The following is a 42,811-nucleotide window of genomic DNA, read 5'->3' on the forward strand; positions in this document are numbered from 1 at the left end:
TACGCCGACATGCAGGTCATCGGCGAGGCCTACCAGCTGCTGCGCTACGCCGCCGGCATGAGCCCCGCGGAGATCGCCGAGGTCTTCCGCGAGTGGAACTCCGGCGACCTCGACTCCTACCTCATCGAGATCACCGCCGAGGTCCTCGCCCAGGTGGATGCGGAGACCGGACAGCCGCTTATCGACGTCATCGTCGACGCCGCCGGCCAGAAGGGCACCGGCCGCTGGACCGTCAAGGCCGCCCTCGACCTGGGCATCCCTGTCACCGGTATCGGCGAGGCCGTCTTCGCCCGCGCCCTGTCCTCCTCCCTCGAGCAGCGCGCCGCCGCGCAGGGTGTGCTCCCCGCCGGCGAGCTGGCCACCTTCGACGGCGACCGTGAGGCCTTCATCGAGGATGTGCGCCGCGCGCTCTACGCCTCCAAGCTCGTCGCCTACGCCCAGGGCTTCGACGAGATCAAGGCCGGCTCCGCCGAGCACGGCTGGAACGTCGACCCCCGTGACCTGGCCACCATCTGGCGCGGCGGCTGCATCATCCGCGCGAAGTTCCTCAACCGCATCGTCGAGGCCTACGACGCGAACCCCGAGCTCCCCTCGCTGCTTCTCGACGGCTACTTCCTCGGCGAGCTGGGCGACCTCATCGACTCCTGGCGCCGCGTGGTGGTCACCGCCACCCAGCTGGGTCTGCCGGTCCCGGTCTTCGCGTCCTCGCTGTCCTACTACGATTCCCTGCGCGCCGAGCGCCTGCCGGCCGCCGTCATTCAGGGCCAGCGCGACTTCTTCGGCGCCCACACCTACGGCCGGGTGGACAAGCCCGGTGCCTTCCACACCCTGTGGTCCGGCGACCGTACGGAGATTGTCGCGGGTTAGCAGCGTAGACTCTGCGCAATGACCACTTTCAAGGATCTCGGCCTTCCCCTGCCCATCGTTCGCGAACTTCAGCGACAGGGGATCACCGAGCCCTTCCCCATCCAGGCCGCCGCCATCCCCGATGCGCTGTCCGGCCGGGATGTCCTCGGCCGCGGTCCGACCGGCTCCGGCAAGACCTTCACCTTCGGTCTGCCGATGCTCACCCGCCTCGCCGAAAAGGGCGTCACCCGCCCCGGCCACCCGCGGGCCCTGGTGCTCACCCCCACCCGCGAGCTCGCCGCCCAGGTCAAGGAGCGTCTCGACGCCCCCGCCAACGCCCTCGGCCTGCGCCTGCTCGACGTCGTCGGCGGTGTGAACATCAACCGGCACATCCGTTCCCTGGCCGCCCCGGTGGATCTCCTCGTGGCCACCCCGGGCCGCGCCCAGGACCTGCTGGATCAGGGCAAGCTGCACTTCGACGAGGTCGCCATGGTCGCCCTCGACGAAGCGGACCAGATGGCCGACATGGGATTCCTGCCGCAGGTGCGTCGCCTCATGGACCGCACGCCCCGCAACGGCCAGCGCCTGCTGTTCTCCGCCACCCTCGACGGGGACGTGCAGAAGCTCATCGACCGCTACCTCACCGATCCGGTCACCCACTCCACCGCTCCGGTACAGGCCTCGGTCGACACGATGGAGCACCACCGTCTGCTCGTCGGGGGCCGCGACCAGCGCAACGACATCGTCCTGCACATCGGTGCCCGCGAGGGCAAGACCATCATGTTCATGCGCACCAAGCACGGGGTGGACCGCCAGGTGAAGAAGCTGCGCCGCGTCGGCATCAACGCCGCAGGTCTGCACGGTGACAAAGGACAGACCACCCGCACCAACGCACTCGCCGGTTTCGCCGACGGATCCGTGCCCGTCCTCGTGGCCACCGACATCGCCGCGCGCGGCATCGACATCGACGACGTCTCGCTCGTCGTCCACGTCGACCCCCCGGCCGAGCACAAGGCCTACCTGCACCGGGCGGGCCGGACCGCACGCGCCGGGACGGCCGGCACCGTCGTCACGCTCGTCATGGACGAACAGCGCAAGGAGGTCGAGGGGCTCATGCGTAAGGCGGGTGTCGACGCCCCCGAGGTTCACGTCACCCCGGATTCCGATGTCCTGACTAAGATCACTGGTGCCCGGGTACCCTCCGGCACCCCGCTCCCTGCCCCGGGGCAGCAGCAGCCGCGCAAGAAGCCCGCCCAGCCGGGCGAGCGTCGTCGGCAGCAGCGTCCGGGGCGTCGCCGCAGTCGTCGATAAGCGTTTTCCATGGACATCGTCATCAGCATCATCTCCCTTGTGGGCTTCATCGCCCTGACCGCGTCCACGGGCCTGTTCGTGGCCATCGAGTTCGCGCTCACGGGCCTGGAGCGTTCCACCGTGGACAACCACGTCCGGGACAAGGGTGACCGCAGCGCCCACGCCGTCCAGCGCGACTACCAGAACCTCTCCTTCGTGCTCTCCGGCGCCCAGCTGGGTATCACCGTGACCACCCTGGCCACGGGTTTCCTGGCGGAGCCGGTGCTGTCGAGCTACTTCACCCCCCTGCTCGAACTGGTCGGTCTCAGTGCCTCCGCGTCGTCGGCGGTGGCACTGGTCCTGGCGCTCGTCGTCGCCACCTTCCTGTCCATGGTCTTCGGCGAGCTGGTGCCCAAGAACGTCGCCATCACCATGCCGCTGAACACCGCCCGCGTGGTCGTCCATCCGGTGCATGTGTTCAACCTCGTCTTCAAGTGGTTCATCGTGGCCATGAACCGCTCGGCGAACTACATCGTCCGCCGACTCGGTATCGAACCCGCGGATGAGCTGGCGACCGCCCGCTCCAACCAGGAACTCGGTAGCCTCGTGCGGTCCTCCGCGGAACAGGGCGGACTGGACATCAACACCGCCCAGGTCATCGACCGTTCCCTCCAGTTCGGTGAGGCCACGGCCAATGAGTTCATGACCCCGCGGTCCACCATCGCCTACCTCAACGCGGACGACACGGTGGATGCCCTCATTGCCACCTCCCTGGAGACCGGGCACTCGCGCTTCCCCGTCGCCCGCGGTGACCTCGATGAGACCGTCGGTGTCGTGCACGTCAAGGATGCCTTCTCCGTCCCCCGCGACGAGCGTTCCACGACCCTGCTGGGCACGTTGGCGAAGAAGGTCCCCGTCGTCCCGGACACCCTCGACGGCGATGCCGTGCTGTCGACGGTGCGTTCCGCCGGTTCCCAGGTGGTGCTGGTGGCCGACGAATACGGCGGTACCGCGGGACTGATCACCATCGAGGACGTCGTCGAGGAGATCCTCGGCGAGGTCTACGACGAGCACGACGACGCCGCGGCCGAGCGTGACTTCCAGAAGTTCGGCTCCTCCTGGGAGGTGTCCGGCCTCGTGCGGGTCGATGACCTCCACGAACGCGTCGGCTACACCGCCCCGGCGGGCCCCTATGAAACCCTCGGCGGTCTCCTCATGGCCACGCTCGGACGTATCCCGACCGTCCAGGATGTGGTCCTCCTGCCGGAATCGGACAACCCCGGGATGGCGGAGTTCGAGACCGGTATCACCGGCCGGTGGATCGCGCGGATCACCGTCATGGAGGAGCGCCGGGTCGACAGGGTGATCCTCACCCCCGTCACCGATGAGGAAGCGGAGGGCTACCAGCAGTGAACATCGTCACCACCATCATCATGGTCGTGGGCCTGTTGGCCGCCAACGCCTTCTTCGTCGCCGCCGAATTCGCCCTCATCTCCTCGCGCAAGGACCGCATCGAGTCGCTCATCGCCCAGGGCAAGCCCGCCGCCCGCAAGGTCCTCTACGCCACCGAGCACCTGTCGATCATGCTGGCCGGCGCCCAGTTCGGCATCACCATCGCCTCCCTCATCCTGGGTAAGGTCGCCGAACCGGCCGTCGCGCACTTCATCGAGGGCCCCTTCCACTCCCTGGGCATCCCGGACAACCTGCTCCACCCGATCTCCTTCGTCATCGCCCTGTCCTTCATCACCTTCCTCCACATTCTCTTCGGTGAGATGGTGCCCAAGAACATCGCCATCGCCGGCCCGGAGACCCTGGCCATGTGGCTGACGCCCGCGATGATCTGGTGGGTGAAGATCACCCGTCCGCTCATCGAGTTCATGAACTGGATCGCCCGGATGACGCTGCGGGCCTTCGGCATCGAGCAGAAGGACGAACTCGACTCCGCCGTCGACGAGGCCCAGCTGGCGTCCATGATCAGGGAGTCCCGCGAGGAGGGGCTTCTCGACGCCGAGGAGACCCAGCGACTCTCCCGCGCCCTGCGCTCCGAGACGCGCTCGCTCAAAGAGGTCATGATCCCGCTGACCAAGGTCCGCACCCTGGACTTCGGTCGCCGTGGCCCCACTCTCGGCGACCTCGAGCAGGCCGTCCGGGAGACGGGGTTCTCCCGCTTCCCGGTCACCGGCACCGACGGGTCCTTCCTCGGTTACATCCACGTCAAGGACGTTCTCGATCGCCTGGCCACCGCCAGCCCGGAGGAGTTCATCCCCCGTTCCGATCTCCGCCCGCTGACCATCGTCGACGGTTCGGGGCTCATGGACGAGGCCCTGCGTAAACTGCACCGCCGTTCCGCGCACATGGCGCAGGTGCGCGACCGCGGCGAGCTGGTGGGCGTCATCACCCTCGAGGACCTCATCGAGGAGTACGTCGGCACAGTCAACGACTGGACCCACGAGGATGCCTGAGCTTATCGACGACTGGGCCGAGCGCATGGCCGCCCACGAGGCCCGCGCCGACGCCCTCACCCGTGAGCACCTCGCGCGTCGCCAGCGCCAGGAGAAACACCCGGTCCTCGACTTCCTCTTCGAGTACTACCCCGTCCGCCCCGCCCAGCTTAGGCGCTGGCACCCGGGCATCGGCTCCGCGCTGCCGGGGCACACCCCCCACGCTCAGTGGCGCGACTACGTCTGCGACGGCACCTCCACCGTCGTCGATGTCGCGTCCTTCTGGGAACGCCGGGGGCAGTCGATGCTCTACATCCGCGACCTCCTGCACCGCACCAACCTCAACCCGGCGCACTTCGACTGCTTCGGACTCCACGAGTGGGCGATGGTCTACCGGGGCACCCCGCGCCATGACCTGCCGCTGCGGCTGGGGGCGTCGGGCAGTGACGGGGTCGTCGAGAAGCATCGCATCCGGTGCACCCACTTCGATGCCTTCCGCTTCTTCACCCCGGCCGCCCGCCCGCTCAATCTGCGGGTCCTGGAGCGGGAGGACCAGCCCGACCACGACCAGTCCGGCTGCGTGCACGCCACCATGGACCTGTACAAGTGGGCGGCGAAGATGGGCCCGTTGGTGCCGGGTGAGCTCTTCCTCGACTGCTTCGACCTGGCCCACGACGCCCGCATCCTCGACATGGAGGCTTCCCCCTACGACTGCCGGGCGTACGGCTTCGGGGTCGTCGCGATCGAGACCCCGGAGGGCAAGGCGGAGTACGTCGAGAGGCAACGGGGACTGGCGCAGCGCGCCAGACCGCTGCGTGACCGGCTTGTCTCCCTCATCGATGCAGCCCACGGCACTACACTTGATGGGCATGGGCCGACATCGCACTGAATCAAACAGCTTCTCCGTGTCCGGGTGGGTCATCGCCGTCCTCATCGCGGTGGTGGCACTCATCGCCGGGCTGATCTGGTGGTTCGGCTTCCGCACCACCGATGAGCCCCAGGCACAGGAGTGTATCCAGGGCGAGCTCACCCTGCCGGTCGCCGGGGAGGCCACGGAGCTCATCAGCGCCTACAACGCGTCCGAGCCTGTCGTCCGCGACTACTGTGTCACCGCCGAAACAGTCGACGACCTCTCCCTGGCCGCCGTCGTGGTGACGGACGGAGAGCCCGAACTGGGCGAGCGCAGCATCTCCTCTTCTGTCCCTGTCACCGGTGGCACCGCCCACGTGCTCAACCCGTCCGGGGACGTCACGGAGGAACAGACCCGCGCGGCAGCGGACTTCGCCCGGTTCTCTGAGGTGGAGGAGACCAGCACTGAAGGGACCAGCTCTGATGAATCCACGCCTGCGGAGACCACCACCGAGCCGGCTCCCGCGGCCGTGGGCAGCACCCTCATCCTCTTCGACACCTCGGCGCAGTCAGATCCGGTGCATCAGCAGGCGACCGACGCCATCGCCCAGCTCTCCCGGGAGCTCGGGGCGGAGGGCCAGCAGGTCGCGCTCTGGAACTACTCCTCGCCCCTCAACCCGGGGGTCACGCAGGGGTGGCGCAGCAACGTCACGTTCTCGGACGGCTCCGAGGCGGCCGAGGTCGTCCAGCGTTTCGGCACCGGTGGCGTCCCGCAGACCCGTTCCGCCGTGGTCGCCGCCGTGGCCACGGCCGCTGACCAGGCGCGGAGCACAGGTGAGACGGTGCGGGTGCTGGTGGTGACCACCGGTACCGCCGAGGACATGGACGACGCGACCTTCGTCTCCGCCCTCGAGCAGGCCCGGGGCGAGGCGGATGTGGTCATCGAGGTCGCGCACCTGGGTGATGCCCCCACCGACGATGCGCTGGCCGAGGTGTCCACGGCGACCGACCTGTAGAAACACGTCTCCCCCCGCACGTGAGCGAAGCGGGGGGAGAAAAAGAACTAGCTGGTCTTGCGACGGCGCCGGGCGGCGAGTTCGTCCATGCCGATGACCTCGGCCTCGGGATCGTCGATACGCTCGGAGGGGAACGAGGAGATCGTGCCGGTGAGCTCCTTCATGATGCCCGGGACAGCGATACCGAACACGCCCTGGCCACCGCCGAGCAGGTCGATGACCTCATCGGCGGAGCGGCACTCGTAGACGGTGGTGCCGTCGGAGACGAGGGTGATCTCGGCGATGTCGTTGGCACCGCGATCCCGCAGCTTCTCCACGGCCAGGCGGATGTTCTGCAGCGAGATGCCCGTGTCCAGCAGCCGCTTGACGATCTTGAGCACGAGAATGTCACGGAAGGAGTACAGACGCTGCGAACCGGAACCCCGGGCTCCGCGGATGGAGGGCACGACGAGCTTGGTGCGCGCCCAGTAGTCGAGCTGGCGGTAGGTGATGCCGGCGACCTGGCACGCGATCGGCACACGGTAGCCGACCTCTTCGCCTGGTCCGAGGTCGAAGAGTGATTCCTGGACGGGGTGGTCGTTGCTGCTCACGTAATTACTCCAATGGGGTTTGGAAATGCGCCCTATGCGTCATTAAAAACCAAGGGTAGAGCAACGTCAAGGGATGCCCCGGAGACACGCCGTAACTCTAACCCTCAACTTGAAGGTTAGACTTCTTTATCCCCATTGTCATCTTCCCCACCGAAATCTTCTTCTGACATGCCCAGCGAGCGCATCATCTGCTCGAAATCAGCGTCAGCCTGCGCATCCCCCGATGCCGAGTCCGCCGGCAGATCATCCCCGAACCGCAGCCCGAAATACTCCTCGAGGATATCGTCGGCGACGAAGAACGAGGCCTGGTTGAGCACGTCCTCCTCAACATGCACATCCATCTCCAGCGAACGCGCCAGCAGCAGGGCGTCCGAGGGGCGGGCGTCAATCTCCTCACCGTCGGACAACACGATCGAGGCGATGAACACCCCCTCGAAGTGACTGATGATGTTGACCGCACTCACGCCCCCGGAACTGCGGTTGATCACGTCGAGCAGCAGCTCCGCCGATCCCGGGCGGCGCGGCGCGAAACCATTGTCACGCGCGTCGAGTTCGGCAGCCGCGACCGGAGAAATCCACACCGGCAGAATGCGATTCTGCTCAGCCCACCTCAGCAGCACACAGGTGAACTGCTCGGGACCGGCGGTGTGGATTCCGTGATACTCCACGGGGATCAACGTCATGCAAGCTCATCCCGCAGGGCACTTTTCACCAGGCTGGCATGGAGGGACACGACGAGGGCCGTCATCTGCTGGCCCATGTCCTCCCCCTTCTGGCGCCCCTTCCGCCGGGCCACCGGACCAGCCACCTGGCCGATGAGGTCAGCCTGGCGCTGGGCGGTGTTGCGCAGGGACTTGAGGTGCCGGACGTCGAAGCCGAAGTCCTGCAGGGACTGGGCGGTGGTGACCACCCGGACGTCATCGGCGGTGAAATAGCCGGCGGCGTCGGGGCGGATCAGCCCGGCGTCGAGAAGCTCGGCGATGAAGGAGACCTCGACCCCCGCCTGCGCGGCGATGTCATCATCGCTCAGGCGCGTGGGAGCCGGCGCGCGGAACTTCTCCGGGGAGACGATCGGCTCCGTCTCGATGAGGGAAACGGCGCCGGAATCCATGGATTCCAGTTGCTCCCGAATGACCTTGAGCGGGAGGTAGTTGTCCCGCTGGGTCACCAGGATGTAGCGGAGGCGATCAACATCGTCGCCGGTGAAGCGGCGGTAACCGGACGCGGTTCGCTGCGGGGTGATGAGCCCCTCGGACTCCAGGAACCGGATTTTGGAGACGGTGACATCCGGAAACTCCTCGCGGAGAGCCTCCAGGACCTTGCCGATGGACAGGGTCCTGGTGGTGCGCGGAGCTGCCGTGGCCGTCGGCTTTCGAACAGCACTCACGGGACAGGAATCACCTAGTCGTTCTTGGGACCGGCGAGGAAGACCAGACGGAACTTGCCGATCTGGATCTCATCGCCCGTGGTCAGGGCCTGGTTGTTGCGCGGCTCGCGGTTGACGTAGGTGCCGTTGAGGGATCCGACGTCGTAGACCTCGAACTCGCCGTCGGTGATGCGGAACTCCGCGTGGCGACGAGACACGGTGACGTCATCGAGGAAGATGTCCGACTCAGGGTGGCGGCCGGCCGTGGTGATCGGCTGATCCAGCAGGAAACGCGCGCCCGCGTTGGGCCCCCGCTTGACCACCAGCAGACCCGCACCCTCCGGAAGGTTATCGGCGCCGGTGGCGGCCGGAGCGGACCCGGCGCCCGACTCCATCTCCTTCAGCAGGTCTGCACGGAAGACAGACGTGGTCTCGACCTGTGCCTCAGGGGTACCGGTGTTCTCGCTCATTGTGTTAATCCTCCGCTTTCGTCGGAACTGTGACTGTTTGCCATCATAGCGACTGGGGCCGCTGCGTGACGGTATGACGACACCATCAGCGGAAAAGGTTACCAATTCCGGACACCACGGAGTTCCCCGACCCCGCGAGCGGGTTGTCGGAGACCATGTAGGTCCACGTCGCGGAGGGTCGGGCCAGGCCCAGGTCGTCAAGGGTGCCCCCGGCCCGGAAGGTCTCCACCGCCTTATCGACGGCCCGCTGCGCCAGGTCCTTGAATTCCCGCACGGCGATGCGGTGGTACTCGTCGATCGGGGTCTCCCGGGCGATGGCCCTCAGGTGGATCGACTCGCGCACGTCATCCATGATCGCGAGGTGCTCGGCCCACTCATCGTCGAGGTGAAAGAGCATAATGTCGCGGGCGTGCTGGATGTGATCTCCCTGCGGCTCGACCTCCGGGGCGCGTTCGTGCAGTTCCACCCACGCCTGGTCGGTGTCGAGCAGTTTCGCGCGGCGCTCGTCGATGATGTCGCGTTGGTCGGCCAACAGCTGGTTGTACTTCCATGTCTGCGCGTGGATCTCCAGCAGCTGTCCCTCGGTGACGCGCTGGCAGTGCCCGATCCAGTCGCGGATGCGCTCGGAGATGATCGACCCGTCGGGTTCCGGACGGGCGGTGACGTTCTCCCCCGCCCCACCGGAGGTGACCACATCATCCTGGAGGGAGACGAAGAAGATGGACAGGCCGGGATCTCCCTGGCGCCCGGCACGTCCCCGCAGCTGGTTGTCCAGGCGGGCGGTGCGGTGACGCGAGGTGCCGATCACGGCCAGGCCCCCGAGGTCGGCGACGGCATCGTGGTCGGACTGGTCCGCGCCACCCAGCCGGATGTCCGTACCGCGGCCGGCCATCTGGGTGGAGACGGTCACGCGCCCCAGGTCACCGGCTTCGGCGATGATGCGGGCTTCCTCGGCATCGTTCTTGGCGTTGAGGACATTGACCGTGATCGCCAGGTCGGCGAGCGCCTCCGCCAGGGCCTCCGATTCCGCCACGTCATGCGTACCGACGAGCACCGGCTGCCCCTTTGCATGCAGCGCCGCGATCTCCTGGACGATGGCCCGGTTCTTCTCGGCGGCGGTGGCGTAGATACGGTCGGCCTCGTCGAAACGTCGCAACTCCTTGTTGCGGTCGATGACGGAGACATGGAGGTCATAGAACTGCCGGAGCTGGTCGGTCGCCTCCACGGCGGTGCCGGTCATGCCGCAGACCATCGGGTAGCGACGCATGAGGGCCTGCAGCGTGATGGTGTCCAGGATGCGACCCCCCTCCGTGACGTCGAGCCCTTCCTTGGCCTCCACGGCCGCCTGCAGTCCGTCCGGCCAGCGCTGCAGATCGGCGACGCGCCCGCGGGAGGCGTCGATGAGCGCCACCTTGCCGTCGGTGACCAGGTAGTGGATGTCACGGATGAGCAGCGCCTTGGCATGCAGCGCCAGATTGACCTTCACGAGCGTGGTGCCGATGTGTTCGTCGTCGTAGAGGGAGTCGATGCCCAGGGCACCCTCCACCCGAGCGGCGCCGTCGTCGGTGAGGAAGACGTTCCGGCGGTCATCGTCAATGGTGTAGTGCTCGCGCTCCCGCAGGCTGCGCACCACGTCGGTGATCTGGCCGGTGGGCTCCTGGCCGGGCTGATTGCCGGCAAGGACGAGGGGGACGAGGGCTTCGTCGACAAGCACGCTGTCGGCCTCGTCGACCAGTGCCACGTCAGCCGGCGCCTGCACGGCGTCCTCGCGGCGGGTGATCTGCTGGTCCCGCAGGACGTCGAACCCGATCTCATTGACCGGGCCGTAGATGATGTCCCCGGAATATGCTTCCCGACGCTCCGCCGGGCCCATCTTCTCCGTCACCGCCGCAACGCGCAGACCGAAGAACTCGACCAGGGGGCGCATCCACTCGGCATCTCGCTCGGCGAGGTAGTCGTTGACGGTGATGACGTGCACCCGCTTGCCCGTGAGCGCGAATCCCGTCGCGGCCATCGCGCCCACCAGCGTCTTGCCCTCGCCGGTGGCCATCTGGATGACATCGCCCTCCACCAGCCGCAGCACCGCCTGCGACTGGACCGGGAACGGCTCCAGCCCCAGGGTGCGGTGCGCGGCGACACCCAGGACCGCGAGGAATGCGGCCGGGTCCTGCAGCTTTCCCCCCGCGGTGAGCTCTCGGGCGCGGGCGGCGAGTGCGGCGTCGTCAAGCTGCGAAAGCTCAGCGTGCTGCGCCTCCGCTTCCTGCACGAGCGCGCGGCTGCGCTTCTGGTTGCGCGTCTGTGACGCGCCCATCGCCTTCCAGAACCAGTCAAAAGCCATGCCACCACCCTAGTACCCTGGTGGGCATGCAATCAGTGAGCGTGACTTTTCCTTCGGCGCAGGGCATCGAGCTGCCCGGCACCCTCGACCTGCCGGACACTCCCCCGGTCGCCTACGCGGTCTTCGCCCACTGCTTCACCTGCTCCCGTTTCGTGCCCGCCGCCTCGCGGGTGTGCAAGACTCTGGCAGCCGCCGGCATCGCCTGCCTGCGATTCGACTTCTCCGAACTGGGGTTCACGTCGAATGTGGAGGAACTGGTGGCGGCAGCCGAGTGGCTGGCGGCTAAGCACGAGGCTCCCCAGTTGCTGCTCGGACATTCGCTGGGGGGTGCGGTCGCGCTCCGCGCGGTGAGCGAAATCGACTCCGTCCGGGCGGTGGCCACCCTCGCCGCGCCCTACGATCCCTCCCACTCCGTCCTGCGGTTCGGCGACCGGGTCCGCGACGCCGAGACCGAGGGATCCGTGACCGTCACCCTCGCCGGTCGCGACGTCGACATCACCCGCGAGTTTCTCGCCGACCTGTCCGCCCACGGCCCCGACACCTATCTTCCGCAGGTATCGACCCCGGTGCTCCTGCTGCACTCCCCGGACGACCAGACCGTTCCGTTCGACAACGCCGAGCGGATCTACCGGGAGTTGGGTCAGCCGACGTCGCTGATCTCACTCGACGGAGCGGACCACCTGCTCACCCGCACCGGTTCCGCGCAGCGCGCCGGGCGACTGATCGCCGAGTGGGTGCGGCCCTATCTGGTGCCGTCCTACGAGGCGCCCTCCGTCAGCGATGACCGGGTCATCTCCCGCATGACCGTGGGTTCGCGCCACGGAACCGTGATCGACACCGCCGGTGGCACGTTGCTCTCCGACCGCGACAGGGCCGCCGGCGGCCGCGGCCAGGGGCACTCCCCCATCAGCCTCCTCATGTCCGGTCTGGCCGCCGCCACCACGCAGGCCATCCGGGAGGCCGCCGTGGACATGCCGCTTATCGACGCCCACGTCACCATCACCCACGCCTCCCGCAACATCTTCGAGAGAAAGGTCAAGCTCATCGGCGATCTCAGCGAACCGCAACGGCGTACCCTGCTCAACGCCGCCACCTCCCCCTTCCAGATCATGCTGCCGGGCATCAAGATCCTGGACGTGCCCGCATGACCGGGCGGTGTCCCTGCAACACGGGTCTGGCCTACGAGGAGTGCTGTGGGAGATACCACGGTGGTGCCGTGGCACCGACCGCGGAGACCCTCATGCGTTCCCGCTTCACCGCGTTCGTGGTCCGGGATGCCGAGTATCTCCTGCGCACCTGGGATCCCGACACCCGCCCGAGTGAGCTCACCCTCGTCGATCTGCCCGTGCGGTTCTACCGGCTGGATATCCATGAGGTGGTCGGCGGGGGTCCCCTGGATTCGGCGGGTGTCGTGGAGTTCGAGGCCTTCTACAAGGGAGATCCTCCGGGTTCCCAGCGCGAGCGCTCTACTTTCCGACGCCTCGACGGGCGCTGGTTCTACTCTGCCGGCGACGTGAGCTGACACAGGTCTGTACAGATCCCGCTACCTGTCATACGATAGAAATATGACTCACATCACCGTCCTCGCACCCGACCCCTCCGTCCCCCTCGACCGTTTCGACACCTGGCTCACCGAGGCCGGCGCCACCTTCCAGATCATCAACCTCAGCTCCGAGGGGATTCCCGAGAGCGTCGGCGACGGTGTCATCATCCTCGGCGGCATCAACGACGCCCGTTCTTACCCCTGGGTCGGCGATCTCCACACCGCACTGCGCGAATGGGCGTCCGCCAATATTCCGGTGCTGGGAATCTGTCTGGGAGCCCAGTTGCTTGCCGACGCCCACGACGGGGACCTGGATTTCGATCTCGAGGGCGAGGTCGGCGCCTTCGAGGTGGAACTCATGGATGCGGCACATGACGATCCCCTTTTCCTCGGCCTCGAATCACCCCTGATCGTGCCGCAGCACCACCACGACGTCATCATCACCCTTCCGCCCGGAGCTGAGCTGCTCGCTGCATCGCAGCGTTATGAGGTCCAGGCCTTCCGCCTCGGTTCGGCTGTCGGCGTGCAGTTTCACCCGGAAGCCTCCCCCGGCACGATGGCCTCCTGGACCGAGAAGACCGGCGGAGACGGGGAGGCGATGCGCTCCGAAATGGCGAAGGTGGACGATCGCGTCTCCGCAACCGGCGAACGCATCGCCCGCAACTTCGTCACCTCCCTGCAGCACCACCGCTGACCTGGCGATTCGCCTTTGCGGATGACACTGTTGTAACCTGAGGCAGTTGCATTTCGATGCGACGGCGGACTGTGGCGCAGTTTGGTAGCGCACTACACTGGGGGTGTAGGGGTCGCAGGTTCAAATCCTGTCAGTCCGACTCTTAGCAGGTCAGCGCAGTGCGCTGGCCTGCTTTTCCTAGAACGGGGGCGGATCATCCTCCGGCGTGCCCATCCAGGACAGGTGGTGTTCCGGTCTGTCGGGAGGCTCGGGGGGTGGAGAGTTCATCTTCTCCTGGTAGGCCTCGAAGCGCTCCCCCGCCGCCTTTGCCGCCAGATACTCCCGGCGTCCCCGTAGTCGCTGGCGGTAGCTACGCACCCAGCGCTTGAGCTTGGGCGCGAGTGGCCCCGTGGCCTCGTCGACCGCATAGGTACCGTCTGCGAACAGCCAGTACACATCTCCGGTGTGGGGATCGAGAAGGTAGCTGATCTCCTGGTCGGTCTTGCGATTGTGGTGATGCCTGCAGAGCATGACCATGTTGGAGGCTGTCGTCGGCCCTCCGTCGTCGTGATTGATGCGGTGGTCTGCGTCGCAGCGGGTGGCCTTCCGATTACATCCTGGCCAGCGGCATCTCCAGTCACGGCCGATGAGATAGGCCCTGATCTCCGGCGTCGGCCGGTAGCTGCCGGTGGTGGCGGTCTTGGCGTGGCGCATGCTGATGGTTCTGGTGACGCGCTTGCGCAGGGCGGCAGCCGCCTGCGGCGTGAGCAGCCCGCGCTCGGGATGGAAGACCGGGGTCACGCTCTCATCCTCCCCCTCGGCCTGGTAGAGCATCATGGTGGCCTTGGTAGTCACATCGTCGAGAATGAGCGACGTGAGTGCCTCGGCCTTGGAACACTCCCGGTCCGACGCCGCCTGGTCAATTGCCTCGAGGATCTCGGTCCCCGTGGCCTGATCCGTGACGAGCTCAATGCGGATGTCACCTGCGGGAAGATCCTCGACGTGCAACGTCGACTGCGGTGGAGCCTCAGGCACCGGCAGGGTGGACATGAGTTCGCCCGGATTCTCGCAGGGCTCCGGCCCCTCCTTCTCCGGAGCATCCGGATCGACCGGCGTGCCTTCACTCCACGGATCCTCCTGTGGCGCCGCCAGCAGTTCCACGCTGCGAATGGTGCCCTTGACCACATCAGAGATGGCCGTGCTGCTCGGGAGCATCTGCCGGGGACGGGAGGGGGTGAAGCGGGCCATCAGGTCCTCGTCGAGCGCCTTCCAGAAGAAATCATCGTCCTGGAGGGCGATGGCGGCCATCGCCGCCTCCTTTTCGATGACACACAGATGCCCCATGTCCAGCAGGAAGGTCTCCTCCACCAGACGCTTGAGGCGGGGCAGCCTGTCGAGCACCTCCAGGGCGTCGAGGCGGCGGGTGATCTGATACTTGGTCATCCCGAGCTTCGAGTACAGCTCGGCCGTCAAGGCGGTCCAGTCCTCTTCGTCGCGGATGACAACCTCCGGTTGGCAGCTCCGCCACATCTCGTACTCCGCCCGCAGATTCGCCTGCCGGACAGCCCGGTAACTGTTCGATTCATCAAGTACCGACCATGACGCCGTAGCCATGCCCCGTCACCCCCTTCCCCATCTCGTATGTGTGTTCGATTCGTACGATAGACCCCACCCCGGACATGGGGGTGATCAACGGGGGTAAACACGGCAAAATGCCAGTTCAGGCACAATGGTGTCCATGACTGAACAGGTGACCTACGACGGTTTCGGTGATGTCCTCGCGCGCGACGGACTCAGCCTCATGCTGTTCTGGTCCACCTCATGCGGCCCGTGCCTGCGTTTCCACCGGATCTACCGGGCCGTGGACGAGAAGTTCCCCGCCATCCCCTTCGGCGAGGCAGAGATTGAAATCCAACAGCGCCTGGTGAGAGATCTGCAGATCACCACCATCCCCGCACTGCTGGTCTATCGTGACGGCGAGCTCATCTACCGCGATCCCCCGTTTCATTCGCTTATCGACGCCCCACCCCTCCTCGCCTTCATGTACAGCGAGGAGGGGTTCACGGGGTTCGTCGAGAAGCTGCTTTAACCCAGGAACGCCTTGTCCGAGAGCGTGGCTCCCTTGATGTTGGCGAACTCCTGCAGCAGGTCACGAACGGTCAGCTTCGACTTCGTCTCGGCGTCGGCCTCGTAGACGATCTGCCCCTCGTGCATCATGATGAGGCGGTTGCCCAGGCGGATGGCCTGTTCCATGTTGTGGGTGACCATGAGGGTCGTCAGCCCACCCTCGGAGACGATGCGCTCGGTGAGACCGGTGACCAGCTCGGCCCGCTGGGGGTCGAGGGCGGCGGTGTGTTCGTCGAGAAGCATGATCCGGGGATTGGTGAACCCGGCCATGAGCAGCGACAGCGCCTGGCGCTGGCCACCGGAGAGGAGCCCCACCTTGGCGGAGAGTCGGTCCTCCAGACCCAGCTCGAGGGACTGGAGCTTATCGACGAACTCCTCCCGCCGCTTCTTCGTCAGGCCCCGTCCCAGACCACGTCCCTTGCCGCGCAGGAGCGCGAGCGAGAGGTTCTCCTCGATGGTGAGGTTGGGGGCGGTGCCTGCCAGGGGATCCTGGAAGACGCGGCCGACGAAGCGGGCGCGCTTGTGCTCGGGGAGTTTGTTGACCTTCTTGCCGTCGATGTGGACGGTGCCTTCGTCGACGAAGAGACGGCCGGCGACGGCGTTGAGCAGTGTCGACTTTCCGGCGCCGTTGGAGCCGATGACGGTGATGAAATCGCCCTCGGCGAGAGTGAGATTCACCCCGTTGAGCGCGACGCGTTCATTGACGGTGCCCGGGAAGAAGGTCTTGGTGATGTTGTCGATCGTGAGCATTAGGCCACCTTCGCGCCGGCCGCCGCAGCCGACGGCTTCCTGTTGAAACGGGAGGACAGACCCTTCCACCGCGGCACAAGCAGGGCCACGATGACCAGCAGAGCGGTGATCAGCTTCATGTCGTTGGGGTCGAGGCCGACCTGCAGCGCCAGGAAGATGATGATGCGGTAGAGCACCGCACCGACGACGACGGCCAGCACCGCCACCCACAGGAAGCGCTGCCCGAAGATCGCCTGCCCCATGATGACGGAGGCCAGGCCCACGAGAATGAGGCCGATACCCATGGAGATGTCGGCGAAGCCCTGGTACTGGCCGACGAGTGCACCGCACATGCCGACGAAACCGTTGGACAACGCCAGGGTGAGTGTCTTGGTGTAGTCGGTGGACACACCGAAGGAGGTGATCATCGGGCCGTTGTCGCCCGTGGCACGGATGGACAGGCCGAGATCGGTGGTGAGGAACCAGACCACGACCAGTCCGAGCAGGGCGACGACGCCGAGGAGAATCCCGGCGCCGACCCAGGTTCCCAGGAGACCACCCTCACGCAGCGGCGTGAACACGGTCTCCTGGCGCAGCATGGGGATGTTCGCGCCCCCCATGATGCGCAGGTTGATCGACCAGAGGGCGATCATGGTGAGAATACCCGCGAGGAGGCCGTCGATTCGGCCCTTCGTGTGGAGCAGTCCGGTGATGACACCGGCGAGGAAGCCGGTGAGAAATCCGGCGAGCGTCGCCAGCAGCGGGGGCCATCCGTTGAGGATGCCCACCGCCGCCGTCGCGGCGCCCGTGGTGAAGCTGCCGTCGACCGTCAGATCGGGGAAGTTGAGGACCCGGAACGTCAGGAAGACACCGAGGGCCATCACCCCGTATATGAGGCCGACCTCGACGGCGCCGATCATACGGTCTCGGCCTCGTCCATGATCTCCTGCGGGATGGTGACGCCCTGACGCTCAGCGGCCTCTTCGTTGATGACGTAGGTGTACTCGGTGGCGGTCTCGACAGCGGTCTCGGCGGCATCCTCGCCGTCACGCAGGATGCGCAGCGCCATCTCGCCGGTCTGGCGACCCAGCTCGTGGTAGTCGATGCCCAGGGTGGCCACGGCGCCGCCCTCGACGGTGCCGGACTCGGCGGCGATCACCGGGATCTGCTTCTGCTCGGCGACCTGCACCAGGGAGGCGATACCGGAGACGACCATGTTGTCGGTCGGGACGTAGATGACATCGACATCACCCAGGGCCTCGACGGCCTGCTGGATGTCGTTGGCGGTGGTCACGGTCTGGGTCTTGACCTCGAGGCCACGCGGCTCGGCAGCCTCGGTGACCTGGTCGACCTGGACCTGGGAGTTAATCTCACCGGAGGCGTAGACGATGCCGATGGACTCAGCATCCGGCACGAGCTCCTCGAGCAGGTTGAGCTGCTCCTCGATCGGGGCGACGTCGGAGGTACCGGTGACGTTGCCGCCCGGGGCCTCGAGGGAGTCGACGAGCTCGGCCGAGACCGGATCGGTGACGGCGGTGAACAGGACCGGGATGTCGGTGATGTTCTGGGCGGTGGCCTGGGCGGCCGGGGTCGCCACGGCGAGCACCATGTCGAGGTCGTTGCCGGCGAACTGCTGGGCGATGGTCAGGGCGGTGGCCTGCTCACCGTTGGCGTTCTGCTCGTCGTAGGTGACCTCGACACCGGCGTCGGCGAGTGCCTCCTTGAAGCCGGCGGTGGCCGCATCGAGGGCCGGGTGCTGGACGAGCTGGTTGATGCCGATGGAGTAGGACTCCCCACCGTCGGCGGCAGCGGTGGTGGTGCCCGGCTCCGACTCGGAGTCAGAGGTGCAGGCGGAGAGGAAAAGTGCGGCGGCCGCGAAGCCGGCCACGACCTTGGTGCGTGAGAACATGGGGGTTCCTTCCAGGGGCCAAGTGTGACGTGTTACGGAGATTAATCTACTTGTCCCAGCAGTCACACGTGGCATTACCCTCCGATCAGCCCCCGAACACCTCCGTTCCGGGGCTGGGCTCGCCCGGTTCCGTCGTCGGCGGGGGCAGTGGTTCACGCACGGTGAGACATCCCGGCTCGATGGTCACCGTGAAAGCGGTGACCTCCCCCACCTCATCACCGTCCACCTCGAACACCTCCGGCTTCTCCAGGCTCACCTCGAGGCGGGTGCCCGTCGAGTAGCGCAGCTCATCGATGTCGCTGCCACCGGTGACCTGTTCATCGCGGCGCCGCAGGCGGTTGACCACCTTCCGCCCCATCAGCGTGGCCAGGCGGGCGACGATGAGCCCCCATCCGGCCAGCCCCTTGGGGCGCAGCGCGACGATGTCGAAGTGACCGTCGTTGGCGGTGGCGTCGGGAAGCAGCGGAACGCTTGCGATGAGATCACCGCAGTTGCCCACGATGAGGGAGTGGACCCGGGTGCGCCGGGCCGGTGCATCGTCGAGCCGCCAGGTCACGCGCAGTCGACGACCCCCGGTCAGCGACTTGGCGATGGCCACCCCGTAGGCGAGGAAGCCGATCCGCTTCTTCAGGTCATCGTCGGTGTGGGCGATCATCTGGGCGTCGATGCCCACCCCGGCCATGACGACGAAGTCGATCTCCTCGGACTCTCCGTTCGGGAGGGCGAGCAGGGCGGTACAGACGTCGATCGTGGTGTCCCGGCCACTGAACGCGGTGTCGATGGCTTCAGGAACATCCAGCGGCAACGAGAGATTGCGGGCCAGGAGGTTTCCGGTGCCCACGGGGATGATCGCCAGCGACGTCTCCGTCCCCCGCAGGGCCGCCGCGACCGCGCGCACGGTGCCGTCCCCGCCCGCCGCGATGACCATGTCACAACCCTGCTCCGCCGCCTCCTGTGCCGGGGCGAAGCCGGGGTCCTCCACGGTGGTCTCCCAGAACTCCGGCGCAGCCCAGCCGTGACGACGAGCAGCGGCGGTGACCTGCTGCTTCATGTCCTCCGGATCACCCTTGACGGGGTTGAACACCACCGCCACTCGACGAGATGTAGTGCCATTCATACGCTTTACGCTACACGCCGAAGAAGGTCCGGATCTCGCTGGTCGCCACCTTCGGCCACTCGTGGGCGCCACCGCCGACCCTCACGTGCATCAGAGGCAGCGTGCATCCGCGCCAGTGCATGACGACGACGTCCTGGCTGCGGCGGCTGAAGGTGGGCGCCTCGCAGCCGTTGTCCTCCGCGACCCTGTCCAGGACGTCGAGCACCGACTCGTAGCGTTTCTCGTGGCGGGTTCCACCGTGGTAGCTGATGGTGCGGTCGTCGGTGCCGTGGATGTCCAGCCGTGCCACCGGGGCGCGACTGCAGGAGGCGTGGACGTCCTCGTAGTAGGCGGCACTCACCGGCGCCACCGCCTGAAAGGTGTCGGGAAGCTGGCAGGCGAGATAGGCGACGAAGCCACCTCCGTTGGAGAACCCCGTCGCGAACACCCGGTCGCGGTCGATCGGATACTCCTCGTCGAGGTAGGCCAGCAGTGTCCGCACGAACCCGAGGTCCTCTTCACCGCTGGTGGAGGCATACGGTGCGGGAGCCCAGGCCCGGTTCACCCCGTCGGGATAGACCACGATGGCAGAGGCCGCACTGAGCTCGGTGGTCTGCTCCATGGACTCAGCATTCAAGCCCCAGCCGTGGAAGGCGAACACCACCGGCCACCGGGTCCCGTGGTGGAACCCGGCCGGGGTGGAGATCCGGGCACTGCGGTCGCCGAAGCTCACCGTCTTAGTATTCTGCCCGACGTTGAGGCGCGGGATCGGTGGCGTCTCCTGTGCCGGTACGGTGCAGGAGGCCAGGAGCAGAGCCAGCACAATGATGAGAATTCTCATTCCCGCCCCCGCGACCACGCCGCCCACAGGTCGGTGTAGCGCCCACCACGTTCGACCAGCTCGGCGTGGGTTCCGCACTCCACCACCTCACCGGCCTCCATGACCAGCACCTGGTCCGCGAGTGCCGCCTGGTCGAGACGGTGCGCCACCACCAGCGCCGCCCGATCGCGGGTGACCACCTCGGCGGCGGCCTCCAGATCACCGGCGCCCGCGGAACCGGACTCCGCGGTCGCCTCGTCCATGACGACCACCGCCGGGTCGAGCAGCAGGATGCGCGCCAGGGCGAGCTGCTGCGCCTCGACGGGGTCGAGCTGATGCCCCCGCGCCCCGATCTCGGTGTCCAGGCCGTCGGCCAGGTGTGCGTACCAGTGGGCGTGGACCTGCTCGAGCGCGGCGAGAAGTTCCTCGTCGGTGGCGTCCGGACGGGCCAGGGTGAGATCCTCGCGGAGGGTTCCCGAGAAGACGTGGACGTCCTGGGAGATCATCGCCAGCCGCGCCACGCGCTCGGCGTCGGACAGCGAGGAGACCTCGACGTCGTCGACACGCACGGATCCCTCGTCCGGGATACGCAGGCCGGCGAGCAGGGCGGCGACCGTGGTCTTGCCGGCGCCGGAGGCCCCCACCAGTGCCACGGTCTGACCGGGGCGGATGCGCAGGGAGACGTCCCGGACGGCCCAGGTACCGCCGTAGGAGAAGCTCACGCCGTCCATGACCACCTCGCCCTCCGGGGCCCGGGCGCCGGAATCGGCCACCGGGGCCGGTGGATCGACGACGACGCCGACGATGCGGGTGAGGGAGGCGTATCCGGACTGCACCGTGTCCAGCACGCGCATGAACATCATGAGCGGGCCGCGCAGACGGATGAGCATGAGCATGGCCGCGGTGACAGCTCCGATGCTCAGGTCCCCGTCAGTGACCGCCATCCAGCCGACGATGAGTCCTCCGGCCAGGATGAGGAACTCACCGACAGACATCCACACCTGGAGCACGATCATGGTCAGACGCGCCGAGAAACCGTGGTCGACCACGGCCTGCGAGGTGAGACGGATGCGCTCGTGCATCTCCGCCTCCATGCGGTAGGCGCGCACCGTGGCCTGCCCGTGGATGGCCTCGAGCAGTTTGCGGGCGCGATCTGCCATCGAGGCCCGCTCGGCGGCGTACCGTCCCGGCGCCACCGCGAGATAGCGGCGCGAGGCGAGCCAGTACAGCGGCGCCACCAGCACGAGCACCAGGAGGAAACGCCAGTTGAGGGTCACCAACGCCACCGAGGTCGCGAGGATGGTGAACACCGAGCTCGACAGGATCGGCACCGTCTCCGTCACCGCCGACGACAACACCGCGACGTCATCGGTGGAACGCGAGACCAGGTCGCCGGTTCCGGCATCCTCCACGCGGTGCACGGGCAGCCCGAGTGCCGTCCCCACCATCTCCTCACGCAGGTGCGCGATGACACGCTCGCTGAGACGGGAGACGTAGAAGAATCCGGCGGCGCTGAGTCCCGCGCCCGCCACCGCAGCGGCCACCAGCCACCCGACCGCCGACCACAGGTTGTCCCCCGCGATGACGATGTCGACGATCCGCCCCAACTGCCACGGCACCGCGACCGTGGCGGCCGCACCGAGGCTGAGCAGGGCCAGGGCCAGCAGACCCTGGCGGCGCGCGCCGGGGACTCGGGCGATCTGGCGGGCCACCTCCCGGCGCACCTGACGCAGATCAGCGAGCGGGAACCTCATGCGACCACCACCCTGTCGGCCACGGCCTTCCAGGCGGGGGCATCGGTGTAGACCACCGTCGGTCGACCGCGGCGGGCGGCGGCGACGCGTTCGCTGATGCGCACCTCCGTCACCGAGTCCACCGCGGTGGTGGGATCCTGCAGGATGAGGATCTCCGGGTCAGCGGCGATCGCACGGGCCAACGCCACGCGCTGCCGTTGGCCACCGGAGAGATTGCGGCCGTTCTCCCCCACCTCGCGCTCCGGGCCGCCCGGGATGTCCTCCACCGCGGCCACCTCGAGGGCCCGGCGGGCGCGCACCGGATCCGGGTGCACGTTGTCCAGGACCGAGCCGTCGAAAAGATCGGCGGCGTGCGGGGCCAGCACCACCCGGTCCCGGGGAGCGAGGATGAGATCCTCCGGGACCGGCCCGGTGACGACGGTGAGCCCGGCGGGGACATCGGGGACGTCCCGGTTGTCGTCGTCACGCAGGTAGGGTGCCCCGAGCACGGCCCGGATGCGGCGTCCGGAGGCCTGCGCCGCGGCCCAGCGGGAGGCGATGTTCTTGCCCAGCATGGTCATCGGCATGATGACGAACTGGGTCAGTCCGATCGCGGTGATGAGCTCCCCGATGCTCATCCGCCCGTTCATGGCCAACCACGCGGCGGCGACGGCGACGGCGATGACATAGAGGGCGCCGGTGGCGTCCGTCGTGGCATTGAGGCGGGCCTGCGCCGCGTTGGCGTCGACGGTGCGCTCGTAGGCTTCGTCGGAGACCCGCAGGTAGCGGCCACGGACGGTGTCCACGGCACCGAGGCCCTTGAGAATACGCAGGCCCTGGACCACATCCGTGGCGGTGGCAGCGGCCCGGGCCAGAGCGGCCTGCCGCTTGCCGGACCTACGCCGCAGCGGGCCGGCGGCCAGGAGGGCGATCCACACCAGCAGCGGCCCGCCGATGAGCACGGCGATACCCAGCGGCACGTTGATCGAGAGCATCATGATGCCCACATAGAGCACCGACGCGACCTCCGCGACGGGGAACACCGTCATGAACACCGCATCCGCCACGCGCTGCGTGTCCGAGGAGGCGATGGACAACAGCTCGCCCGGGGTTCGCCGTCGGCCACCGACACCACGGGGATCCTGGATGCGGTCGGTGACCTCCATGCGCAGGTCGTGCCCGATGACGAGGATGGAACGGTTGAGCAGACGGCGGCCGAACCAGGACGCCACCATGCCCATGACGAAGGTGCCGGCGAGCACGCCTATCCAGAAGAACACCCGGTCCAGATCGTCGATCGCCCGGCCGATGATCACCGGTGACAGACCGTTGGACAGAAAGCTGATCGCCATGAAGATCCCCGCCGGGACCGTCCATCGCCAACGTGACAGGACGGTCTTGGGGAGCCAACGGGGATCGTCGGCGGCGGGAAGTCGAGCCATGATCGGCTATCTTACTTGGCGTGCACCCCTCCCCCGCCTTCCGGAAGGCCTCCGCCAAGGACACCCCGGAATTCACCGACGCCGCCCACCGCCGCGAGTCCGCGTGGGCGTTCCGCTCGGGCGCCGACACCTACGATGACGTGCGCCCCGGCTATCCACCAGCCGTGCTCGAGCTTATCGACGACTGCCGCCAGGTCATCGACCTCGGCGCCGGCACCGGCAAACTCACCGCCGCCCTCGTCTCGGCCGGGCATGAGGTACTGGCCAGCGATCCCAGCCCCGACATGGTGCGGGTACTGCGCGCGCTGCCCATCCCCGTCTGGCGGGCGACCGCCGAGGCGACGGCGCTGCGGGACGGAACAGTCGATGCCGCCACCTGCGCCCAGACCTGGCACTGGGTGGATACCGTCGCGGCCTGCGCGGAACTCGACCGAGTCGTTCGCCCGGGTGGCCGGGTGGTGCTCGTGTGGAACAACCTCGATGTCTCCCACCCGTGGATCCTCCGCCTGGCGCGCATCATGCACTCCGGCGACATCCAACGCCCGGGTTTCGTCCCGGAGGTCCACGATCCGTGGCGCATCACCCATGAGCTGCGCACCGGTTGGATCCAGCATCTGCGCGTGGAGCAGCTCTTCGACCTCATGGCCTCCCGCTCCTACTGGCTGAAGTCCTCGGAGACCGTCCGGGAACGCATGACAGACAACCTCCGCTGGTATCTCTTCGACCGGCTCGAGTACCAACCAGGCCAGCTCCTGCCCATCCCCTACCGCACGGATGCGTTCGTGCTGGAACGCTGAGGGTCATTCCACCTCAGGAGATAACGGGTGAACTTCTCCTCATCGAGGTCGATGCCGTAGCCCCGCAGGAACTCCGCATCCCGACCTTCCATCCCGTTCCAGGCCAGGGACTGGACTGCCGGGGCGATGTCGGCCCAGCGGTCATCGACACCGAGATTGCCCAGATCAACCGTGCCCACGAACTCAAGAGACGGGCTCAGCAACCAGTTCGGGTTGCAGGCGTCACCGTGGCAGACCACCCGGTCCTCATCGCCCCGCAACGGCCCCCACTCGAAGGGGCAGTCCTCCACAGGCACGGAGTCGTGGAAGATCCGCAGCGCGCGACCCAGTGCGGTCGCGGCCGCGCCGGGATCGGCGGGATGGAGGGGCGGGTGGGCGTCGATAAGCTCGGTGTGCAGGAACTCACTTCCCACCCCCAGCACCCGGGGCACCTGGAACGGCAGGTCGAACTGGGTGATCCAGGCGATGCGTTCCGCCTCCCGGGCCGGCTGGAACTCCGGGTGCGGCGGGCCGGTCTTGACGTAGGAATCGGCCAACCGCCAGGTCACCCCGCCGATCTCGTTGCGCCAGACCGGGACGGCTCCCACCACCTTATTTCCGGGCGCGACGTTCGCGCAGGCGCACCGCGATGCGCACCGGGGAGCCGTGGAAGCCGAAGCGCTCACGGAACTTGCGCTCCAGGTAGCGGCGGTAACCCGCATCGAGGAAACCGGTGGTGAACAGCACGATCACCGGCGGGCGGGTCGACGCCTGGGTGGCGAACATGACGCGCGGCAGGCGACCGGCCTTCATCGGCGGGGGGTTGGCGGCGATGGCCTCGCGCAGCCAGTTGTTGAGCTGGCCGGTGGAGATCCGCTTGTCCCAGCTCTCGAGAGCCTCGATCATGGCGGGTTCGAGGCGCTGCAGGGCGCGGCCGGTCTGCGCGGAGATGTTGATGCGCGTCACCCACGGCAGGTGGGTGAGCTGCTGGTCGATCTCGCGGTCGAGCAGGTCACGACGGTCCTCGTCCATGAGGTCCCACTTGTTGAAGGCGATGACCAGGGCCTTGCCGGACTCCAGCACCATGGCCAGCACGCGCTGGTCCTGCTCGGAGATCGGCTCGGAGGCGTCGATGAGCATGACGCACACCTCGGCGGCGTCGATGGCGGCACGGGTGCGCAGGGAGGCGTAGTACTCGTGGCCCTGCGCCGTCTTGACCTTCTTGCGCAGGCCCGCGGTGTCCACGAACTTCCACAGCTTCTGCTCCAGCTGCACGAGGGAGTCGACCGGGTCGACGGTGGTTCCGGGGACGTTGTCGACGACCGAGCGCTCCTCCCGCGACACCTTGTTCAGCAGGGAGGACTTGCCCACGTTCGGCTTACCGACGAGCGCCACGCGGCGCGGGCCCTCGGTGATCGAGGCGGCGCGGGGCTTGTCGGGGAACAGGCGCAGGACCTCGTCGAGGACGTCGGCACCGCCCCGACCGTGCAGGGCGGAGACCGGCCACGGGTCGCCGAGGCCGAGTGCGTAGAACTCCGCCATGTCGGCGTAGAGGGAGTCGGAGTCGAACTTGTTCGCCACGAGAATCACCGGGACCTCGGCCTTCTGCAGCTTCTTGGCCATCACGCCGTCGGTCTCGGTGATGCCGACCTTGGTGTCCACCACCATGACGATGACGTCCGCGGTCTCCATGGCCACCTCCGCCTGGCGGGCGATCGCCCCGTGGATGCCCTTGACGTTGGGGTCCCAGCCGCCGGTGTCCTGCACGAAGTAGCGGCGTCCGCCCCACTCCGCCACGTAGGAGATGCGGTCGCGGGTCACGCCGGGGAAGTCCTCGACGACTGCTTCTCGACGCCCCAGGAAGCGGTTGACCAGCGTCGACTTGCCCACGTTGGGGCGTCCGACGATGGCGACGGTGCACAGCTCCTCCTCGAGGTGCTCGGTGCTCTCCACCCCGAGCTTCTCCTCGAGGGCGGCCCACTCCTCCTCGGTCATGTCCTCGAAGTCGAATTCCTCGAGATCGGGGCCGTCGTACTCGACCTCCTCGATGTCGTCCTCACCGGGGAAGATGAACTCGGTCTCGTCGTTGTTGTTGTCGGTCATCGCTGCGACTCCTTCACAAGGTTGATGAGGGTCTCGAGCACCTGGTCGAGGCTCAGCTCAGAGGTGTCGATGAGGTGGGCGTCCTCCGCGGGACGCAGGGGCGAGGTGGTGCGCGAGGAGTCGAGCTCGTCGCGGCGGATCACATCGGCCAGCACGGTGGCGAAGTCCGCCTCCCGACCGGCGGAGCGGTCCTGGTGGTAGCGGCGGCGGGCGCGGATCTCCGCGGAGGCGGTGAGGAAGGCCTTGACGGGGGCGTCGGCAAGCACGACGGTGCCGATGTCCCGACCCTCCACGATGGCGCGGTGTGCGTCGGCGGCAAGGCGACGCTGCAGGGCGACGAGGTTCTCGCGCACCTCCGGCACGGCGGAGACGGCGGAGACGTTCTGGGTGACCTCGCGTCCGCGGATCTCGGCGGCGACGTTCTCGCCGTCGTAAAGCACCTCGGTGGAATCCGGGTCGTCGTTGACGGCCAGCGGCAGATCGCGGGTGGCCTCGATGACGGCCGCGGTGTCGGTGGGATCGACACCCGCGCGCAGCACGGCGAGGGTGGCCACGCGGTACATGGCGCCGGTGTCGATGTACTTGGCGTCGAGGCGCTTGGCCAGGGCGCGGCAGGTGGTGGACTTGCCGGTGCCGGAGGGCCCGTCCACGGCGAGGATGAGCCCGCCGTCGGGCATGTTGGAGTAGGTCACAGCTGCACCGCCTTGAACAGGGAGGTCAGCTCCGAGTTGTTGAGCGCGCGCAGGGAACCGGGCTTCTGCTCACCCAGCTGCACCGTGTGGATCTTGGTGCGCACCAGGCGCTGGACCGGGAAACCGGCCTCCTTGAGCATGCGACGCACGATGTGCTTGCGGCCCTCGTGCAGCTCGATCTTGAGCAGGGACTGCCCCTCGTGCGTATCGACGATCTGCACGTAGTCGGCCTTCGCCGGGCCGTCGTCGAGCTCAATGCCCTTCTTGAGGCCGGTGATGAGGCGACGGTCGGCCTCACCCAGGACGGTGGCCAGGTAGGTCTTGGACACCTCGTACTTCGGGTGCATGAGGCGGTTGGCCAGTTCACCGTCGTTGGTGAGCAGGATGAGCCCCTCGGTGTCGGCGTCGAGACGCCCGACGTGGAAGAGGCGCTGGCCGGAGGCGGTCTTCTCCGCGACGAAGTCACCGACGCACAGGCGGCCCTCATCGTCGGACATGGTGGAGAGCACGCCACGGGGCTTGTTGAGGATGAAGTACTCGAGATCCTCGTTGACGTGGATACGCACCCCGTCGACGCGGATGACGTCGACGTTGGGGTCGACACGCACGCCCTGCTTGGTCACGATCTCGCCGTTGACCTCGACGCGGCCCTTCTCGATGAGGACCTCGGCATGGCGCCGGGAGGCGACACCAGCCTGGGCGAGCACCTTCTGCAGGCGCACGCCCTCATCCGGGGCGTCATCGTAGAGCCAGTCGGCACCGAGGGATTCGGCGACGGAGCGGGCGGAGGAGGACTGGGCCTGACGCTTCTGCGGAGAGACGTTCTGGCGGCGGGCGGGACGGGCGTTGGACAGCGGAATCTCGGAGGCCCGCAGCTTCTTGGGCTGCTGGTCCTTGTCCGGTGTGCCGTCACGGCGAGCGGGTGGGGTCACGGGAATCGTGTCCTATCTGGGTATGAAATTGGTACCGCTCCACCCTACCGGACCGAGGACTAAAACTCCTCGTCGATGGACTCGACGTCGGGAAGCAGTGGCGCGAGATCGGGCAGCCGGTCGAGTGAGTCGATGCCCAGCAGTTCGAGGAAGAGCTCGGTGGTCTCGTAGCGGTGCGCGCCGGTGGCCGGTTCCACATCGACCTCCCGCACGAGCCCGCGTAGCTGGAGTGTGCGCATGACGCCGTCGACGTTGACCCCGCGGACCGCGGAGATCTGCGCCCTGGTCGCCGGCTGCCGGTAGGCGACCACCGCGAGGGTCTCCAGGGCGGCGCGGGAGAGTTTCGTCTGGGAGCCGTCGAGAAGAAACTGCTCGACCACGGGCGCATTGGCCTGCCGGGTGTACAGGCGCCAACCCTCCGGGGTCTCCCGCAGGTCGAAGCCGGAGCCGCGTTCGTCGAACTCCGCGGCGGTGGCCTTGAGCAGGCTCAGCACCGTGGACTCCTCCGCAGCGAGCACCCGGGCCAGGGTGGCCACCGACGCCGGGGAGTCCAGGACCAGCAGCACCGACTCCAGCTGCGAGCGCAGCTGGCTGATCATGCCCGCCCCCACTCGGACCACGACCCCTCATAGACGGCCAGGTCCTCATACCCGGCGACGGTCGCGGCCAGCGCGGTCACGCAGGCGGTGACCCCGGAGCCGCAGGAGAAGGTGAGGTCGCGGCGGTCACCGACCACCTCCCGGAACATCTGCTGCAACTGCTCCGGGGACTTCAGGTGCCCGTTGTCGTAGACCTGCGGGTACGGGAGGTTGACGGAGCCGGGGATGTGTCCGGGGCGCAGTCCCGGCCGCGGCTCCGGTTCGGTGCCGGCGAATCGTCCCGCCGAACGGGCGTCGACGACCAGGCGTCCGTCGGCCTTCACCTCCTCCTGGTCGCGGAGCAGTCCGGGCCGCGGCGAGGCGGTGAGTGTGCCTCCGCCGGGCGGAGGAGTGAACTCTGCCAGCTGCCCGGTCCAGGCGCGCAGACCGCCGTCGAGTACGCGGGCGTCGACACCGGCGACCTTGGCCAGCCACCACACACGCGGGGCCGTGGCACCCTCCTGATCGTCATAGACCACAACCGGGGTGTCGTCCGAGACACCGTAGGACTCGAAGAGGCCGCGCAGGTCGGCGGGCACTGTGTGCGGCAGGTCCTGGGAGGGATCCGAGAAATCGCCTTCCAGATCGGCCAGGTGAGAGCCGGGAATCCCCCGGGTGGGCGGATTCGGGCCCATCGAGGCGCACAGGAGCACCGGGTTACTCAGGGAGCGCAGTTCGGCGACGGAGATCAGCGGATTCATGGCGTTCAGTCTAGCCACGGCGACATCTTCACGACATTCGCAAAAAGTCGGCGAAATCACTGCGAAACCCCTGTGTGATGTGTGTAACATCTGATCATGGCTACCATTACCCGAACTGAACGACTGATCCTCATGCCCCTCAGTGCCAAGCATGACGAAGAGGCATACAAGGTCTACAGTGACCAGCGCATCTGGGAGCACCGCCCGCAGGCGCGCCATGAGACGGTCAAGGAGACCCACCAGCTCATCGGCCGCACCCAGGCGTCCTGGGCCGCCAAGGATCTCGGCCCCTGGGGCGTGTACATGCGCGACCAGCCGAGTGAGTTCATCGGCGTCGGCGGCATCGAGCTTGTCGACGGCCGCGTGTGGGACCTCAAGTACCGCTTCCGCCCCGAGAAGTGGGGCAACGGCTTCGCCACGGAGGTCTCCGAGGCTGCCCTCAAGGCCGCCAAGCGACTCGACCCGGACACCCCGATCACCGCGCGCATCACGACCAACCACCCGGCCTCGGCCCGCGTCCTGGAGAAGATCGGACTCACCCCGGTCTGGGAGGGACGCCGTGTGGGCACCAGCGACGATCCGGAAGAGCCGGATGTGCGCATCTACGCTGACCGCGAGCTGCCCGAGGAGATCCTCGAGTTCCTCAAGGCCCGCCCCTAATCCCAGTTGGTCGCTGCGACCACGGCCGGATCCACGTCCAGCCCGGTCCAGCTGACGGACAGCTCTCCGAGGGCCTCCTCCTGGAGCGTCTCCACGGCCTGCGCCTTGTACAGCTCCAGCAGAGCCAGGAAACGGCCGACGACCTCGATCGAGACCGTGCAGTCACGGGTGAGTGCCTGGAAGGTCAACCAGTGCCCGGACCCCATGAGCCGGAGGGTGTCGAGGATGCGACCGGCCTGTTCCGGCACGGACACCGCCACCTGATGCAGGTGCGCGGTGCCGACCTCCTCGGGCGGGCGCGGGCGGAACACCCCGGCCGCCATCTCCGCGAACTGAGCCGGACTCAGGCCCAGCGTGACCGGGGGCAACAACTCCGCGAACTGCGGCTCGACGGACACCGCACGCGGGTAACGGCGCTGCGCCTTCTTCTGCCACTGCGCGAACAGGTCCGCGACCTGCTTGTACGCCCGGTACTGCAGCAGGCGGGCGAAAAGCAGGTCCCTCATCTCCAGCAGCGCGAGGTCCTCGAGGTCATCGACCTCGCCACGGGGCAGGAGGCGGGCGGTCTTGAGATCGAGCAGGGTGGCGGCGACGAGGAGGAATTCCGTGGTCTCGTCCAGGTCCGCTGTCTCCCCCAGTGCGCGGGTGTAGGCGATGAACTCATCGGTGACCTCGGACAACGCCACCTCGGTGACATCGAGCTTTTTCGCCCCGATCAGTTGCAGCAGCAGATCGAAGGGGCCCTCGAAGTTCGCCAGCGCGACCCGGAAACCCGGGATCTCCAGCTGCTCAGTCACTGCTTGGCGGTCCGCTCCAGCACCTCGAGCGCGAGGTTGCGGTACTGCTCGGCGCCCTGGGAGGACGGCGCCCAGCTGATGATCGGCTCCCCCGCCACCGAGGTCTCCGGGAAGCGCACGGTACGGGTGATCACCGAATCAAAGACCTTGTCGCCGAACACCTCCACGACACGGGACATCACCTCGCGGGCGTGCGAGGTTCGGCGGTCGAACATGGTGACCAGGATGCCCAGGATCTCCAGGTCGAAGTTGAGGCGGTCACCGACCTTCTCCACGGTGTCCGTGAGCAGGGCCAGACCGCGCAGCGAGAAGTACTCGCACTCCATGGGGATGATGACGCCGTGGGAGCAGGCCAGCGCGTTGACGGTGAGCAGTCCGAGCGAGGGCTGACAGTCGAGGATGATGAAGTCATACTCCTTCATCACCGGGCGCAGGGCCCGGGCCAGGGTCTGCTCACGACCGACCTCATTGACCAGCTGGATTTCGGCGGCCGACAGGTCGATGTTGGCGGGCACCAGATCCATGTCCGCCACCGAGGTCTGATGGATGGCGGAGTGGATCGAGGTGTGGTTGTCCAGGAGCAGGTCGTAGACGGTGATGTCCAGCTCATCATGCGCCACACCCAGACCGGCCGAGAGCGCACCCTGCGGATCGAGGTCGACCAAGAGCACCTTGCGGCCCAGCTCCGCCAGGCAGGCGCCGAGGTTGATGGTCGAGGTCGTCTTACCGACGCCGCCCTTCTGGTTGCACATCGAGATGATGGTTGCGGGGCCGTGCCTGTCCAGGGTCACCGGCTGCGGCAGCTCGCGCACCGGACGGCCGGTCAGACCGAGCTCGACGCCGGGATCATCGAACAGTCCCTCTCGGCTCACAGTCATACCCTCTTCCTTGACCTTGCTGCTTACATGGTTGTTGTTTAACAGGGTACATCCTCTGAGACGTGCACTGGGGAGCCACGGCGAACTGCGACGGCGTCTAGCTGGCAGGCTTGACTTATCGACGTCGCCGTGACAGCAGCAGCCAGCCCAGCGCGAGGAGCACCGCCAGGCCCACGGCACCGACGGCCACCAGACCGATGGTCGTTTCGTCGTCCTCCTGTGCCCGGACCTCCTGCTCGCGGGCCTCCGGCGAGGAGGGCTCTGCTGCCGCGACGTTCGGATCGTGCAGGGTCACCACCGCGACGGCCTCGGAGTCATCCCGGACCACCTCGATGATGAAGGGATTGTCCGGGGTCTGGCCCTCCGGGTACGTGAGGGTCAGGGTGCGGTTGATCTCGTCGACCTCCCGCTCGACATCCTGGATGATCTGTCCGTTGATGTCGAGGTAGCGCAGTTTGAGGCCGTCGCGGGAGACGTTGCGGAACTGGTTGAACAGGGACAGCGCCTGCCGCAGTCCCATCGTTCCGATGAGCTGGTTGCCCTCGATCCGGGCCTCCACGTCGATGCGCTCCGCGGCCGCCCGGTCGACGGGTGCCGCCGTCTGACGCTCCGGCGTGGTGCCTGCGGCCGGAGCCGGTTGGGACGGAGCCTGTTCTTCCGGCGCGGTTTCCTCTGCCGGCGCGGGCTGCTCTACAGGCGCTGCAGAACCCTCGGAGACCAGAGTGAGGGTGGCACTGTGCCCGGCCGCACTGACCGGAACCGCCGCCGTGGCCCCACCCTCCGGCGGTGCGGTCACCGACACGGAGGTTCCGGAGGAGACGACCGTCCACCCGTCGGCCACGTAATTGACGCTCACTGGTACCCCGAGATCCACCGTGGTGGTCTCACCGGCGGGGACCGAGATGGGGGCACCGACGATGTCCTGCACACTGACACCTGGCGGCAACTGCGGAAGCTGCGCGAGCGCGGTGGGGGCGCCACCCGTCAACAGGGCACTGACGGTCAGTGCGGCCACAAGCCTTCTCATCGGCGGGTTCTGCCTTTCCTCGGGACACGTCTCTGCCGGGTGAGCTTACGCCCGCGGGTGCGCCTGACGCCACACCTGCCGCAGGTTCTCGGCGGTGACATGCGTGTAGATCTGGGTGGTCGTCACGGAGGAATGCCCGAGCAGCTCCTGCACGACGCGGACATCGGCCCCGCCCTCGAGCAGGTGCGTGGCGTAGGAGTGTCGCAGGGTGTGGGGGGAGATGTCCTTGTCCAGTCCGGCGCGGGCGGCGGCGGACTTGAGGATGGCCCACGCACTCTGGCGGGACAGCGCGCCGCCGCGGGTGTTGAGGAACAGCGCGTGGGAGGTGCCCTGGGCCAGCAGCGGACGCGCGCGGACCAGGTACACCTCGATGGCGGCGAGCGCCTTCGAACCGATCGGCACCAGGCGTTGTTTGCTGCCTTTGCCGGTGATGCGCAGGATACCGTCGGTGTCGGTGACATCGTCGACGCTCAGTCCCGTCACCTCGCTGATGCGGGCCCCGGTTCCGTAGAGCACCTCGATCAGTGCCTTGTCCCGCAGATGGAGGGCATCGGCCATCTCCCCGTCGGGGACGGCGTCGATAAGCCTCGTGACCTCGTCGATACTGAGCGTGTCGGGAAGATGGCGTCCGGTGGTCGGTGGCGAGACCTCGGCGGCCACGTCGACGTCGACAAGCCCCTCGTGCACCGCAAACTTGTGCAGGCCCCGGGCCACGACGAGCGCCCGCCCCGTGGAGCTGGCCGCCAGACCGGAGCGCCGGAGATCGGCGACATAGGCCTCGACGTCTGCCGTGGCGACGTCCCGCAGACTGTCCCGTCCGGCCTCCTCCAACCAGGCGAGGTAGCGCTCGACGTCGCGTCGGTAATTGCTCAGGGTGTTCTCCGCGAGCCCGCGCTCGACGGCCAGATGATCGAGCCAGGTCGCCGCCGCCTCACGGGCACTCACGGCATCTTCTTCAGGTCCGGCCCGCTACGCCGCGCCGCCAGGGCCGTCGGCCGCCACGGGAATGGGGTGTCGACGCTGCGCGGCTCGGCGCGTCCCTCCAGGACCTCGGCGGCACTGAGGAGTCCGGAGACGGCAATGGCGTTGATGATCTCCCCGCCGAGAATCTTGGCGCGGATCTCGCTGAGGGGCATCCACTCGAGGAGCATGTCCGCCTCCTCGTGCTCGACCTCCCCGCGCTCGACGTCGCGGAGATCGCGGGCCAAGAACACCCGCACGGTCTCCTCGCAGAAGCCGGGCGAGGTGACCAGATCGCAGAGCACGTCCCACCGCCCGGCGGCCAGCCCCGCCTCCTCCGCGAGCTCGCGCTGCGCGGTCGACAGTTCACCCTCGCCCGCGATGTCGAGGAGCCCGGCGGGCAGCTCCCACAGTCGCTCCTGCACGCTGTGCCGGTACTGGCGGACCAGCGCGATCTGCCCCTCGCGTTCCGCGACCACGGCCACGGCGCCGAAGTGCTCGACGATCTCCCGCTTCGCGGTGTCGCCACCGGGCATCGCGAGAGTGTCGCGACGCACGGCGAGGATCGGGGACTCGAGCAGCAGCTCCGTGTCGAGGACTGAGAATTCGTGGGAACCCGGTGTGGACATGCCCCCTAATCTAGCGCCGCCGCCAGCAGTCCGATGAACAACGGGTGTGCCCGCGTGGGCCGGGAGGCGTACTCCGGGTGTGCCTGCGTGGCCACCAGATAGGGATGATCGGGGTACTCGACGTACTCCACCAGCTGTCCGTCCGGGGAGGTGCCGGAGAACACCAGTCCGGAACCGGCGGTGATCTCCTCCCGGTAGGCGTTGTTGACCTCGTAGCGGTGGCGGTGGCGCTCGCTGATCTCGGTGGCCCCGTAGAGCTCGGCCACGGTCGAGCCCTCGTCGAGGACGGCCGGCCAGGCACCCAGGCGCATGGTGCCTCCCAGATCCTCGATGTTCTTCTGGTCCTCCATGACGGCGATGACGGGGGTGGCCGTCTCCGGGTCGACCTCGGTGGAGGTGGCACCGGCGAGTCCGGCGGCTCGCGCGGCCTCGATGACCACGGTCTGCAGGCCGAGGCAGATGCCCAGGAGAGGCACCTTGTTCTCGCGGCAGTAGGTGACGGCGTCGATCTTGCCCTCGATACCGCGGGAGCCGAAGCCACCGGGGATGATGGCGGCATCGACGCCGGCCAGGGACGTGGCCGGGTCGTCGTCGGCGTTGATCCACTCGATACGCGTGGCGACACGGTGATGGAACCCGGCGGCATGCACGGCCTCGACGACGGAGAGGTAGGCGTCGGGAAGATCGGTGTACTTGCCCACGATGCCCACGGTCACCTCCCCCTGCGGGTGGCGCACCCGGTCGAGCAGGTCCTCCCAGACGTGGAAGTCGAGGTCGCCGGCCGGCAGCTCGAGCAGGTCGGTGAGGAAGGTGTCCAGGCCCTGGTCACGCAGCACCCCGGGAATGTCGTAGATGCTCGGGGCGTCAGCGCAGGAGATGACACCCTGCTTCTCGACGTCGCACATCAACGCGATCTTCTCCTTGAGCCCGGCGGGGACCTCCCGGTCGCAGCGCAGCACGATGGCGTCCGGCTGGATACCGATGGAGCGCAGGGTGGCCACCGAGTGCTGGGTGGGCTTGGTCTTGAGCTCCCCGGATGGCGCCAGGTAGGGCACGAGGGAGACGTGGATGAACGCGATGTTGCGGCGCCCGACCACGTGGCGCAGCTGGCGGGCGGCCTCCAGGAAAGGCTGGGACTCGATGTCACCGACCGTGCCGCCGATCTCGGTGATGACGACATCGATGTCCTCCCCGCCGGCGTCGACAATGCGGTCGCGGATCTCGTCGGTGATGTGCGGGATGACCTGGACGGTCTTTCCCAGGTACCCGCCGCGGCGCTCGCGGGCGATGACCTCCGAGTACACCGCGCCCGTGGTGACGTTCGCGGTGCGGCTGAGGTTACGGTCGAGGAAACGCTCGTAGTGGCCGAGATCGAGGTCGGTCTCCGCGCCGTCCTCCGTGACGAAGACCTCTCCGTGTTCGAAGGGATTCATCGTGCCGGGGTCGACGTTGAGGTAGGGGTCGAGCTTCTGCATGGTCACGCGCAGCCCGCGATCGGCGAGCAGGCGTCCGAGGCTGGCGGCCGTCAGGCCCTTGCCCAGCGAGGAGACGACGCCTCCGGTGACGATGATGTGGCGTGTGTGATGGCGCATGGGGCCTCCCGTGGTTCGAGGAACTCTACGGGACTCCAGAATAACCTATCTGTTGACAGATAGGAAACTACGGGGCCGGGCTGGCCGCTTCCGCGGACTCGGCGGAACCGTAGGCTCCCGCCTCACCCTCGAGCTGCTCGCGGACGGCCAGGACCGTCGCCATGCGTCCCACCGCGCGGTCGACCGAGTCAACCGTGGAGACCCCGGTCTCCTCGGCACGCACCAGGCCGACCGCGCCGGTGTCGGCGGCAGTGTGGATGCGACCGGCCAGCACCGCGCCATTGCCCCGCTCGTCCAGGGCCGCGGCGAAATCGGCGAGGGTATGGGCCTCGATACCGGCGGAGCCGTCCGAATCGCCGGTGACGATCACGGCCACCTGCGCCGGCAGGATGGTGCCGTCCTCGTAGTCGAGGAATTCAGCGTCGCGCAGGGCACGCAGGAGCAGACCGCGCTCCTCCGAGCTGGCCTGCTCCTCCCCCGACTCCGGATCGAGCAGGAGCGCGGAGCCGAGGGCCTCACCGGCGTGCAGGCCGGGGTCGAGCCGGTCCTCGGACAGCTGGGCGCCGGCCGGCAGGGTGTTGGCCACGATGGACTTGAGCTGATCAGCACCCCCGGCAGACAGGAACTGCTCGCCCAGGGAGATGGTGCCGGCGTCGATGGCTCCGGCGTCGGCGAGCAGGGCCTGCACACCCGCCACATCCTCCTCCTCCGCGTCGGCCGTCCGGAACACCAGCACGGGACGGTCGGTGAGGGTCTCGGACACCGCCGCTGCCGCGAGGTCGGCGACCACGCTGTCCGCGGAGGCAGCCTGGGCCTCGGCGATGTCGGCGCGTTCCGCCGTCGCGGAGTCCTCCCGCACGGGAGCCTCGACCCCGTCCGGCATGTTCGGTGCGATCACGAGGGCGCCCAGGGCGACACCGGCGGCGACACCGAAACCGATGCCACCGATGAGCCACCCTGCGCGTCCGGAGCCGTTACGTCGTGCCATGCTAGCGCTCCCCTACTGGAACCAACCCTGGACGGTCAGCGCGATGCTGTTCCAGGTGTCGATGAGATTGTTGGTGAAGGTGTCCGGGCCGCCGAGACCGACGATGAGGACGATCGCGGCTACTGCCACGAGGATGCCGAGGATCGCCCACAGCCACGCCAGTCCCTTCCCGGAACTGACGGTGTACAGGTCGGCGATCGCGGTGGCATCGACCAGGCGGCGGCCCAGCTTGGCGCGGGTGAGCATCGCGGTCGGGGTGGCCTCCGGGTCGTTGGCGAACACTCCGTCGAGGTCGAAGGGACTGCCGGCGTTGACGATGATCTGCGCACCGTGATAGTCCGCGAGCAGGAGAGCCAGGTCCGTCGCGGAGTCCGTCGCGGCCGGGAAGGTCATGGCGCCGACGCCGAGATCCTGGATGCGCTCCAGACCGGCGGCGTGGCCGTCCGGGTCCGCCGGCAGCACGACGCGGGCACCGCTGCGCAGGGTGTCGGCCCCGATGCCGGCCGGGTTACCGACGATGAGATGCGGCTTGTAGCCGAGCTCCAGGAGGGTGTCGGCGGCGGCGTCGACACCGATGATGACCGGGTCGTACTCACGGATGAAGTTCCGGAGCAGCTTCACCTCGTTGCGGTGCTCCGGACCGGGGCTGACCACCAGGGCCTTGCGCCCGTTGATGTCGGCGCCGGTGTCGGGGATACCGAGGCCGTCGATAAGCAGGGGGCCTTCCGAGTGGATGAACTGGATGGTGTTGCCGAAGAACGCCTCCATGTGATCGACCAGCGACTGCTGGGCGTCGGTGAAGGTGGCCTCCACATCGGCGGCGCTGACCACGCGGCCTGCGCCGATCTTCCTCTCCCCCAGGTGGATCGCACCGTCCTCGGTGATGCGCGCCTTCTTGCCGTCCTTGAGGGTGGCCCCCAGCTCGGGCCCCGTGTCCTCGACGAGCAGCACCTCGGACTCCAGCAGCATGTGCGGGCCGAAGTTGGGCACCGCCCCGGTGGAGAAGCGGGACATGTTGATGACGGCGGCGGGGCGGGCGTCGAGAAGCATCTGTGCGTCGCGACGCGAGATGTCGGCGGTGTTGATCACGGCGATGTCGCCGGCGCGCAGGCGGCGCGCGCCCCTACCGCCGGAGGTGCAGTCGCGGAGGGTGCCCTGCAGACCGGGCAGGTCGGCGGTGCGGGAGAACAGACTCATGTGGCCATTGTGACGGCCGGGCCCGGTCAGGTGGTGAAGGCGCGCCGCTCCTCCTCCGCGCGTTCCAGCAGCTCGGTGGCATGCGCACGGCCGGTGTCGGTGTCGTCGAGACCGGCGAGCATCCGGGCCAGCTCCTCCACGCGCTCCTGCGGGCCGAGGGTGAGCACGCCGGACGTCACCGCCTCATCGCCGACATTCTTGGACACGTGCAGGTGGGTGTCGGCATACGCCGCCACCTGCGGCAGATGCGTCACGACGATCACCTGATTGTGCGCCGCCAACCGGGCCAGGCGGCGCCCGATCTCCACGGCCGCCCGCCCACCGACACCGGCATCGACCTCGTCGAACACGAGCGTCGCACCCTGGGTGCCGGCGGAGAGGATGACCTCGAGCGCGAGCATGACTCGCGAGAGCTCACCACCCGAGGCGCTCGACGCCAGCGGGCGGGGCGGTGTGCCGGCGTTGGGGGCGAGCATGAGCTCGATCTCATCCGCCCCCTCCCGGCCCGGCTCCACCTGCCGGACCTCGACGCTCAGCTGCGCCTTCGCCATGGCCAGACCCTGCAGCTCCGTCGTCACCAGATCCGCCAGGCGAGCGGCCGCCTTCGTACGTGCGCTACTGAGCTTTTTCGCTGCCGCCCGCATGGCTTTCTCAGCCGCCGCGACCTGCTTCTTCAGCTCGTCGAGAGCCTCGGAGGAGATGTCGATGCGCGCCAGGCGGGCACGGGCCTTGTCCCGCCAGGTGAGGACACCGTCGATGTCGGGCGCGTATTTGCGGGTGAGCAGCTTCAACTGCTGCTGGCGCTGCAGGGATTCCTCCAGCAGCGAGGGGTCGGCCGGCAGATCGGAGAGGAAGCCGCCGAGTTCGGCGGCGATGTCCCCGAGCTGGCTGGTGATGGTGGCCAGGCGCTCCCCCAGCTCGGTCAGCTCCGCGTCCTCGGATCCGCTGAGTGCAGCCGCAGCGCGCCCCAGCAGTGTCGAGGCCGGATCCTCCTCGGAGACACCACCGAAGGCCTCCGGTCCGTCGATGGCGGCCAGCGCCGTGGACGCCTCCTCCCGGAGGGTGTCCACGTCCTGCAGGCGGCGGATCTGCACGAGGAGGTCCGCGTCCTCCCCCGGCTCCGGCTCGACGGCGTCGATCTCATCGAGGGCGAACTGCAGGCGGTCGATCTCCTGGGCCAGCTCCCGACGCGATTCGGTGCGGTCCCGCAGATCCCTGGCCAGGGTGCGCCAGGTGCGCCACGCCTCCTGGTAGGTCGTCAGAAGAGGAGTGATGGCCGGGTCGAAGCGGTCCAGGGCCGCCAGCTGCTGCTCGGGCGCCAGGAGGCGGAGCTGGTCGTTTTGTCCGTGAATCGTCAACAGCGGTGCGCTGAACTCGGCGAGGGTCGCCGCAGGCACTGATCTCCCGCCGAGGTGAGCGCGGGAGCGCCCGGCGGCGCTGACGGTACGCGAGGCGATGAACTCCCCGTTCTCATCCGGTGCGCCGCCCGCGGTGTCCACCAGGTCAGCGATCTGGGCGGCCACGGTGTCGGGAAGCCGGGAGGTGACGAAACGTCCCTCGACGACGGCCTGGTGGGCACCCGCCCGCACGCGGGAGGCGTCCGCCCGACCCCCCGCGAGCAGACGCAGACCGGTGACCACCATGGTCTTACCGGCACCGGTCTCACCGGTGAGGACGGTCAACCCCTCGGCCAGTTCAGCGGAAGCCGAGGGGATGACACCGAGATTCTCGATGGTGATGTCAGCGAGCATGAAACCTATTTCTGCTGGGTCGTGCGCGGACCGCGCCACCCGGAGACGGGCAGGCGGAGTTTGGTCACCAGGCGGTCCGTGAAGGTGGAGTCGTCGAGACGCACCCAGCGGACGGGGCGCGCACCGCGGACAACCTCGACGCGCGAACCGGGAGGCATGGGAATGGGGCGGAAACCGTCCATGACGGCCATGGCCGGGGAGGCGTCCGGATTCGATTCGACTGCCACCGTCGAATGGGGTGAGACCACCAGCGGTTTGGTGAACAGCGCGTGGGCGTTGTTGGGCACCACGAGGATGGCGTCGAGCTCCGGCCACAGGACCGGACCACCCGCGGAGAAGGCGTAGGCGGTCGACCCGGTCGGGGTGGAGATGAGCACGCCGTCGCACCCGAAGGACGACACCGGCCGCCCGTCGACCTCCAGGATGGCGTCCAGGACGCCGCGTCGGTTGAGATTCTCCACGCTGACCTCGTTGAGCGCCCAGCCGCGGCCGATGACCTCGAGATCATTGTCCAGCACGGTGACGTCCACGGTCATGCGGTCCTCGACGCGGTAGGTACGGTCGATGACCCGCTGGATCGCGGCGTCGAGGGACTCGGCCTCCCATTCGGCGAGGAAGCCGACGTGCCCGAGGTTGATGCCCAGAACGGGCACGTCCACCGCGTGGGCGAGGTCGGCGGCACGCAGGAACGTGCCGTCACCACCCAGGACGAGCACGAGTTCGCAGCCTTCCGCGGCGTCGGCGGTGTGGGTGACCCGCTGCAACGGTGCGAGGACATCGCTGCCCTCGAGGGGGCGCCCGTCCTGGTGGACGAGCACGCGCACGGTGATGCCGGCCGCATGGAGCAGCTCCGCGGTGCGTTCCGCAGCGGAGAGGTTCTTGCTGCGCCCCGTGTGCGGGACGAGCAGCACCTCTCGGTGTGCCATCGGCTCGGTGCTCACTGCGGTCCCTCCTGCACGGCGGTGATGATCATGGTCTCCAGTTGTTCGGGGCTAGGAGCGGCGTTCCCACCGTCCTTATTCAGCCATAGAAAGTATTCTACGTTCCCGCTCGGACCGGGCAAGGGTGAGGCCACCACGCCCCGGCAGCTCAGGCCCAGCGACTGCGCGAACTCCGCCACCTCGCGGGTGACGTCCGTGCGCAACTGCGCACTGCGCACCACGCCGCCGGATCCGAGGCGGTCTTTTCCCACCTCGAACTGGGGCTTGACCATGGGCAACAGGTCGGCGCCGTCCGTGAGGCAGTCGGCGATGGCCGGCAGTGTCAGGCGCAGGGAGATGAACGAGAGGTCGCCGACCATCATGTCGCACGGCCCCCCGGTCTGCTCCGGGGTGAGCGTCCGCACATTGGTCCGGTCGAGGACACGCACCCGGGGATCGTTCTGCAGACGCCAGATGAGCTGTCCGTAGCCGACATCGGCCGCAACGACCTCGGCGGCGCCCCGTCGCAGCAGCACATCGGTGAATCCCCCGGTGGAGGCCCCGGCGTCGAGCACCTTGCGGCCTGCCACCTCCAGACCCTGCGGCTCGAAGGCCTCGAGAGCACCGAGGAGCTTGTGTGCCCCGCGCGAGGCCCAGTCATCCTCCGCCGCCTCCTCGACGCGGATGGAGACCTCCGGTTCCACGACGGTGGCCGGTTTGAGCGCCGGGAAACCGCCGACGTGGACGCGTCCGGCCTTGATCATCTCCACCGCCTGTTCGCGGGAGCGGGCGATCTTACGCCGCACGAGCTCCGCATCCAGGCGCCTGCGTGCCGGCGCCATCAGTGTCCCTCCTGCAGGGCACGCTGCAGGACGGCGTGCGCGCGGGTGAGTTGATCCGCCTCCGCGGCCAACGAGGCGGGGGATTCGGAGAGGATCTCGGAGACGTGCTTATCGACGTCTTCCGGGCGGGCCCGCACCAGATCGCCGGGGGTGACCATCGCGATCACCACCAGCTCGCGACAGCGCGAGCGGCATGCTCACCGACGGGACGGATGAGGTCAGCAGGCCCGTTCATCGACCAGGCAACCTCGAGTACGGTGCGCAGCGCCTGGACGGAGGTGGACTCGGCGCTGCCGCGTTCCAGGAGAATGTCGTTGCCGTCCACCCGGGCGGTGAATCCACCCTGGGGGCCGGGAGCCAGCGAGGCGGGATCCTCGTGCAGGGCACGCATGTCGTCGGCGATGTAGGTGGGGCGCTGTTCCTTCACCGCTTCCAGCAGGGCGATGTGCCCGGACACGCCGGTGAGCACGTGCAGTGAGGGCATGCCGGCGGCATTGGCTCCCTCGATGTCGGTGTCCAGGCGGTCGCCCACCGTCAACGGGTTCCGCGCACCCACCTTCTCGGCGGCGGTGAGGAACATCGCGCCCTGCGGCTTGCCGGCGGATGCCGGGGTGACACCCGTCGCGGAGACGACCGCCGCGACCATGGAGCCGTTGCCCACCAGCAGTCCGCGGGGATCCGGCAACGTGGTGTCCAGGTTGGAGGCCACGTAGGTGGCACCGCGGCGAATCGCCAGCGCCGCCTCCGAAAGCACTGCCCAGGTGGCCTCGGGATCCAGGCCCTGGAGGACCGCCTTCGGGTTCTCGTCGGCGGACTCGACGACGCGGTAGCCCGCGCGCGTCGCGAGCTCCTTGAAGGAGGGCGTACCGATGATGAGAACCGGGTCGCCCGGCTCCAGGTGCCCGGCAGCCAGATCGATGGCCGCCTGTGCGGAGGTCACGACGTCGTCCTCGGTGGCCGACAAGCCGATGGCCTGCAGCTTCTTCGCGACCACCTGCGGGGCCCGCATCGCGTTGTTGGTGATGTAAATGCTCGGTACGCCGGCCCCGTTGATGGTCTCCACCGCACCCGGGATGGCCTGTCCCCCCTCCCAGACGGTTCCGTCGAGATCAAGGAGCAGGGCATCATGGGCACGCAGGAGACTCATGGTGATCAAGCTTAGTTGGTGGGGTCGGTCAGGACAGTTCCGACAGCCGATCCGCGGAGTCGAGCAGCTCGTCCTCGTCGATCTTGTCGGCGTGCGCGAACCATTCCTTCGCCTCATCCTTCCGGCCCGCGGCAACGAGTGCGTCCGCGTAGGCGTAGGACAGGCGGGCGTTGATCGATCCCGTGGACGCGAGGTCCGGGTTGAGGCGCTGGAGAGTCACCACAGCGCTCTCCGCCTGGTTCATGTCGAGCCGGGCGCCGGCGATGACGATGCCCAGCTCCACCGCCCCCTGCCGATCGAGCT

Annotated in this window: 43 protein-coding genes, 1 tRNA gene and 2 pseudogenes; 13 read left to right on the forward strand and 33 right to left on the reverse strand. The window is 67.9% G+C overall.

The genetic code is table 11. The features are described 5' to 3' along the window. From Q4F73_RS02265 to Q4F73_RS02290, 6 genes and pseudogenes are all read left to right on the forward strand, one after another. Positions 1–867: pseudogene (locus Q4F73_RS02265) on the forward strand (NADP-dependent phosphogluconate dehydrogenase); the annotation flags it as partial. 18 nt (positions 868–885) lie between these two features. Continuing rightward, the gene (locus Q4F73_RS02270; protein WP_303357726.1) at positions 886–2,157 is read left to right on the forward strand and encodes a DEAD/DEAH box helicase; all 1,272 of its coding nucleotides are present in this window, start codon (positions 886–888) and stop codon (positions 2,155–2,157) included. A gap of 9 nt (positions 2,158–2,166) precedes the next feature. Beyond that, positions 2,167–3,549 (forward strand): hemolysin family protein, encoded by a 1,383-nt coding sequence (locus tag Q4F73_RS02275; protein ID WP_303357727.1) that lies wholly within the window; start codon positions 2,167–2,169, stop codon positions 3,547–3,549. Then, positions 3,546–4,598, forward strand: coding sequence for a hemolysin family protein (locus Q4F73_RS02280; protein ID WP_303357728.1), 1,053 nt, complete (start codon positions 3,546–3,548; stop codon positions 4,596–4,598). Before Q4F73_RS02275 ends, Q4F73_RS02280 begins: the two co-directional genes overlap by 4 nt. After that, positions 4,591–5,466, forward strand: coding sequence for a 3-methyladenine DNA glycosylase (locus tag Q4F73_RS02285; RefSeq protein WP_303357729.1), 876 nt, complete (start codon positions 4,591–4,593; stop codon positions 5,464–5,466). Before Q4F73_RS02280 ends, Q4F73_RS02285 begins: the two co-directional genes overlap by 8 nt. Continuing rightward, on the forward strand, positions 5,447–6,442 hold the full coding sequence (locus tag Q4F73_RS02290; RefSeq protein ID WP_303357730.1) for a hypothetical protein: 996 nt from the start codon (positions 5,447–5,449) through the stop codon (positions 6,440–6,442). Before Q4F73_RS02285 ends, Q4F73_RS02290 begins: the two co-directional genes overlap by 20 nt. Before the next feature lie 47 nt (positions 6,443–6,489). Here the strand turns inward: Q4F73_RS02290 and Q4F73_RS02295 are convergent, their stop codons facing one another. The 5 genes from Q4F73_RS02295 to secA2 all read right to left on the reverse strand — a co-directional run bounded on the left by Q4F73_RS02295 (position 6,490) and on the right by secA2 (position 11,206). Then, positions 6,490–7,032, reverse strand: a complete 543-nt coding sequence (locus Q4F73_RS02295; protein ID WP_303357731.1) for a MerR family transcriptional regulator — start codon at positions 7,030–7,032, stop codon at positions 6,490–6,492. A gap of 116 nt (positions 7,033–7,148) precedes the next feature. Further along, positions 7,149–7,715, reverse strand: coding sequence for a bifunctional nuclease family protein (locus Q4F73_RS02300; RefSeq protein WP_303357732.1), 567 nt, complete (start codon positions 7,713–7,715; stop codon positions 7,149–7,151). Beyond that, positions 7,712–8,419, reverse strand: a complete 708-nt coding sequence (locus tag Q4F73_RS02305; protein ID WP_303357733.1) for a MerR family transcriptional regulator — start codon at positions 8,417–8,419, stop codon at positions 7,712–7,714. The genes Q4F73_RS02300 and Q4F73_RS02305 overlap by 4 nt, the downstream gene beginning before the upstream one ends. 14 nt (positions 8,420–8,433) lie before the next feature. After that, the gene (gene odhI, locus Q4F73_RS02310) at positions 8,434–8,868 is read right to left on the reverse strand and encodes an oxoglutarate dehydrogenase inhibitor Odhl (RefSeq protein WP_303357734.1); all 435 of its coding nucleotides are present in this window, start codon (positions 8,866–8,868) and stop codon (positions 8,434–8,436) included. Between the two features lie 85 nt (positions 8,869–8,953). Then, the gene (gene secA2, locus Q4F73_RS02315; protein ID WP_303357735.1) at positions 8,954–11,206 is read right to left on the reverse strand and encodes an accessory Sec system translocase SecA2; all 2,253 of its coding nucleotides are present in this window, start codon (positions 11,204–11,206) and stop codon (positions 8,954–8,956) included. Between the two features lie 26 nt (positions 11,207–11,232). On the opposite strand from secA2, the gene Q4F73_RS02320 reads away from it, so the two are divergent. The 4 genes from Q4F73_RS02320 to Q4F73_RS02335 all read left to right on the forward strand — a co-directional run bounded on the left by Q4F73_RS02320 (position 11,233) and on the right by Q4F73_RS02335 (position 13,582). Beyond that, complete coding sequence (locus Q4F73_RS02320; RefSeq protein WP_303357736.1) at positions 11,233–12,354, forward strand: alpha/beta fold hydrolase; 1,122 nt, start codon at positions 11,233–11,235, stop codon at positions 12,352–12,354. Then, positions 12,351–12,728, forward strand: coding sequence for a YchJ family protein (locus tag Q4F73_RS02325; protein ID WP_303357737.1), 378 nt, complete (start codon positions 12,351–12,353; stop codon positions 12,726–12,728). The genes Q4F73_RS02320 and Q4F73_RS02325 overlap by 4 nt, the downstream gene beginning before the upstream one ends. Positions 12,729–12,771: 43 nt before the next feature. Next, positions 12,772–13,443: a type 1 glutamine amidotransferase gene (locus Q4F73_RS02330; RefSeq protein ID WP_303357738.1), complete on the forward strand. Its 672-nt coding sequence runs from the start codon at positions 12,772–12,774 to the stop codon at positions 13,441–13,443. A 65-nt stretch (positions 13,444–13,508) separates the two neighbouring features. Continuing rightward, positions 13,509–13,582 (forward strand) — tRNA-Pro (locus Q4F73_RS02335). Between the two features lie 38 nt (positions 13,583–13,620). On the opposite strand, the gene Q4F73_RS02340 is transcribed toward Q4F73_RS02335, so the two are convergent. Then, the gene (locus Q4F73_RS02340) at positions 13,621–15,036 is read right to left on the reverse strand and encodes an HNH endonuclease signature motif containing protein (protein ID WP_303357739.1); all 1,416 of its coding nucleotides are present in this window, start codon (positions 15,034–15,036) and stop codon (positions 13,621–13,623) included. A gap of 124 nt (positions 15,037–15,160) precedes the next feature. Between Q4F73_RS02340 and Q4F73_RS02345 the strand changes: the two genes are divergently transcribed. Then, positions 15,161–15,511: a thioredoxin family protein gene (locus tag Q4F73_RS02345; RefSeq protein ID WP_303357740.1), complete on the forward strand. Its 351-nt coding sequence runs from the start codon at positions 15,161–15,163 to the stop codon at positions 15,509–15,511. Here Q4F73_RS02345 and Q4F73_RS02350 read toward each other — a convergent pair. The 7 genes from Q4F73_RS02350 to Q4F73_RS02380 all read right to left on the reverse strand — a co-directional run bounded on the left by Q4F73_RS02350 (position 15,508) and on the right by Q4F73_RS02380 (position 23,278). Further along, positions 15,508–16,299 (reverse strand): ABC transporter ATP-binding protein, encoded by a 792-nt coding sequence (locus Q4F73_RS02350; RefSeq protein ID WP_303357741.1) that lies wholly within the window; start codon positions 16,297–16,299, stop codon positions 15,508–15,510. The genes Q4F73_RS02345 and Q4F73_RS02350 overlap by 4 nt on opposite strands. Continuing rightward, complete coding sequence (locus Q4F73_RS02355; RefSeq protein WP_303357742.1) at positions 16,299–17,198, reverse strand: ABC transporter permease; 900 nt, start codon at positions 17,196–17,198, stop codon at positions 16,299–16,301. The genes Q4F73_RS02350 and Q4F73_RS02355 overlap by 1 nt, the downstream gene beginning before the upstream one ends. Further along, the gene (locus Q4F73_RS02360) at positions 17,195–18,187 is read right to left on the reverse strand and encodes an ABC transporter substrate-binding protein (protein WP_303357743.1); all 993 of its coding nucleotides are present in this window, start codon (positions 18,185–18,187) and stop codon (positions 17,195–17,197) included. The genes Q4F73_RS02355 and Q4F73_RS02360 overlap by 4 nt, the downstream gene beginning before the upstream one ends. Positions 18,188–18,272: 85 nt before the next feature. Then, a complete protein-coding gene (locus Q4F73_RS02365) occupies positions 18,273–19,304 on the reverse strand; it encodes a diacylglycerol kinase family protein (RefSeq protein ID WP_303357744.1) in 1,032 nt (343 codons plus the stop codon). Between the two features lie 10 nt (positions 19,305–19,314). After that, positions 19,315–20,124 carry a PHB depolymerase family esterase gene (locus tag Q4F73_RS02370; protein WP_303357745.1) on the reverse strand — a complete coding sequence of 270 codons (810 nt, stop codon included), beginning with the start codon at positions 20,122–20,124 and terminating at the stop codon, positions 19,315–19,317. Beyond that, complete coding sequence (locus Q4F73_RS02375; RefSeq protein WP_303357746.1) at positions 20,121–21,857, reverse strand: ABC transporter ATP-binding protein; 1,737 nt, start codon at positions 21,855–21,857, stop codon at positions 20,121–20,123. Before Q4F73_RS02375 ends, Q4F73_RS02370 begins: the two co-directional genes overlap by 4 nt. After that, on the reverse strand, positions 21,854–23,278 hold the full coding sequence (locus Q4F73_RS02380) for an ABC transporter ATP-binding protein (RefSeq protein ID WP_303357747.1): 1,425 nt from the start codon (positions 23,276–23,278) through the stop codon (positions 21,854–21,856). Before Q4F73_RS02380 ends, Q4F73_RS02375 begins: the two co-directional genes overlap by 4 nt. Before the next feature lie 20 nt (positions 23,279–23,298). On the opposite strand from Q4F73_RS02380, the gene Q4F73_RS02385 reads away from it, so the two are divergent. Further along, the gene (locus Q4F73_RS02385; RefSeq protein ID WP_303357748.1) at positions 23,299–24,075 is read left to right on the forward strand and encodes a class I SAM-dependent methyltransferase; all 777 of its coding nucleotides are present in this window, start codon (positions 23,299–23,301) and stop codon (positions 24,073–24,075) included. Here Q4F73_RS02385 and Q4F73_RS02390 read toward each other — a convergent pair. Genes Q4F73_RS02390 through Q4F73_RS02415 form a run of 6 tightly spaced genes read right to left on the reverse strand, consistent with a single transcriptional unit; the run spans position 24,042 to position 29,120 of the window. Then, positions 24,042–24,662: a phosphotransferase gene (locus tag Q4F73_RS02390; RefSeq protein ID WP_303357749.1), complete on the reverse strand. Its 621-nt coding sequence runs from the start codon at positions 24,660–24,662 to the stop codon at positions 24,042–24,044. The genes Q4F73_RS02385 and Q4F73_RS02390 overlap by 34 nt on opposite strands. 4 nt (positions 24,663–24,666) lie before the next feature. Beyond that, positions 24,667–26,157: a ribosome biogenesis GTPase Der gene (gene der, locus Q4F73_RS02395; RefSeq protein ID WP_303357750.1), complete on the reverse strand. Its 1,491-nt coding sequence runs from the start codon at positions 26,155–26,157 to the stop codon at positions 24,667–24,669. Then, a complete protein-coding gene (gene cmk / locus Q4F73_RS02400; RefSeq protein ID WP_303357767.1) occupies positions 26,154–26,834 on the reverse strand; it encodes a (d)CMP kinase in 681 nt (226 codons plus the stop codon). Before cmk ends, der begins: the two co-directional genes overlap by 4 nt. An 11-nt stretch (positions 26,835–26,845) precedes the next feature. Further along, entirely contained in the window at positions 26,846–27,781 is a 936-nt protein-coding gene (locus Q4F73_RS02405; protein ID WP_303357751.1) for a pseudouridine synthase, read from the reverse strand. 59 nt (positions 27,782–27,840) lie between these two features. Then, entirely contained in the window at positions 27,841–28,380 is a 540-nt protein-coding gene (gene scpB, locus Q4F73_RS02410) for an SMC-Scp complex subunit ScpB (RefSeq protein WP_303357752.1), read from the reverse strand. Then, on the reverse strand, positions 28,377–29,120 hold the full coding sequence (locus Q4F73_RS02415; RefSeq protein WP_303357753.1) for a sulfurtransferase: 744 nt from the start codon (positions 29,118–29,120) through the stop codon (positions 28,377–28,379). Before Q4F73_RS02415 ends, scpB begins: the two co-directional genes overlap by 4 nt. A 96-nt stretch (positions 29,121–29,216) precedes the next feature. On the opposite strand from Q4F73_RS02415, the gene Q4F73_RS02420 reads away from it, so the two are divergent. Then, positions 29,217–29,780 (forward strand): GNAT family N-acetyltransferase, encoded by a 564-nt coding sequence (locus tag Q4F73_RS02420; RefSeq protein WP_303357754.1) that lies wholly within the window; start codon positions 29,217–29,219, stop codon positions 29,778–29,780. Here the strand turns inward: Q4F73_RS02420 and Q4F73_RS02425 are convergent. The 14 genes and pseudogenes from Q4F73_RS02425 to Q4F73_RS02490 form a co-directional block, all read right to left on the reverse strand. Then, positions 29,777–30,577, reverse strand: a complete 801-nt coding sequence (locus Q4F73_RS02425) for a ScpA family protein (protein WP_303357755.1) — start codon at positions 30,575–30,577, stop codon at positions 29,777–29,779. The genes Q4F73_RS02420 and Q4F73_RS02425 overlap by 4 nt on opposite strands. Beyond that, positions 30,574–31,449, reverse strand: a complete 876-nt coding sequence (locus Q4F73_RS02430; RefSeq protein ID WP_303357768.1) for a ParA family protein — start codon at positions 31,447–31,449, stop codon at positions 30,574–30,576. Before Q4F73_RS02430 ends, Q4F73_RS02425 begins: the two co-directional genes overlap by 4 nt. A 121-nt stretch (positions 31,450–31,570) precedes the next feature. Then, a complete protein-coding gene (locus Q4F73_RS02435; RefSeq protein ID WP_303357756.1) occupies positions 31,571–32,482 on the reverse strand; it encodes a hypothetical protein in 912 nt (303 codons plus the stop codon). Positions 32,483–32,527: 45 nt separating this feature from the next. After that, positions 32,528–33,427: a site-specific tyrosine recombinase XerD gene (gene xerD / locus Q4F73_RS02440; protein ID WP_303357757.1), complete on the reverse strand. Its 900-nt coding sequence runs from the start codon at positions 33,425–33,427 to the stop codon at positions 32,528–32,530. Then, positions 33,424–34,071 (reverse strand): NUDIX hydrolase, encoded by a 648-nt coding sequence (locus tag Q4F73_RS02445; RefSeq protein ID WP_303357758.1) that lies wholly within the window; start codon positions 34,069–34,071, stop codon positions 33,424–33,426. Before Q4F73_RS02445 ends, xerD begins: the two co-directional genes overlap by 4 nt. Before the next feature lie 5 nt (positions 34,072–34,076). Then, a complete protein-coding gene (locus Q4F73_RS02450) occupies positions 34,077–35,663 on the reverse strand; it encodes a CTP synthase (RefSeq protein ID WP_303357759.1) in 1,587 nt (528 codons plus the stop codon). A gap of 67 nt (positions 35,664–35,730) precedes the next feature. Continuing rightward, positions 35,731–36,651: a copper transporter gene (locus Q4F73_RS02455; RefSeq protein ID WP_303357760.1), complete on the reverse strand. Its 921-nt coding sequence runs from the start codon at positions 36,649–36,651 to the stop codon at positions 35,731–35,733. A 12-nt stretch (positions 36,652–36,663) separates the two neighbouring features. After that, entirely contained in the window at positions 36,664–37,848 is a 1,185-nt protein-coding gene (gene steA / locus Q4F73_RS02460; RefSeq protein WP_303357761.1) for a putative cytokinetic ring protein SteA, read from the reverse strand. A 26-nt stretch (positions 37,849–37,874) separates the two neighbouring features. Continuing rightward, the gene (gene recN / locus Q4F73_RS02465; protein ID WP_303357762.1) at positions 37,875–39,599 is read right to left on the reverse strand and encodes a DNA repair protein RecN; all 1,725 of its coding nucleotides are present in this window, start codon (positions 39,597–39,599) and stop codon (positions 37,875–37,877) included. Between the two features lie 5 nt (positions 39,600–39,604). After that, positions 39,605–40,525 carry an NAD kinase gene (locus Q4F73_RS02470; RefSeq protein WP_303357769.1) on the reverse strand — a complete coding sequence of 307 codons (921 nt, stop codon included), beginning with the start codon at positions 40,523–40,525 and terminating at the stop codon, positions 39,605–39,607. Between the two features lie 11 nt (positions 40,526–40,536). After that, positions 40,537–41,361 (reverse strand): TlyA family RNA methyltransferase, encoded by an 825-nt coding sequence (locus Q4F73_RS02475; RefSeq protein ID WP_303357763.1) that lies wholly within the window; start codon positions 41,359–41,361, stop codon positions 40,537–40,539. Then, positions 41,361–41,519, reverse strand: coding sequence for a hypothetical protein (locus Q4F73_RS02480; protein WP_303357764.1), 159 nt, complete (start codon positions 41,517–41,519; stop codon positions 41,361–41,363). The genes Q4F73_RS02475 and Q4F73_RS02480 overlap by 1 nt, the downstream gene beginning before the upstream one ends. 5 nt (positions 41,520–41,524) lie before the next feature. Then, on the reverse strand, positions 41,525–42,508 hold the full coding sequence (locus Q4F73_RS02485; protein ID WP_303357765.1) for an HAD-IIA family hydrolase: 984 nt from the start codon (positions 42,506–42,508) through the stop codon (positions 41,525–41,527). Between the two features lie 28 nt (positions 42,509–42,536). Next, positions 42,537–42,811 (reverse strand): annotated as a pseudogene (locus tag Q4F73_RS02490) (tetratricopeptide repeat protein); the annotation flags it as partial.

The sequence above is a fragment of the Corynebacterium sp. genome, from assembly GCF_030535495.1.
Taxonomy (GTDB): domain Bacteria; phylum Actinomycetota; class Actinomycetes; order Mycobacteriales; family Mycobacteriaceae; genus Corynebacterium.

Coding starts and splice junctions, on each gene's coding strand:
- Q4F73_RS02270 (WP_303357726.1), top strand. CDS start 886: ATGACCACTTTCAAGGATCTCGGCCTTCCCCTGCCCATCGTTCGCGAA.
- Q4F73_RS02275 (WP_303357727.1), top strand. CDS start 2,167: ATGGACATCGTCATCAGCATCATCTCCCTTGTGGGCTTCATCGCCCTG.
- Q4F73_RS02285 (WP_303357729.1), top strand. CDS start 4,591: ATGCCTGAGCTTATCGACGACTGGGCCGAGCGCATGGCCGCCCACGAG.
- Q4F73_RS02290 (WP_303357730.1), top strand. CDS start 5,447: ATGGGCCGACATCGCACTGAATCAAACAGCTTCTCCGTGTCCGGGTGG.
- Q4F73_RS02300 (WP_303357732.1), bottom strand. CDS start 7,715: ATGACGTTGATCCCCGTGGAGTATCACGGAATCCACACCGCCGGTCCC.
- odhI (WP_303357734.1), bottom strand. CDS start 8,868: ATGAGCGAGAACACCGGTACCCCTGAGGCACAGGTCGAGACCACGTCT.
- secA2 (WP_303357735.1), bottom strand. CDS start 11,206: ATGGCTTTTGACTGGTTCTGGAAGGCGATGGGCGCGTCACAGACGCGC.
- Q4F73_RS02320 (WP_303357736.1), top strand. CDS start 11,233: ATGCAATCAGTGAGCGTGACTTTTCCTTCGGCGCAGGGCATCGAGCTG.
- Q4F73_RS02325 (WP_303357737.1), top strand. CDS start 12,351: ATGACCGGGCGGTGTCCCTGCAACACGGGTCTGGCCTACGAGGAGTGC.
- Q4F73_RS02330 (WP_303357738.1), top strand. CDS start 12,772: ATGACTCACATCACCGTCCTCGCACCCGACCCCTCCGTCCCCCTCGAC.
- Q4F73_RS02340 (WP_303357739.1), bottom strand. CDS start 15,036: ATGGCTACGGCGTCATGGTCGGTACTTGATGAATCGAACAGTTACCGG.
- Q4F73_RS02345 (WP_303357740.1), top strand. CDS start 15,161: ATGACTGAACAGGTGACCTACGACGGTTTCGGTGATGTCCTCGCGCGC.
- Q4F73_RS02350 (WP_303357741.1), bottom strand. CDS start 16,299: ATGCTCACGATCGACAACATCACCAAGACCTTCTTCCCGGGCACCGTC.
- Q4F73_RS02355 (WP_303357742.1), bottom strand. CDS start 17,198: ATGATCGGCGCCGTCGAGGTCGGCCTCATATACGGGGTGATGGCCCTC.
- Q4F73_RS02360 (WP_303357743.1), bottom strand. CDS start 18,187: ATGTTCTCACGCACCAAGGTCGTGGCCGGCTTCGCGGCCGCCGCACTT.
- Q4F73_RS02365 (WP_303357744.1), bottom strand. CDS start 19,304: ATGAATGGCACTACATCTCGTCGAGTGGCGGTGGTGTTCAACCCCGTC.
- Q4F73_RS02370 (WP_303357745.1), bottom strand. CDS start 20,124: ATGAGAATTCTCATCATTGTGCTGGCTCTGCTCCTGGCCTCCTGCACC.
- Q4F73_RS02375 (WP_303357746.1), bottom strand. CDS start 21,857: ATGAGGTTCCCGCTCGCTGATCTGCGTCAGGTGCGCCGGGAGGTGGCC.
- Q4F73_RS02380 (WP_303357747.1), bottom strand. CDS start 23,278: ATGGCTCGACTTCCCGCCGCCGACGATCCCCGTTGGCTCCCCAAGACC.
- der (WP_303357750.1), bottom strand. CDS start 26,157: ATGACCGACAACAACAACGACGAGACCGAGTTCATCTTCCCCGGTGAG.
- cmk (WP_303357767.1), bottom strand. CDS start 26,834: ATGCCCGACGGCGGGCTCATCCTCGCCGTGGACGGGCCCTCCGGCACC.
- scpB (WP_303357752.1), bottom strand. CDS start 28,380: ATGATCAGCCAGCTGCGCTCGCAGCTGGAGTCGGTGCTGCTGGTCCTG.
- Q4F73_RS02415 (WP_303357753.1), bottom strand. CDS start 29,120: ATGAATCCGCTGATCTCCGTCGCCGAACTGCGCTCCCTGAGTAACCCG.
- Q4F73_RS02420 (WP_303357754.1), top strand. CDS start 29,217: ATGGCTACCATTACCCGAACTGAACGACTGATCCTCATGCCCCTCAGT.
- Q4F73_RS02435 (WP_303357756.1), bottom strand. CDS start 32,482: ATGAGAAGGCTTGTGGCCGCACTGACCGTCAGTGCCCTGTTGACGGGT.
- Q4F73_RS02445 (WP_303357758.1), bottom strand. CDS start 34,071: ATGTCCACACCGGGTTCCCACGAATTCTCAGTCCTCGACACGGAGCTG.
- Q4F73_RS02450 (WP_303357759.1), bottom strand. CDS start 35,663: ATGCGCCATCACACACGCCACATCATCGTCACCGGAGGCGTCGTCTCC.
- Q4F73_RS02455 (WP_303357760.1), bottom strand. CDS start 36,651: ATGGCACGACGTAACGGCTCCGGACGCGCAGGGTGGCTCATCGGTGGC.
- steA (WP_303357761.1), bottom strand. CDS start 37,848: ATGAGTCTGTTCTCCCGCACCGCCGACCTGCCCGGTCTGCAGGGCACC.
- recN (WP_303357762.1), bottom strand. CDS start 39,599: ATGCTCGCTGACATCACCATCGAGAATCTCGGTGTCATCCCCTCGGCT.
- Q4F73_RS02470 (WP_303357769.1), bottom strand. CDS start 40,525: ATGGCACACCGAGAGGTGCTGCTCGTCCCGCACACGGGGCGCAGCAAG.
- Q4F73_RS02475 (WP_303357763.1), bottom strand. CDS start 41,361: ATGGCGCCGGCACGCAGGCGCCTGGATGCGGAGCTCGTGCGGCGTAAG.
- Q4F73_RS02480 (WP_303357764.1), bottom strand. CDS start 41,519: ATGGTCACCCCCGGCGATCTGGTGCGGGCCCGCCCGGAAGACGTCGAT.
- Q4F73_RS02485 (WP_303357765.1), bottom strand. CDS start 42,508: ATGAGTCTCCTGCGTGCCCATGATGCCCTGCTCCTTGATCTCGACGGA.